General features: G+C 41.4%; 48 protein-coding genes and 1 tRNA gene (1 of these 49 running past the window's edge). 3 read left to right on the forward strand and 46 right to left on the reverse strand.

The window, feature by feature from the left end; genetic code table 11:
* Positions 1–88 precede the first annotated feature (88 nt).
* From RTX25_RS05955 to RTX25_RS06000, 10 genes are all read right to left on the reverse strand, one after another.
* The gene (locus RTX25_RS05955; protein WP_312651738.1) at positions 89–565 is read right to left on the reverse strand and encodes a VOC family protein; all 477 of its coding nucleotides are present in this window, start codon (positions 563–565) and stop codon (positions 89–91) included.
* A gap of 96 nt (positions 566–661) precedes the next feature.
* A complete protein-coding gene (gene thpR / locus RTX25_RS05960; protein ID WP_312651740.1) occupies positions 662–1,270 on the reverse strand; it encodes an RNA 2',3'-cyclic phosphodiesterase in 609 nt (202 codons plus the stop codon).
* Positions 1,257–1,835: an indolepyruvate oxidoreductase subunit beta gene (locus tag RTX25_RS05965; RefSeq protein WP_312651742.1), complete on the reverse strand. Its 579-nt coding sequence runs from the start codon at positions 1,833–1,835 to the stop codon at positions 1,257–1,259. The genes thpR and RTX25_RS05965 overlap by 14 nt, the downstream gene beginning before the upstream one ends.
* Positions 1,826–3,631, reverse strand: coding sequence for a thiamine pyrophosphate-dependent enzyme (locus RTX25_RS05970; RefSeq protein WP_312651744.1), 1,806 nt, complete (start codon positions 3,629–3,631; stop codon positions 1,826–1,828). The genes RTX25_RS05965 and RTX25_RS05970 overlap by 10 nt, the downstream gene beginning before the upstream one ends.
* Before the next feature lie 184 nt (positions 3,632–3,815).
* Positions 3,816–4,460, reverse strand: coding sequence for a vWA domain-containing protein (locus RTX25_RS05975; RefSeq protein WP_312651746.1), 645 nt, complete (start codon positions 4,458–4,460; stop codon positions 3,816–3,818).
* A gap of 80 nt (positions 4,461–4,540) precedes the next feature.
* Complete coding sequence (locus RTX25_RS05980) at positions 4,541–5,539, reverse strand: macro domain-containing protein (RefSeq protein WP_312651748.1); 999 nt, start codon at positions 5,537–5,539, stop codon at positions 4,541–4,543.
* 40 nt (positions 5,540–5,579) lie between these two features.
* Entirely contained in the window at positions 5,580–6,683 is a 1,104-nt protein-coding gene (mutY, locus tag RTX25_RS05985; protein ID WP_312651750.1) for an A/G-specific adenine glycosylase, read from the reverse strand.
* Positions 6,684–6,885: 202 nt separating this feature from the next.
* Complete coding sequence (locus RTX25_RS05990; protein ID WP_312651752.1) at positions 6,886–8,061, reverse strand: ABC transporter permease subunit; 1,176 nt, start codon at positions 8,059–8,061, stop codon at positions 6,886–6,888.
* A gap of 24 nt (positions 8,062–8,085) precedes the next feature.
* Positions 8,086–9,621 carry an ATP-binding cassette domain-containing protein gene (locus RTX25_RS05995; RefSeq protein WP_312651754.1) on the reverse strand — a complete coding sequence of 512 codons (1,536 nt, stop codon included), beginning with the start codon at positions 9,619–9,621 and terminating at the stop codon, positions 8,086–8,088.
* Positions 9,622–9,770: 149 nt separating this feature from the next.
* Positions 9,771–10,898 carry a substrate-binding domain-containing protein gene (locus RTX25_RS06000; RefSeq protein WP_312651756.1) on the reverse strand — a complete coding sequence of 376 codons (1,128 nt, stop codon included), beginning with the start codon at positions 10,896–10,898 and terminating at the stop codon, positions 9,771–9,773.
* Between the two features lie 412 nt (positions 10,899–11,310).
* Between RTX25_RS06000 and RTX25_RS06005 the strand changes: the two genes are divergently transcribed.
* Complete coding sequence (locus RTX25_RS06005; RefSeq protein ID WP_312651758.1) at positions 11,311–12,447, forward strand: cation diffusion facilitator family transporter; 1,137 nt, start codon at positions 11,311–11,313, stop codon at positions 12,445–12,447.
* 363 nt (positions 12,448–12,810) lie between these two features.
* On the opposite strand, the gene RTX25_RS06010 is transcribed toward RTX25_RS06005, so the two are convergent.
* From RTX25_RS06010 to RTX25_RS06045, 8 genes are all read right to left on the reverse strand, one after another.
* Positions 12,811–13,041 (reverse strand): hypothetical protein, encoded by a 231-nt coding sequence (locus RTX25_RS06010; RefSeq protein WP_312651760.1) that lies wholly within the window; start codon positions 13,039–13,041, stop codon positions 12,811–12,813.
* Between the two features lie 35 nt (positions 13,042–13,076).
* Positions 13,077–13,982 carry a radical SAM protein gene (locus RTX25_RS06015; RefSeq protein WP_312651761.1) on the reverse strand — a complete coding sequence of 302 codons (906 nt, stop codon included), beginning with the start codon at positions 13,980–13,982 and terminating at the stop codon, positions 13,077–13,079.
* Between the two features lie 164 nt (positions 13,983–14,146).
* Positions 14,147–15,025: a hypothetical protein gene (locus tag RTX25_RS06020; protein ID WP_312651763.1), complete on the reverse strand. Its 879-nt coding sequence runs from the start codon at positions 15,023–15,025 to the stop codon at positions 14,147–14,149.
* A gap of 28 nt (positions 15,026–15,053) precedes the next feature.
* Positions 15,054–16,367 (reverse strand): PGN_0703 family putative restriction endonuclease, encoded by a 1,314-nt coding sequence (locus RTX25_RS06025; RefSeq protein WP_312651765.1) that lies wholly within the window; start codon positions 16,365–16,367, stop codon positions 15,054–15,056.
* A 192-nt stretch (positions 16,368–16,559) separates the two neighbouring features.
* Positions 16,560–17,444, reverse strand: coding sequence for a general stress protein (locus tag RTX25_RS06030; RefSeq protein ID WP_312651768.1), 885 nt, complete (start codon positions 17,442–17,444; stop codon positions 16,560–16,562).
* 134 nt (positions 17,445–17,578) lie between these two features.
* Positions 17,579–18,049, reverse strand: a complete 471-nt coding sequence (locus RTX25_RS06035) for a methylated-DNA--[protein]-cysteine S-methyltransferase (protein WP_312651770.1) — start codon at positions 18,047–18,049, stop codon at positions 17,579–17,581.
* A 151-nt stretch (positions 18,050–18,200) separates the two neighbouring features.
* Positions 18,201–18,276: transfer RNA gene (locus RTX25_RS06040), tRNA-Val, on the reverse strand.
* A gap of 331 nt (positions 18,277–18,607) precedes the next feature.
* Entirely contained in the window at positions 18,608–19,495 is an 888-nt protein-coding gene (locus tag RTX25_RS06045; RefSeq protein ID WP_312651772.1) for an NYN domain-containing protein, read from the reverse strand.
* 267 nt (positions 19,496–19,762) lie between these two features.
* On the opposite strand from RTX25_RS06045, the gene RTX25_RS06050 reads away from it, so the two are divergent.
* On the forward strand, positions 19,763–20,341 hold the full coding sequence (locus tag RTX25_RS06050) for a hypothetical protein (protein ID WP_312651774.1): 579 nt from the start codon (positions 19,763–19,765) through the stop codon (positions 20,339–20,341).
* Between the two features lie 110 nt (positions 20,342–20,451).
* Here RTX25_RS06050 and RTX25_RS06055 read toward each other — a convergent pair whose 3' ends face one another.
* From RTX25_RS06055 to RTX25_RS06170, 24 genes are all read right to left on the reverse strand, one after another.
* Positions 20,452–21,519, reverse strand: coding sequence for a branched-chain amino acid aminotransferase (locus RTX25_RS06055; protein ID WP_397428526.1), 1,068 nt, complete (start codon positions 21,517–21,519; stop codon positions 20,452–20,454).
* A 386-nt stretch (positions 21,520–21,905) separates the two neighbouring features.
* Positions 21,906–22,709, reverse strand: a complete 804-nt coding sequence (locus RTX25_RS06060; RefSeq protein ID WP_312651778.1) for a tryptophan-rich sensory protein — start codon at positions 22,707–22,709, stop codon at positions 21,906–21,908.
* Between the two features lie 186 nt (positions 22,710–22,895).
* The gene (locus RTX25_RS06065; RefSeq protein ID WP_312651781.1) at positions 22,896–25,955 is read right to left on the reverse strand and encodes a PAS domain S-box protein; all 3,060 of its coding nucleotides are present in this window, start codon (positions 25,953–25,955) and stop codon (positions 22,896–22,898) included.
* A gap of 163 nt (positions 25,956–26,118) precedes the next feature.
* A complete protein-coding gene (locus RTX25_RS06070; RefSeq protein WP_312652000.1) occupies positions 26,119–26,271 on the reverse strand; it encodes an AlwI family type II restriction endonuclease in 153 nt (50 codons plus the stop codon).
* A 126-nt stretch (positions 26,272–26,397) separates the two neighbouring features.
* Complete coding sequence (locus RTX25_RS06075; protein WP_397428523.1) at positions 26,398–27,843, reverse strand: pilus assembly PilX N-terminal domain-containing protein; 1,446 nt, start codon at positions 27,841–27,843, stop codon at positions 26,398–26,400.
* The gene (locus tag RTX25_RS06080; RefSeq protein ID WP_312651785.1) at positions 27,803–28,207 is read right to left on the reverse strand and encodes a prepilin-type N-terminal cleavage/methylation domain-containing protein; all 405 of its coding nucleotides are present in this window, start codon (positions 28,205–28,207) and stop codon (positions 27,803–27,805) included. The genes RTX25_RS06075 and RTX25_RS06080 overlap by 41 nt, the downstream gene beginning before the upstream one ends.
* A complete protein-coding gene (locus RTX25_RS06085) occupies positions 28,197–28,628 on the reverse strand; it encodes a type II secretion system protein (protein WP_312651787.1) in 432 nt (143 codons plus the stop codon). The genes RTX25_RS06080 and RTX25_RS06085 overlap by 11 nt, the downstream gene beginning before the upstream one ends.
* 543 nt (positions 28,629–29,171) lie before the next feature.
* Positions 29,172–29,375, reverse strand: coding sequence for a hypothetical protein (locus RTX25_RS06090; protein WP_312651789.1), 204 nt, complete (start codon positions 29,373–29,375; stop codon positions 29,172–29,174).
* A gap of 242 nt (positions 29,376–29,617) precedes the next feature.
* A complete protein-coding gene (locus RTX25_RS06095) occupies positions 29,618–29,806 on the reverse strand; it encodes a hypothetical protein (RefSeq protein WP_312651791.1) in 189 nt (62 codons plus the stop codon).
* Positions 29,807–30,310: 504 nt separating this feature from the next.
* Positions 30,311–30,709 carry a type II secretion system protein gene (locus tag RTX25_RS06100; protein WP_312651793.1) on the reverse strand — a complete coding sequence of 133 codons (399 nt, stop codon included), beginning with the start codon at positions 30,707–30,709 and terminating at the stop codon, positions 30,311–30,313.
* Between the two features lie 105 nt (positions 30,710–30,814).
* Positions 30,815–32,023: a type II secretion system F family protein gene (locus RTX25_RS06105; protein WP_312651795.1), complete on the reverse strand. Its 1,209-nt coding sequence runs from the start codon at positions 32,021–32,023 to the stop codon at positions 30,815–30,817.
* A gap of 35 nt (positions 32,024–32,058) precedes the next feature.
* Positions 32,059–33,117, reverse strand: coding sequence for a type IV pilus twitching motility protein PilT (locus tag RTX25_RS06110; protein WP_312651797.1), 1,059 nt, complete (start codon positions 33,115–33,117; stop codon positions 32,059–32,061).
* A gap of 197 nt (positions 33,118–33,314) precedes the next feature.
* On the reverse strand, positions 33,315–34,994 hold the full coding sequence (locus RTX25_RS06115) for an ATPase, T2SS/T4P/T4SS family (protein ID WP_312651799.1): 1,680 nt from the start codon (positions 34,992–34,994) through the stop codon (positions 33,315–33,317).
* 410 nt (positions 34,995–35,404) lie between these two features.
* Positions 35,405–36,451: a LysM domain-containing protein gene (locus tag RTX25_RS06120; RefSeq protein ID WP_312651801.1), complete on the reverse strand. Its 1,047-nt coding sequence runs from the start codon at positions 36,449–36,451 to the stop codon at positions 35,405–35,407.
* Complete coding sequence (locus tag RTX25_RS06125; protein ID WP_312651803.1) at positions 36,438–37,025, reverse strand: PilN domain-containing protein; 588 nt, start codon at positions 37,023–37,025, stop codon at positions 36,438–36,440. Before RTX25_RS06125 ends, RTX25_RS06120 begins: the two co-directional genes overlap by 14 nt.
* A 9-nt stretch (positions 37,026–37,034) precedes the next feature.
* Complete coding sequence (pilM, locus tag RTX25_RS06130) at positions 37,035–38,075, reverse strand: pilus assembly protein PilM (protein ID WP_312651805.1); 1,041 nt, start codon at positions 38,073–38,075, stop codon at positions 37,035–37,037.
* Positions 38,076–38,091: 16 nt separating this feature from the next.
* A complete protein-coding gene (locus RTX25_RS06135) occupies positions 38,092–38,862 on the reverse strand; it encodes a prepilin peptidase (RefSeq protein WP_312651807.1) in 771 nt (256 codons plus the stop codon).
* 407 nt (positions 38,863–39,269) lie between these two features.
* Entirely contained in the window at positions 39,270–41,615 is a 2,346-nt protein-coding gene (locus RTX25_RS06140) for a bifunctional diguanylate cyclase/phosphodiesterase (RefSeq protein WP_312651809.1), read from the reverse strand.
* Positions 41,616–41,928: 313 nt separating this feature from the next.
* Positions 41,929–44,355, reverse strand: a complete 2,427-nt coding sequence (locus tag RTX25_RS06145) for a diguanylate cyclase (RefSeq protein ID WP_312651811.1) — start codon at positions 44,353–44,355, stop codon at positions 41,929–41,931.
* Positions 44,356–44,378: 23 nt separating this feature from the next.
* Complete coding sequence (locus RTX25_RS06150; RefSeq protein ID WP_312651813.1) at positions 44,379–46,715, reverse strand: GGDEF domain-containing phosphodiesterase; 2,337 nt, start codon at positions 46,713–46,715, stop codon at positions 44,379–44,381.
* A gap of 20 nt (positions 46,716–46,735) precedes the next feature.
* Entirely contained in the window at positions 46,736–47,935 is a 1,200-nt protein-coding gene (locus RTX25_RS06155; RefSeq protein ID WP_312651815.1) for a diguanylate cyclase, read from the reverse strand.
* A 302-nt stretch (positions 47,936–48,237) separates the two neighbouring features.
* Positions 48,238–50,484 carry a GGDEF domain-containing phosphodiesterase gene (locus RTX25_RS06160; protein WP_312651817.1) on the reverse strand — a complete coding sequence of 749 codons (2,247 nt, stop codon included), beginning with the start codon at positions 50,482–50,484 and terminating at the stop codon, positions 48,238–48,240.
* A gap of 137 nt (positions 50,485–50,621) precedes the next feature.
* Positions 50,622–51,293: a DUF3159 domain-containing protein gene (locus tag RTX25_RS06165; protein ID WP_312651819.1), complete on the reverse strand. Its 672-nt coding sequence runs from the start codon at positions 51,291–51,293 to the stop codon at positions 50,622–50,624.
* Positions 51,277–51,663: a DUF1475 family protein gene (locus RTX25_RS06170; protein ID WP_312651820.1), complete on the reverse strand. Its 387-nt coding sequence runs from the start codon at positions 51,661–51,663 to the stop codon at positions 51,277–51,279. The genes RTX25_RS06165 and RTX25_RS06170 overlap by 17 nt, the downstream gene beginning before the upstream one ends.
* A 186-nt stretch (positions 51,664–51,849) precedes the next feature.
* Here RTX25_RS06170 and RTX25_RS06175 point away from each other — a divergent pair, with 186 nt between their 5' ends.
* On the forward strand, positions 51,850–52,536 hold the full coding sequence (locus RTX25_RS06175) for a pseudouridine synthase (protein ID WP_312651822.1): 687 nt from the start codon (positions 51,850–51,852) through the stop codon (positions 52,534–52,536).
* Positions 52,537–52,628: 92 nt separating this feature from the next.
* On the opposite strand, the gene RTX25_RS06180 is transcribed toward RTX25_RS06175, so the two are convergent.
* The 4 genes from RTX25_RS06180 to RTX25_RS06195 form a co-directional block, all read right to left on the reverse strand.
* Positions 52,629–53,735 carry a M20/M25/M40 family metallo-hydrolase gene (locus RTX25_RS06180; protein WP_312651824.1) on the reverse strand — a complete coding sequence of 369 codons (1,107 nt, stop codon included), beginning with the start codon at positions 53,733–53,735 and terminating at the stop codon, positions 52,629–52,631.
* A 110-nt stretch (positions 53,736–53,845) separates the two neighbouring features.
* Positions 53,846–55,384, reverse strand: coding sequence for an AbgT family transporter (locus tag RTX25_RS06185; RefSeq protein WP_312651827.1), 1,539 nt, complete (start codon positions 55,382–55,384; stop codon positions 53,846–53,848).
* 347 nt (positions 55,385–55,731) lie between these two features.
* Positions 55,732–55,866, reverse strand: coding sequence for a hypothetical protein (locus RTX25_RS06190; RefSeq protein ID WP_312651829.1), 135 nt, complete (start codon positions 55,864–55,866; stop codon positions 55,732–55,734).
* Positions 55,867–56,154: 288 nt separating this feature from the next.
* Positions 56,155–57,671 carry the 3' portion of a GGDEF domain-containing phosphodiesterase gene (locus RTX25_RS06195; RefSeq protein ID WP_312651831.1) on the reverse strand. 733 nt of this gene lie beyond the right edge of the window, so 1,517 of the gene's 2,250 nt are visible here — the last part of the coding sequence; its start codon lies off the right edge, out of view — the gene reads right to left on this strand; it ends in the stop codon at positions 56,155–56,157.

Genomic DNA, 57,671 nt, shown 5'->3' on the forward strand with positions numbered 1-57,671 from the left:
AAAAAAGAAAAGCAGTCAAAGTTTTTCAACTCTAACTACTTTGTCTACAGTCTGAGAAGGCAGCCTCTGCTGCCTTCTCTCTTTCTGATCAGTATTCAGGACTGAAATCACCTATTGGAGAGGAATCATATTTCGATATAATTTCTCCTTCATCCGGATCCACATTGAACTGCCAGATGATCCCGAAATCATCGATGATGCTTCCATAGAGTGGGCTCCAGAAAGTTTCCTGAAGTTCCATATCTACAGTTCCTCTTTCCTTCATACGGTTGAAATACTCTGTAGCTTTTTCTCTGTCATCGCAGACCACCGTAAGACTCATGTTGTTGCCCAGCTGCAGATCTATCGGTGGATAAGCGTCCATCAGCATGATCGTGTCTCCTTCGATAAGAAGCTCAGTATACATGATAAGATTCATCGCTTCCTGTGGAAGGGGATGTTCAGGATCCTGCGCGCCTTCTCCATAGGTCATATAGACTGGAGGTTCTGTCTGGAAAACATGACTGTAAAACTCTGCAGCCTCTCTGCAGTCACCGGCATAATTGAGAAATATGTGTACACTCATCTAAATGTCTCCTTTCCGATATTCTGTTGATTAATTCTCTCATAGGATAATTAGATGTTCAAAGTACAGGCTGTATCTATTTTATGAATTAATCCATCAGATGGATCTGATGGTTGTCTGTGAAATGTCCTCATTTCTTCTGACCGCTAATGGTGCTTCATAGATATTGATATATTTCAGTTCATCCTCCACCCGGGTACTCTCAAACAGCACCATTTTATCGATAAGGATAGGCAGTCTCGGAAGTTTAAGTTTACTGCTTAGAAGCTCTACATCCTCATACCCTTCCAGAAGTTCCGCATTACGGATCATGGTGATGTGGGGCACATAGGGTGTCTCATCTTTCTTATAGAAAAGCTTCTCGAGCGCTTCATCAAGACGGTTCTGCATTTCGACAAGAGTATCTTTATCCTTTATCCCCATCCACAGCGTACTTCTGTTTCCTTTACTGAACGCTCCGATATCACCCATGTAGGAAAGAAAAAGATGAAATCTTCCTGCGACTTCCTTCATGGTCTCTTCGATGACCGGAATTCTGTTGTCTTTCGTCTCACCGAGAAACTTCAGGGTGATATGGTGATTGTCCTTCGGAGTGAGATCACCGTTAGAGGTATACATCTTGAGCCTTTTTCCGGTTTCCGACAGATTCTCTTTATGGATCTGATTGAGCTCGATTCCGATGAACAGCCTTTTACTGTCCGACATACTCTTTTCCCCTCCTGAAGGCGACCAGATTTTCTTCGACCGCTTTGGCCGGCACAAATCCCTTAAGCGCTTCATACCAGACTTCATCGCTGATATCCAGATACTTCGAAAGGAGTCCGATGAGGATTGTATTTGCCGCACGGATATTTCCTGATGCTTTGGCTTCCACCTGAGCATCGATCTCTATGACATTGAATCTTTCCTTCAGCGCTTCAATTTCTTCCTCCGGGTATTCTTCCTTTTCAAGGAGCACCGGTGTGGGATAAACCCTATTGGTGTTTAAGATGACTGTTCCCCCGTCTTTCAGGTTATGGCTCCATCTCAAAGCCTCCAGAGGCTCCATGCCTAGAATGATGTCCGCTTCACGAGGAAGTATGTTTGGACTATACACTTTTTCGCCCATCTTTATGCTTCCCCATACGGTTCCGCCTCTCTGGGAAAGACCGACGACATCATTGGTCTTGACATCCATTCCGGAGAGAAATGCCGCTTCCGATATGATTCGTGTGGCAAGGACAAGCCCCTGTCCACCTACTCCTGCTATGATGATGCTTCTCATATCCATTCCTTCTGGCCTCCTCTTTGTGACTGTTTGATGGCTCCGACCGGACATACCTGCGCACAGACACCGCAGCCTACGCACATGGACGGATCGATGGAAGATTTCAGTTTGTCGATGCCTGTATAGCTCTTCATTCTGATCGGTGGACAGTTTGTGTTGACACAGCTTCTGCATCCGATGCAGATTTTAGGATCGACGAAGTAATTGGGTTCCTTGATTTTGAATTTCAGCGCACATGGCCTTGTGGCGATGATGACGGAAATCCCTTTCTTCTTCACTTCCTGTTTCAGTGTATCTCTGAACAGGTTATAGTCGAACTGATCCACATACTGGACATTGTCGATACCCATGGTGTTCATGATGCTCTTGATGTCGATGTTCATGTCGTCATTCACATCGTATTTACCTGAAGAACCGTTACCCTGACCGCCGGTCATGGCTGTAGTACCGTTCTGCAGGACAATGAAGGTCATATTGTCGTTTTCTTCCGCCTGATGAAGTAGATTTGCAAATCCGGTCATGCCCGAATGGAAGAATGTTCCATCCCCGATAACAGAAACAAGAGGCTTGTCGTCTCCCCTCATGCGCATGACTTTATTCATACCCTTTGTGATGCCCACAGTCGCACCCATGCTGATCATGGTGTGTGACGCTTCAAACGCCGGCAGTACAGCCATTGAATAGCATCCGATATCACCCATGACTGTGACTTTCATCTTCTTCAGAATGTCGAACACAGGTCTATGTGGACATCCTGAGCAGAACATCGGTGGTCTTGACACCGTATTTCTGCGTTCAAGGAGATTCAGCTTCTGGTCACTTAAAAGGCCTGCTTTGAAAAGTCCTTCTTCGATCTGTTCCGCATTCTGCTCTCCGGTGAAGGAGAACCACTTCTTCCCCTCGCAGGCTATGCCCATGAGTTTAAGCTCATTCTCGATAAAAGGCATCATTTCTTCAATGACGATAATCTTATTATATTTCTCTGAAAGTTCCCGTATTTTTCTTTCGCTCAGCGGATAGACAAGCCCGGGTCTGTACACGCTGTAAGGAACCCTAAGCTCCTTCAGATTATGATAGGCAAGTCCTGTTGCAATAAGCAGGACCTCTGATCCCTCAACTTCCTCCAGCGTATTCATCGGAGCATCATAAGCGTACTCGGAAAGCGCTTCAATTCTGTCTTTCATGGCGAACTGCCTCGCATGGGTGATCGGAGGAAGCATCGTATATTTTGAATTATCCGGCGTGAAGCCCTTCGGCTCATGCTCGATTCTTTCTTCCTCAATTACGATTCCTCTTCCGTGACAGACTCTTGAGGTGATATCCAGAAGCATCGGTATTTCAAACTGTTCTGAAATCTCAAAAGCCATCTTTGTGTAATCCTTGGCTTCCTGACTGCTGCCCGGATATAGGATACCCATATTGGCAAATTTACCGATGATTCTGTTGTCCTGCTCATTCTGAGAACTGGCCATACCTGGATCATCTCCTGTGACAAGAACAAATCCTCCGTTCATCGGTGTCTGGGTAAAGGTCATAAGCGGATCCATAGCTACATTCACGCCCACGTGTTTCATGGACACCATGGACCTTGCACCATAGAATGAACTTCCTATGGCAACTTCCACCGCAACCTTTTCATTTACGGAGAATTCTGCATATATTCCATCATATTGTTTTACTGATTCCAGAAGTTCCACCGTAGGTGAACCCGGATAACTGGATGCGAGCAGCCCTCCCGCTTCATAAAACCCTCTTGCGACGGCTTCATTCCCTGAAAGGACTTTTCTTTCTATAGCCATAAAATATCTACCCCCAAGTATTATTTATCTCACCTCTTAATCTTACCATCTAATTACGAAATATTGAATTAATTTACCGTAAACAACTTGGATAATTTTCTTCTGTAAATCGCTTGTATGCTCAATCATAAAAAAGAGAGGATTTCTCCTCTCCAAGTCCATAATTTCTCACGCTTCTGATCAATTATTTTCGCTTTTTTCTGTTTTTGTAGTCTTTTTCAATTTCGGCTTTCCAGTCATCTGGAATGACATTTGAGCATCTAAGATTCTCTACAGCATAGTTTATGCTCTTGAAGTTCATTCTTGTGCCTTCCTCATCTGCGTGATAGGTAACGGCGCGGTCTCTTGAGATACCGAAATCACTGGCCACTTCAGCAGCATCCATATTGGCACCCAGAAAGATGAACTCGAAGCCGCAGGTTTTCCTGAGTCGGTCGATCATGGATCTGATGGCAAAGGCACTGTACTCTCTGCTTGCATTCTCCATGCCGTCTGTTGTGACGACTACGATGACATGGCCGCTTTTCCCTTTTTCTCTGTACTTGTTTTCGATATGATGCAGAGTAATACCGATGGCATCATAAAGAGCGGTCGTTCCACCGATCTGGTAGTCCTTTGCGGTCAGGGGCGAAACCATACGGATGTCTTTTCTGTCGTGAAGCAGCGTGTAGGTGTCATCAAAGAGCACTGTCGTAACAAGTACTTCACCGGGAAGTTTCTTCTGAGCGCTCAGCATGGAGTTGTAGCCGCCGATTGTATCACTTTCAAGGCCGCTCATGGACCCGCTCCGATCAAGAATCATGACAAGATCTGTTCTTTTTTCTCTCATTTTCTTATCCTCCTTGTTTAATCTGTCTTAAGGATAACAAAACGGGAGTGGGAAATGGTCGCCTGTCGGGCGACAATGGATCAGGCGAGGGTCTTTTCGCATAAATCAAAGAGTGCCGAGTTGATTTCATGAATATCATACCTGTTCACTTTAATATGGTATTCAACGATGAGATCGAACTTACTTGCATGGGATAAGGTGAAACCAGCCCTTGCAAGAAGATCAAGCGTTTCATCAAGGTTCAGCTCCAGCGCTATGGCAAAAGCGATCGCAGTCGGTTTGCTTGGCTTGTAGTTTATGTCGCTTCTGATTTTGGAGAACAGTTTTCGGTCGATGTTGGCTTTTTTATAGACTTCAACCTCATCCAGCCCCTTCTCATCTATATGCCTGAAGAGGGTTTTCGTAAAAGGTTCATCCAGTTTGGCAAGGATGTCTTCAAGCGATGAATGCTTCATATACTGGGGACTTTCGTCTACACTTAGGACCGGAATTTCCAGTCTCTCGAGATTCATAAGGTTATCCGATAACTTTCTTCCTCTCCTGTTTTCTTCCTGATGGTACTTCCTGATATATTCCTTTAGAGCACTTCGCTTCTCTTCGCTGATCTTAAAGTAATTATGATCGTAGATGACAAGATAGACCGTGAGATCCTCATCCTGTAAAAAACCGGTGATGGCTTCAACCGCCACTTTCTGCGCCTCATCCTTAGGATATCCGTAGACGCCAGATGAGATCAGAGGAAATGCTATGGACTCCAGATCCTCTTCTCTGGCCAGCTTCAGTGCGCTTACATAAGCGCTCCGAAGCAGTTCTTCCTCATGGTTTCCTCCACCCTGCCAGATGGGACCGACAGCATGGATGATCTTGCGCGCTTTGAGCTGATAGCCATCTGTGATGACTGCCTGTCCAACAGGGCACTGCATGATTTCATCACACTCTTTCTGAAGCTCTCTGGGTCCTGCGGCTAGAAATATTGCACCACAGACGCCTCCACCCATACTGAGCGAGGTGTTTGCCGCATTGACGACGGCATCCACATCCATTACAGTAATGTCTCCTCTGACGATATGAAATGGCATTTCAATCTCTCCTTCACTAAATGATGATGAACTTCAGCTCTTACAGAAACGACTGCTGAGTGGCTTCGCCAAGCTCGGTGAAGTAGTCCCTGAAGGCTGTAGCAAGGGTGTAGTTTATCGAAATGTTCTCGAGAGTTTCAAAGATGAAGTCTCCCTGTTCCCTCCTGATTCTGATATGGTACCCTTTAAGTCTCCACTCGATGTGGGTAAACAGAAACTTTCTGTCTTCAAGCCCTTCAATTGAGATCACTTCCATGCCCATATCTTCTATAAGCGCCTCCACCTCTTCTTTGGAATAGAATCCCTCTTCATGGGGAATTTCGTAAAGCCCGGCAAGAAGCTTCCCCTCTTCACGTTTTCTGATGGCGTATCTGCCGTCCGCGTCCATAAGAAGAACAGTTCTTTCTTCAATTTTTCTCTCCTTGTTTCTGCGCCTTAACGGGATTTCGTCCTGAAGATTTTCCTCATAAGCTCTGCAATGGCTTCTCACCGGACATAATCCGCATTTCGGACTGCCTTTAGGCATGCATATCAGCGCTCCAAGCTCGATGAGCCCCTGATTGAAGTCTCCCGTATCCTTGTCCGGCAGAAGATTTTCCGCGGTCTCCTTAAGCCTTGTCATGACGATGCGGTCTCTGATGTCTCCTCTTTCTCCTGTAAGTCTGGCCATAACCCGATACACATTCCCGTCTACAGCAGAAACCTTCTCTCCGAATGCTTCTGAGGCGATTGCGCCTGCTGTATAGGCTCCGATTCCTTTAAGCTTCACCAGCTCATCATAGGTTCCTGGAAGCCTTCCACCATGATTCTCCATAAGGTCTATGGCTGTGAAGCGAAGATTTCTAACCCTCTGATAATATCCAAGACCTTCCCAGTATTTCAGGAGCTCATCCATATCGGATTCCGCAAGAGACCGGATATCCGGATATTTTTCAATGAATCGGTGAAAATAAGGAATCACCGTATCCACACGGGTCTGCTGAAGCATGATTTCCGAAATCCAGATATAGTATGGCAGAGGCTCCTCTCTCCAAGGCATGGTTCTTCTGTGTTCATGATACCAGGAAAGTATCTCTTCCTGAAAGTCCCGTTTACGTTCATAGTCTTCATCAATCTTTTTATAGATGCTGTCAATCTTCTTCATCTGTACTCCTGCTCACTCTAATCAGTATGTTCTAAATCTTAATCCATCACATTTATGTTTCTTCTCTTCATCATACCTCATCACGAAAATTAACTAAAGACCATTTCTTTTAATCAGCCGGTAAACAAAAAGTGACCCAAGATCAGCCAGCTTGTGGATGTCCGGGTCACGATTTCAGAATCGCTTCTTTAATTTTTTGCTGCTACTTCTTCTTTCTTGTCTGTACGTCGAAGATGACTGCAAGGATAAGGATCGCGCCTCTGATCATATACTGATAGGATGCACCTACATTAAGAAGATTCATACCACTTGTAAGGGATGCCATAACCAGAGCTCCGATAATGGATCCGGTTATTTTACCTACTCCTCCTGCAGCGGAAACGCCACCAACATAGGCTGAAGCGATGGCATCAAGTTCAAAGCCAGTACCCGCAGTTACCGTCGCGGACTGAAGTCTTGCTGTGAAGAGAATGCCTGAAAGCGCTGCGAGCATACTCATGGATGCAAACACAAACATGGTGACTTTCTTGACATCGATACCGCTTAATGTAGCTGCTTCATCATTACCGCCCACGGCGTAGATGTGCCTTCCAAGTACTGTCTTTGTGGTCAGGAAGTGGTAGATTGCCACAACAATCAGCACAATGACGACAGTCCATGATAAACCGTTGTAGTCAGAAAGAATCCATGTCACATATCCGATCAGAAATGATATGAAAACCATCTTCAGATAGAATATCTTGATGGGTGTGACTTCAAAGTTATACTTCAGCTTGTTCTTTCTGTTTTTGAACTGAGACCATACATAGAACACGATAAACAGTGCTCCAAGAACAATGGTCAGGGTATGATAGCCCGGAATGAGTTTAAAGGGATCCGGAATATAACCTGTACCGATGTTATTGAATGTCTTATTTGGAATGATGATGGTTCCTGTTTTTGCGGTGACCTGAAGCAGAGCTCCTCTGAAAATCAGCATGCCTGCAAGCGATACAACGAAGGCCGGGATATGCAGTTTTGCAACGAGGGCACCGTTGAAAAGTCCGATCGCAATACCGATCACAAGAATGATCGGAAGCACTGCAGCCACGGGAAGCTTGTAGGTAGTCAGTAGCATAGCTGCAACTGCACCCATGAAGCCTGCCACATAACCTACTGAAAGGTCAATGTGCTTGATGATCAGAACAAGTGTCATACCTACAGCAAGAACTGCGATATAACCCATTGAGTTGATCAGGTTGCTGATGTTTCTTGGCGACATGAAAACGCCGTCGCTTAAAATCGAGAAAACGAGCATAATTGCAAAGAGAGCAATGAACATTCCATATTCTCTGATGTTCTTTCTCAGCATAGTTTTGAGATCATTAAAAAGTTCCATATGATTAATCCTCCTTCACTTCTCCTAGATTGTAGCAAGTTCCATGACTTTGTCCTGAGTCGCTTCTTCAGCGGTGAGTTCACCCGTGATTCTACCTTGAGCCACCACGTAGATACGATCGCTCATCCCGAGTACTTCCGGAAGCTCCGAGGAAATCATAATAATGCTCATCCCCTGGTTGATCAGACTGTTGATGATGGTGTAGATCTCGAACTTGGCACCGACATCGATTCCTCTTGTCGGTTCATCAAGAATCAGCACCTGTGGTGTGGTGTTGAGCCATTTTCCGATGGATACCTTCTGCTGGTTTCCACCGGAGAGATTTCTGATGAGCTGCTCAACGGAAGGAGTTTTGATATTCAGGGATTTTCTGTAATGCTCCCCGATATTGATCTCTTCATTTTCATTGACGATACCATTACTGGCTATACCTTTCAGGTTTGCTAAAGTGATGTTGTTTTTGATGTCCTGCAGAAGGATCAGCCCTTCGGCTTTTCGGTCTTCTGTGACATAGGCGATTCCGGCTTTGATGGCATCCTTCGGGTGCTTGAAGTCCATCTTATTTCCGTTAAGATAGATGTCTCCATCCATTCTGTATCCCTTGGGATTTCCGAAAATACTCCTTGCAAGCTCTGTTCTTCCAGCTCCGATGAGTCCGGCGATGCCTACGACTTCACCTTTTTTAGCATGAATGCTGACATCTTTCAGAATCTTCTTCCCTGAGACAGGATCTACTGCATTCAGGTTCTTCACTTCAAGGAGCACTTCTCCGATATTTTTCTCCAATCTCTTTGGGAAGATATCATCGATGGCACGACCGACCATGTTCCTGATGAGAACCGGTTCGGATATCTCACCCATTTCCTTGGAAAGTGAACAGACTGTTTTACCGTCTCTAAGCACCGTAACAGTATCTGCAATCTCGATGACTTCCTTAAGCTTATGGGAGATCATGATGGAGGTTACGCCCTCCTCCTTGAGTTCCTTCAGAAGTTTAAGAAGGTTAGCTGAGTCATCATCATTCAATGCTGCCGTTGGTTCATCCAGAATGATCAGATTGACATTCTTGCTGAATGCTTTTGCAATTTCCACGAGCTGCTGTTTACCCACACCGAGATCCCTGATCTTGGTTTCAGGATTGACGTTGAGTCTTACACGTCTCAGCATTTCCTGTGACTTCTGTATGGTTTCATTCCAGTCGATGGTTCTGCCTTTTTTGATTTCATGGCCGAGATAGATGTTCTCATAAACAGTCAGTTCCGGAATGAGAGCCAGTTCCTGGTATATGATAGCAATTCCCGCTTTTTCACTGTCATGAATGCCCTGGAATTTCTGAATTTCCCCATTTAGAATGATATCTCCATCATAAGAGCCATGTGGCCATACTCCTGAGAGAACTTTCATCAGAGTCGATTTTCCGGCTCCGTTTTCTCCCACAAGACAATGAATTTCACCTCTTTTTACTTTGAAGTTCACATCGTCCAGCGCTCTAACCCCTGGAAAGACCTTTGTGATGTTTTTCATTTCCAGGATATAGTCGGTCTTAAGGGCTTTTTCCATAATTTCCCTCTCCTCTTAACGCATGATTGATCAGCTTTAAGAACTGCAAGCTGATGAAATCATCATCATATTTTCACCCATATCATAAATAGTGAAAGCCATGAAGGCTTTCACTATAATGATCATCTAAATATTATCTCAAACGAGATTTATTCCAGACCTGTAAATTCGGAAGCTTCATAGTAACCTGAGTCAATAAGAGCTGCCTTTACATTTTCCTGATCTACAGTAATAACTTCTGTCTGCTTAGCTGGAACTTCTTTAGACTTGTTGTCATAAGCGCCAGTAGTTTTTGGTGTTTCATCCTTAAGTACGGATACCGCCATATCTATGGAGTCCTTAACAAGTGTTCTGACATCCTTAAATACTGTCATTGACTGTTTTCCATCGATGATATACTGTACGGAAGCCATTTCAGCGTCCTGTCCAGTAACAACAAAGCTTGTCACGTCAGAGTCTGTACCGAATGTATCTGCTATGGATCTTGCTGTTCCGTCATTTGGAGCAAGGATAAATACATCACCCTTATCTTCAGCGGAAGCAGATGTCAGATGGGATTCTGCCTTGTTCTTCGCTTCATTGAAATCCCAGTTTGTTGTAATCTGACCGATGATCTTGGACATTTCGTCTCTTGTCAGTTCTGCTTTATCCTGTAGTGTAACAGCTTCTGGTGAGTTCTTGATTTCAAATGTGCCGTCTGCGATCTTAGGCTGAAGAACGCTCCATGCACCTTCAAAGAACAGGAATGCATTGTTGTCTGATGCTGCACCAGCATACAGATATAATGGGTTTCCTTCGCCAGTTGCTTTGTCTATGAGATACTGTCCCTGAGCTGCGCCGACAGCAATGGAGTCGAATGTTACATAGTAATCGACAGCTTCTGTTCCAGTGATCAGTCTGTCATAGGAAATAACCTTAACGCCTTCAGCTGCTGCCGCTTCTGCTGCTGCCGCTGCTGCATCGCCGTCCTGTGGACAGATGATGAGGACTTTAATGCCCTTTGTTAAAAGTGATTCCACATTTTCTTTTTCTTTTGCGGAAGATCCCTGGCTGAATAGAATTTCTACAGAGTAGTCTGTGTCTTCAAGAGCTTCCTTGAATCTGGTTTCATCCTGAACCCAGCGAGGTTCGTCTTTTGTGGGAAGAACAATACCAATGTCCACACTTCCGCCATTTCCCTCTTCTCCGTCATCAGTTCCTGTTGAACAACCGATGGATAGAAGCATCATTCCTGAAAGTAGTGCTGACAAGATGACAAGTTTACGGTTTTTTTTCATTCTTTTTTCCCCTCTCTTTTTTTTTGCAGATAAATCGACAGAATAAAACAGCCTCGGTAATACTTTGAAAATTCAGCCAATTTTCAAAGCGTCTCATCTGCAGGATTATTCTGTTTCAACTCATCTGCAATAATTTAAACAAACCTTAATATGTTTGCTTCGACTTAATTTTAACCAATACTGCAATCGTTGTCAATCCTGTTCGTACAGGTTTAATACATTCAGAAATATAAAGCATTATTGATATCCTAAAACGATAAATTATTCATTATTTAGATACATATTTTTCACTATTAATGATTTCCAATAAAGTTAAGCCATGATACGATTACACTATGGCGACATCAGGATGATCCGCTCATTATGCCTGAATAAACCTGTATTCGATTACATAAATAAAGGAGTGCTCTCCATGAGAATATACAGACTGCAAGGTGTCCACTGCAGAGACTGCGGTGAAAGACTTGAATCTAAGCTTTCTAACCTGAAACATGGTCAGGATGTCCACATCGATTATGATACCAGTGAACTGACGCTATCAGAAGAAATGGATGAGGATCAGGTCAGTATGATTCTGGCACAGGAAAAGATTATTGCATTCCCTAAGAAATCAGCTTCTGATGTCAGTGAAGATAAGCATTCTGGAATAAAGAGTCACAACGCCCATACTGATTTTTCTGATCCTGAGCAGTCCATAAAAAATATCAGAATCGTCTTTTTCCTCAATCTTTTCTTTTCCATTTTTGAAGTGGTCTTTGGTCTTCTTTTCAACAGTGTGGCTATACTTTCCGACGCCATCCATGATTTCGGTGATTCGGTTTCCGTTGGACTCTCCTGGTTTTTCCAGAAGTATGCCCAGAAGGAACCGAGCAACCGTTTCAGCTTCGGTCACCAGAGATTTTCTCTGATGGGCGCCCTGATCACCGCTACCGTTCTCCTTCTGGGGTCGCTTCTGCTTCTCACAAGAAGCGTTCCAAGACTCTTTCACCCTGAAAAGGTCAACGCTGAAGGAATGCTTTTTCTTTCAGTCATCGCCATTGTCCTTAACGGATATGCCGCATGGCTGCTCAGTAAAGGGTCAAGCAAGAATGAGAAGGTTCTGAATGTCCATATGCTGGAAGATCTTCTTGGATGGGCTGGGGTACTCATTGTAAGCATCATACTTCGTTTTACCGACTGGTATATTCTGGATCCGATCTTATCCATCATGATTTCCATATTCATTTTTGTAAAGACTCTTCCCCTCTTCGTTTCCACCATGCATATTTTTCTCGAAGGTGTGCCTGCCCATGTAGACCTTAACAGACTGGAGAAAGACATTCTGAAAATCGAACACGTTCATGCTGTTTCCCATCTGCATATCTGGTCCATAGACGGCGAGGAAAATGCCATGAATGTTACGATCTTTGTCTCTACAAACGATCAGGGTGAGATTGAAAAAATAAAGAATAAAATCCGGTTCATGACCTGGGAACTGAGAGTGAGTCACTCGACAATTGAAATCGTCAGCGATATGAAAAAGCTCATTACACAGGACAGTCAAAACTGAGTTATCATAGCAAGGCATCTACCCGTATATAAATCCTTAACCCGAAAAAGGAGAAGAACACCCTCGAATGTTCTTCTCCTTTTGATTGAAATGATGAAGTTTTCCATGCTCTTCACATTTACATTACCTGATCTCGCCGCTTTCCTTTTCGGACCGGCTCCTGCCTTCTTCTGACAGAATCATCTTCTCGTTTCTTTTGAAGTTTCTGATGTTCTTTACGAGCCTAAATCTGAGCGCGGACCAGTCGTCATCGATGGAAATCTGGCTGACCGGTTCGAAGCCATACTCACCGAAAACCGTCCAGCCCTTATCCCTTGTGATATCTGATTTCAGATTTCTGGATGACTTCTTTGGATAAGCTGCTCAGACTAACGGATCCTCCGTCACATTCTCCAGAATACCCGGTGCCAGTTTCTCTATCTCATCAATGCTGGTGAAGAACACCAGAAGAAAATCCGCATGATCTTCACCCAGTCCCTCTCTTATCGAGAGGACTTCTCTCATTTCTGAAAGATACCCTGAGAAAGAGTCGGGCGCATTGATTAAGATCATTTCCTGATGTTCTTTTCTTTTCATCTTTTTCAGAAGTTCCATTTTCACTCCTCCCCACTTCTATTTAACTCTTTATTCTAAACACCTTCACCGTTAAAAGAAGGAATAAAGCTCTCATCCTGTGTCTCGTCTTCCTGTATATAGGCATTTCTGATACCGATCAGTCTGGCAAACATAATGAGTTCATCGTATTCCTCCATGGTCACTTTACGATTAAGTTCGGAATACTTTTCAAGCTTTATAACCGGCGTGTACTGATTCATGATGCTGATGAAGATTTCTCTTCCATAAGTGTCACAAAGATAAGTCAGGATATCTTTGGAGTCATGAAGAAGTCCGGGAAGACTGAGATGCCTGACTATTGTGCCCTTTAGAATCATACCCTTTGAATCAAACACAGGATGCCCGGTCTGCCTGACCATCTCCTGTAATGAAGCTTTGGCATGAACTTCATAATCAGAGCAGTTTGAATACTTTTTCGCAGCATCAGAATCAAGATACTTGAAATCCGGAAGATAGACATCAACAAGTCCTTCCAGGCTTTTTATGGTCTCCACCTTTTCGTATCCGCTGCTGTTATACACCACAGGCAGATTCATTCCCTTATTCTTTGCTCTTCGGAGGGCATCTATGATTTGAGGCACATAGTGGCTTGGGGTGACCAGATTGATGTTTTCCGCACCCTTTTCCTTCAGTTCCAGGAAGATTTCAGAAAGTCTTTCTACCGTTATGCTCTTCCCGACCTGTCCCTTTGCAATCTCATGGTTCTGACAGAACACGCACCCCATATTGCATCCTGAAAAAAATACGGTTCCTGACCCCTTATCCCCTGATATGCAGGGTTCTTCCCACATATGAAGAGCTGCCCTTGCAACAAGAAGCTCGCTTCCTGCTCTGCAGTACCCCATCTGTCCTTTATTTCTATTGACTCCGCAGTCCCTCGGACAGACGGTGCAGAAGTCCATTTCCTTAAAATATTCCATACTTATAACTGTCTCCTTAAGTTTCATCTACAGTGATTATTATACTACAGCAAACGGGAAATTATGGAAACAGCAGATGAGAAAAGGACCGGTTAAGGTCCTTGATATCCTGTGATCTTTGAAATCTGAAGATTTATCAGTTACTGATCTTTACTCATCTTTCATCATTTCAGTCTGCCAAAAGCTTTCAGAAGGAGCAGATTTTTCAGAGTAAGGTCTGCTCTCCACCAGTTTCTTGAAATATGGAATTCTTCCTCAAAATCGGACCAGGTCCAGTTGATTTCCCAGTATCCGCTGGGATGAAGGGTCTTTTCCAGAAGATCCAGCTCAACTTCAAGCAGCTTTTTCTGTGTTTTCATGAGCGGATGATCCGGGTCCTTAATGAAGGCGGAAGGTCTGCAGGTATAGTCTTTCCAGTTTTCCGGATTCTTTTCAATTTCTTCATCTTCCAGCTCATTCAGCCTTTCTTCATCCAGATAGGGTCTTATGGCTTCCAGACAGATTAGATCATGCATGCTGGGTTCATGAGTCTCGAAAAATTCCGTTTTCATCTTTTCCATCTCGTTCAGTGCCATCATATAAAGGTCAGAATCATAGTCTCCAAAGTCCAGAATAAAGCGAAGCAGTGACGCCGTAGGATTGAACTTTGTGACTGTACCCGCATCTTCTGCACTCCACCATGGTGCATGTGGATAGTGATTGTTCTCGGGAATGGAAAAAAGCCATTTATCCTCATTTTTGCCGTGACCGGATTCCAGATATCTAAGCATATCCTTAATCATGGGATGCTTCCTGTCCTGATGAGCCACTTCTCTCAGGATTTCGGCTGCAGTGTTTGTGGTGATCGGTGTTGATCCTGGATTCCATGAATCCGGTTCCAGAGCATGACCGAATCCTCCGTCTTCATTCTGATAAAATGAGAGTGCATCGATGACACGATCCTTGGAACCCTCTTCAAAATGATATGCCCATCTGGCAAGATCAATGGGTCGTGCATTTCGGTGCATCCAGCTTCTTACGGACTTGAAGTCATTATTCTCCACTTTATTCACTTCCTTTATGCAGTGGGCATCAGTATCTGAAATACTTGTCTTTGAACCAGGAGTCATAGAAAACAGCAACATTGTTGTCCTTAACTTTTTCAATGGTAAGCCCCAGGAGTTCTTCCCATGCTATGGGAACAAAATTTCCAGAGTATTCTGGTTCGAGTATCTCATCCTTGAATTTCAGAGATTTTTCCCTGATCTCCCAGTTTTCTCGTGGATAAATCACAATGAGGTGACTGTTTTTATCCAGATGAGCAATGCTCCTCATAAATCTGTAGTTGTCCATAAAAAACGCTTCCGTTCTGTATTCTTCTTTAAGAAGATCAGAGCCTTTAAGCATGGGTTCATAGACCTCTCTGTAGCGCTCTGCATACCCTTCATCCACAGCTCTTCCATAGCATCCGTTGGTATAATTCGTCTTGATGTACACTTCCTTACCAGATTTCAGCTTCAGATAGAGATCAAAGCAGGTCCTTCGCCCTTCGGTATTCTCTTTTTCCGATTTTTTATCGAAAACGATATGTTTTTCATCGTAGATGATTTCATCATCGATACCTGCGAGACCTAGAAATACATCCAGCTCCTGATGCTTGATCAGAGGATAGAAGAAATTCACTGCCATGACCTGGGATGAATTGAGATGATGGGAAAATCTGTTCCAGTTGATGGTGGAAAGAAATTTGGAACTGATCAGTTTTTCAGAAACTTCCGGTGAGAAATTCATCTCATAATATTTCTCAGGCAGAATATGATCATACTTTCTGCCTTTATACTCCACACTTTCACTTAGTCTCAGAAACTTCTCCTTGTAGCTTTTCAGATGATTCATCACCTTGGTCCTGAAGTCTCTGCAGTCAAGAAATACACTTTCATATGCCCAGGTGAGACTGATGGATGCCATTTCCGGTCCTGGAAAGTTATCCTGAGCAAGGAAGATAAATGAGCTGTCCTTATGGAATTCCAGTTCCAGATTGCCCGGATCAGCCATATTCATGATTGCTCTGATCACAGCCGCTTCTTCAAGTTTATCCAGATTTCTCAGCTGACTCAGATTTTTCACCGCAACAAGGAGAGACTCATCCTTTCTCTTGTCCACTTCCCTGATCATTTCTGGCGTCAGTGTTTTACCATCAAGGAGCAGAAAAGCTCTATCCATCCTGCTGCTGATCTCTTCAAGCTCTTCCAGAATCTGCTTTTCATCTTCAGATACACGGATTACGAGAATCTTCTTGTTTCCCAGATAAGTGGTCACGAAGTGCTCGAGCATCATCTTCTCCTTAAGCATTTTGGTATGGTCGTCCATTACACTTTTTTCACTTAACATCAGTACTTTCTCCATCGGATCCGATCCCCCTGTTCATCGTATCAAGTAAACCATTACAACTTAAATCCATTTTATCGCAATTTACGGAAAAAAAGTCAAAAGTCTGATAAATTTTTAGAAAATACACTAAATATAAGGATGTATCTTTCATCCATTAGAAAAGGAGAGGATTTCTCCTCTCCCTGTGTTAGATTAATATATGTGAGATTAATAAAGGGGTCTGTCCGGATCGAACGGATCGGTTTCATCCACCGATTTATTTCTGTCTGATTTCTCCGGATCTACTCTATCTTTCAGATCTCTTTCATTATAAACTGGATCGAAATCATCCTCTGTCACAGGAATATTGTCCTTGGTCCTGTAGAGGACATCCTCATCGGTATGGCCAGGAGGTGTCCTGTCGGGATCAAACGGATCCTTTCTGTCTGTTCTGATGTCTCTATCTAAATCTCTTCTGAGATCATCTTCCACCTTCCTGTCATTGAATACAGGATCGGTTTCATCATCGTCTGGATTTCTGACCATATGATGTGGAGGATCGATCACTTCATCCTCAGTATAGGTTCCTGGTGTGATGATTTCATCATCGATTATAGGGTCCTCATAAGTACCTGGATTTGTCGGTCTGTTTCCATACTCTTCTGCCACATACATACCTGGTGTATCAGGTTCTTCATTATGTGCGGATAGGATGGTATAGGTTCCCGGTGTTTCAATATCGTCTATGAAGAGATCAGGTGCTCGGTAGCTGCCCGGATTGTCCATATGGTTCCTGATGTGTTCATCAAGACCGATGAATACCAGAAATCTTCCTTCTCTGAATCCTTCATTATAGATTCTTGCTTTCTCTTCCGGAATGCCATAGTGTGAAAGTGAGCTCACGAAATTGTGGACACCCTCACCATGGTATACACTTCCAACCTGCAGACTTCCCGGTGTGATGACATCGCTATAACCCTTGATGGAATTGTAGTCATAAGGATCATGGGTAACGACTGTGATTTCATGAGGATCAAGCCCCATATCTTTCAGGTCATTTATTGCCAGAATAGCTTCTTCCTCTGTTCTAAATGTTCCAACCAGCTTTTTCACAAGATAACACTCCTTTTATATTTGATATTGATAATTGTTATCTTATACTATAGCGCTAATATGAATACATTCTTTTACGTTTTGATGAAATGATAGTGAAACATGTATGACAGATGTTCATATTTCTTTGGGCTTCATAGGTTATGAATTTCTTTTTCAATCAGGAGCATCTTTTCTTTAAGGTCGATACCTCCTGCGAAACCCACAAGTTTTCCGTTCCTTCCGATTACCCTGTGACACGGCACAATCACCGGAATGGGATTACGATTGTTCGCCATCCCAACAGCTCTTGAGGCATTGGGGTTCCCGATGGCCTCTGCAATGTCTTTATAGGATCTTGTCTCTCCTCTGGGAATCTCAAGAAGCGCTTTCCACACTTTATTCTGAAATTCAGTTCCTTGAAGCGTCAGAGGCAGATCATAAGTATCCCTTTCTCCTTTATAGAATGCATTGATCTGTCTTTCCGCCTCAGCGATAAGTTCTGTCTTTCGTTCTTCAATTCCCATTACTTTGACTTCCCCAAAGTGAATATGCGATATACTGTTATCTGTATCAATGATGGTCAAGGGACCAATCACCGTGTTTATGACATTAATCCATCTCATCTTTTTATCCTCCATTCTTTTCTAGTTACAATATAATCTATTCTCTCCTGATTTTCAAAAAATATTGTGCGAGAGGAGTTTCGGGTTCAGCCTTAATACATAATTCTATATAAAATAAAAAATCTGAACCGTTTCCGATTCAGATTACTTATGGTGGGAAGAACAGGACTCGAACCTGCGACTTCCACCTTGTCGAGGTGGCACTCTCCCAGCTGAGTTATCCTCCCATAAGTGCAGTTTTTTGACTGCCTATTCATTATAACAAAGAACTTCATTTATGAACAGAGTTTCTTTGAATTTTAGAGTGAGAAATTGAAGGTTTTTTCTAAACGACTACGCTCTCTTAATTCCAGCATCCGATCGTCTGCTTCTATGTAGAATCCGTCACTTTAGCCCTCATCTATCCAGATTTAGAGAATCATCCCTGCAGAGTCCACAGCCGATTACTTAAAATGGATGTATCTAAAGTAAAGGTTCTCATCTTCTTCACCGATAGGAGTATAAGTCAACTGCCAAATGACCGGATATAAGTCCAGGCATTTGGCAGATCTCTCTTTGCTATTTCTTCTTCGCTTTTCTTCTATAGGTTCTTCTTTGGGGCTGAATAGGCTGTACAGGCTCTTCTATAACCTCTTTCCCTTCTCCCTTAAGTGAAACCCACATGGATGTACCATCTTTACCTTTAGTATTGAAGTCAAGGAAATCAAACTTCTTAAGGAACTTGGAAAGCTTTGTGTCCCCATAGTTTCTGACATCAAAGTCAGGATATCTTTTCACGAGTCTGTTTCCGATTTCACCCATATTCATACTTTGAGCTTCCACTTCATTCATCATCTTGTGCACTGTAGCCTTGATGACTTCGATATCTGTCATGCTCTTCTGATCATCTGTCTTTTCGGTTTTAACAGGTTTTTTCCCATTGCCGTTAGGCACTGCTTCAGGTATACCTTTTTTCGATTCCTGACGGACAGTCTTTTCAGAATTATCCTCGTGGGCATTCTTCTCATCCGACTCAAGGAGTACATCCAGATATTTGAACTGATTACAGGCAGCAATGAAAGGCTTTGGGGTCTTCTTTTCACCCATTCCCACAACAAGCATTCCGGATTCTCTTAATCTGGAAGAGAGCTTTGTAAAATCGCTGTCGCTTGATACAATGCAGAAACCTTCAACATTAGCCGAATAGAGGATGTCCATGGCATCAATGATCATGGCTGAGTCTGTCGCATTCTTACCTACGGTATAACTGTACTGCTGTACAGGTGTAATTGAATTTTCAAGAAGAATCTCTTTCCAGGATGCAGTGCCTGGTGATGTCCAGTCACCATAGATTCTTTTATAGGTTGAAACGCCATAATTGGAGACTTCATCCAGGATGTATTTTATGTATTTTGCGGAGACATTGTCCGCATCGATCAATACAGCAAATCGTTTTTCCTCTACCATTTGTTTCCTCCAAGTCAAGTTATTATTATCTTTATCATAACACGAAAACGATTATAACTAAGAGTATTTTATTTGCGCGGATAAATAATCTGGCTCAGAAAAGGTTTTCTTGTATATATTTATCTCCGTTTTAACAAAAAGTTTATATTTTAGGATATAATTTAGATGGATAAATAAGAAAATCAAGAAATCCTCATAGATTTATAAGAATTGGGGACTATAATATCTGAATGTAGACTATAGACATGAAGAGAGGAGGCATCTAAAATGGAATCTTACATCTATCTTGTTTTTACTAAAACAGGCACATGGTTATCAAGGGTCATCGCTACCTTTTCGGACATGAAGTATGTTCACGCATCCATCAGTTTCGATGACAGCTTCACAAAAATGTATTCCTTCGGTCGTACGAATCCTGACAATCCTTTTTCGGGCGGATTTGTTGAAGAAGACTTAAAAGGAGGCGTATACCAGAAGTATACTGAAGCCCGCTGCCTGATTTATAAGGTTAAAGTAACAAAGCTGCAGTATGATTCCCTCAAGAAGGAACTGGCAAAGTTTCAGAATGAGGCTGATAAATATCACTACAATCTGATCGGACTGGTGGGTGCGAAATTTGGTATTCCTTTAAAAAGAAAGCACCACTATTTCTGTTCTCAGTTTGTCTCAGAACTTCTGATCAACTGTAGGATCTATGATATGGATAAAGAACCTGAAATTATCTCTCCCAGCGATCTCTACAGCATCGATAATCTGGAACTGCTTTACGAAGGTTATGCTTCAATGTATGCAGGAGAAATCGATCTTGAAATATCAGAAAATCTGAAGACACCGGCAATAATTTAATTTTAATTTTTAATTTTACAGAATTATGATCATACAGAGATTTGAGATTATATGTGAAAGCCTCATGTTTACAGAAACATGAGGCTTTTTTATATGCTTTTATTTCAATACTATAATTTGACGATCCAGTCATGGGTATCTTCGATCTTACCCCACTGAATACCTGTAAGGCCGTCATAAAGTTTCTGTGTGACTTCACCGATCTTACTTCCTGTGGCTTCATAGGTCTCATCCTTATAGGTCAGCCAGCCGACTGGACTTACAACTGCTGCTGTTCCTGTTCCCCATGCTTCTTCAAGCTTTCCTGCTTTAGCCGCTTCAACAAGTTCATCAACGCTGATGAGTCTTTCCTCAACTTCGTATCCCCATGATTTCAGAAGTTCAATGCTTGACTTTCTTGTCACGCCTGGAAGTACTGAACCGTTAAGTGAAGGCGTAACAATCTTTCCGTCGATTTTGAACATGATGTTCATCGCACCGACTTCTTCGATATACTTTCTTTCTACGCCATCAAGCCAGAGAACCTGTGAATAGCCCTTCTTGCCTGCCTTAACTGAAGCTCTGATGGAAGCTGCATAGTTACCGCCGCATTTTGCAAATCCGGTACCGCCGCGCACAGCTCTGACATCTTCGTCCTCGATCATGATTCTGATCGGGTTGATTCCTTCCGGATAGTAGCTGCCCACCGGACAGGTAAGAATGCAGAACAGGTAGTTATCTGATGCGTGTACCCCAAGACCCACATCTGTTGCGATCATGAATGGTCTGATATAAAGTGAAGTTCCTTCTTCTTTCGGCACCCACTCTTTCTCCACTTCTACAAGCTTTCTCAGCGCTTCCATGAACATATCTTCATCTACAGCAGGCATACTTACTCTTTCACCTGATGCAGCCATTCTTCTGATGTTTTCATAAGGTCTGAAGAACTGAATATCCCCACTCTCTGTTCTATATGCTTTCATTCCTTCGAATATTTCCTGAGCATAATGAAATACCATGGCACCCATATCCATCGGAATAGGCTCATGCGGAACGATTCTGGCATCATGCCATCCATCCTTGCTGTTATAGTTCATCAGGAACATATGGTCAGTGAAAGTCTTTCCGAATTTAACTTTCTTCATATCCTGCGGTTTTTCCAGCAGTTCTTTTCTCAGTTCGATTTTAATGTCTTGTATCACAAACAACACCCCTTTTTTCTGGTTCTAATGACTTCATTATACCCGATATAATCTGATGTTCAACGTTTACACTACATTCCTCAGACTCATGAAAACTGCAGGAATTCAATAAAACAGAAGTTTTCTTGACTGATTCACAATGATATTTCTTGTCAGGTGACAGATTTTAATCCATTTCCTTGAAGGAGTGCCTATTTACTATACTTTTTAATTACTGAACAAGAACTGTTTTCATTGGTAAAAAATTAACCATCTGCAAATCTCTTATTATATCTGCATTGATGATAAACCCAGTTTAAAACAGAAGAAGCCTCCTCATTTAAACTCATGAGGAGGTCTCTGAATGCTGTCAAATAATACTGGTCTGCCTTTGATTCTGCTAATCAGTATACGATCTTTTTGTTTGATGAGAAAAAGAGATACCCTTCTGCCATGATAAAGAGAAGAATACAAACAGCTGCTGCTGCAATGACTGTAAAATACTCTCCATTAAATCCTTCGTCACTGAGATGCTTGATTAGTATCCCTGCGTACGCCCAGATGGGTACAAGGCCGTAAGCCATATCTTTCATGGAGAACATGGTCGCGATGGCTATGGCGGCACCTACAGCCAGTATGATGACTGTCCAGATGACTTCTGAGATGCCGAAGCCATTCCATCCGATATCTACCAGTAGTGCTGTCACATTTGCGATGGTCGCAACTGTAATCCATCCAAAGTAAATACTGAAAGGCAGTCTGACGAACAGTTTTTCTCGCCCGCTTAAAGTCGCATTTCTTGTCGAAAGATTAATGAGAATCAGACAGATGAGTATAACGAGCATAATAAACACGGATAACAGGATCTGTCCATAATGCCAGGTTAAAATCCATACTGCATTTGCTATGGAAGAGACCGAGAAGAGAAGACCGATTTTTGTGAGAAGGTTACCGTTTCCTTCTCCCTTATCACTTTTAAGTATGCCGAACTGATACAGTACGTACAGTGCAAGAAGAAAGTAGATGACTCCCCATATGCTGAAAGTGATTCCGGCTGGAGCAAACAGATTAGGATATAAGTCAGATACGTCTCCCGTGCTGATATTGTTTATTGGAAGAATATTGGCCAGAGCATTCATAATAATCATGATTGCATAGGTGACTGCGACTAAAACCTTGACTGCAAAGGATGGTGTTTTTTCATTCATATTCATTTCTCCTTCTGTTTTATTCATTCGATCAAATACGAAGTACTTATACTATATTAAGCATACTATAAAATTAGAGCCAGATGATGAACATCCGGCTCCATTTATGATTATTTAACAAATAGTTCGAGAATATGACAAACCTGAGCATCCTAGATGCTTCTTCAATCAAAGTAGTTCCCTGCATTACAGGGTTGGAATGACTTTGTTTACGAATAACTCTACAAGCTCTGGATCGAACTGGGTACCTGCACAGGCTTTCAGTTCCTTTATTGCCTCATCTTTTCCGATCGATTCTTTGTAGTTTCTTTTGCCGATCATGGTTTCATACGCATCAGTTACTGCAATGATTCTTGCCAGAAGCGGAATCTGTTTTTCTTTGAGATTTCTCGGGTATCCTAAGCCGTTCCACCATTCGTGATGGCTGAGCACAATCTCTGCAAGATGCTTATAATCATCCACTTCTTTTAGAAGCTGATAGCCGATCTCCGAATGTTTCCTGATCTGGTTCATCTCTTTGTCTGACAGTTTCTCCTGTTTCTGGAGAACATCCTTGGACACCATCACTTTACCGATATCATGAAGACTGGCTGCAAGCCTGATGTCCTCGATTTCCTTTGCAGAAAGGTTTATTGCATTAGCTAGAGCTTCCGAGTATCTTGCAACGTTCCTGTTGTGCTGGCAGATGTCGCCATGCTTTCGGTTAAGCTTGTTGATCAGCTTATCTATAGTCTTCTTCTTCACAGTCTTTCCGTATCTAAGCTTGTTGCGGTACATGTTGTTGTCTGCTTCAGTAAATACGTCTTCGAACTGCTCTTCAGCGCTTCTCATAACCGAATAACCGATAGCAAGAGATACCGACAATGAATCGATGTTGGTCTTTGATGCCAGGGATACGATTCTGTCTTTAAGTGCCTTTGCCTGGGCTCTGTCGCTGTTTGGCAGGATTAGCACGAATTCGTCACCCCCTGTTCTGCATACGATATCTCCGTTTCTCGTGACTTCTCTGCAGATTTTCGCAACTGCTTTCAATAGAGCATCTCCGGCTGTATGTCCGAAAGCATCATTTGTAAGCTTTAGTCCGTTAACATCCACCACCATAATGGTCAGCGGATAACTAAGGTCGTTATTTAAGTTTGTGAGTGCCTCATCGAGGTATCTTCTGTTGTTGAGACCTGTCAGCGCATCTCTGAAGCTGAGATCTTCAATGTTCTTCATTTCTTCTCGCCTTTTTGTGATGTCCTTGAACATGACAACGGCTCCGATGATATCATTTTCACTGCCTGTTATCGGTGCTGCACTTAGCTCGATAAATATCTTCCTGTTATCCTTCGTACTGAGTAGACAGTCTTCAGTAATTTCTATGGTTTTATTCTGAGCAATGCTCTTTAATGCTACATTCTGAAGCTGATTTCCGCTTCCGTCTACATTATTGAAGACATCTTCAATTCTCTTGTCCGTTGCTTCATCCTGTGTCCAGCCCGTCATGGATTCTGCCATGCTGTTCATGATGACAACTTTTCCTTCTGCGTCGGTTGAAATCACGGCATCTGCAGCAGAATGTATGGTATTTTTGAACAGATCCTTTTCAATAAGGAAATAGCTCTCCAGCTGCTTACGCTCAGTAATGTCTCGTACAAAACAGATGAGTTTCATTTCACTGGGTGCTAAAGTGGATACCGAAATCTCCACATCATAAAAAGTTCCATCTCTTCTTCTGTGTCTTGTTTCAAAAAGTTCGGAACCTGTTTTAAAGATTCTGTTTACTCTGGCCATAGTCGAGACTTTATCATTATCTACTGTATGTTCATTGATATTCATGCCTATGAGATCATCTCTAGTATAGCCTGACATTCTGCAGTAAGCCTCATTGACATCTATAATATTGAGTTCTTCATCCATCGCAAAATAACCGTCTCTTGTTGTTTCAAGTACGGTTCTCAGGTAAAGCTCTCTTTCTTTACTTTCCTCTTCTGCAAGCATTTCCTTTGTGATGTCTCTCTGATTCCCGAAGATTCCCATGAGAAGGCCATCGTGATCATAGAGACAGGTATAGTCTCCTGAAACATAAAGGAACTCGCCGTTTGCGCGTTGCTTCTTTGTGACTGTATTAAGATGACTTCTGTCTAATAACTCCATCCAGTCCTTAAAACCATCATGCATATCGCAGAAAAATGCTGCAGGTGTTTCACTTGCAGTAATTTCCTCTTCAGACTTACCATATAACGAGGTCATAGCTGGATTGATTCTATTCATTTTTAGATTTTCGTAAATCTGTTTAAGAGTGTTCTTTTTGTCTATACTGTCGTCCCATATCACAGGAGTGTCCAGCATAAGAAAGAACTTGGCACTAAGAGACTGTGTGAAGTAGATATTCAGCCACATCTCATTTTCAGCCAGTTTTTCTTCAGCGAGTTTTCTTTCCGTTATGTCACGACTGATTCCCAAAAATCCGATCAGTTTATTATCAGGTCCCCAGTAAGGTGTCTTCAGGGTTTCTATAAAACTGTTCGTTCCGTCTGATTTTCTGACCCACTCTTCATTCTTTCTAGGTGTAAGATCATTAAGAATCTGCTTATCTTTAGAAGTAAACATATCAGCAACTTCTTTAGGATACAGATCATAGTCATCTCTTCCAAGAATCTTTCCCTTAGGAAGATTCAATAATGCTGCAAAGTTACTGTTGCATCCTCTATAAACACCGTGGATGTCTTTGAAAAACACTAGGTCGTAAATCGAATCCAGAAAACGGTTGATTGGACTATCCTGATCTTCCAGACCAAGTAGCATATTGCCGTCATAGCTGTATTCCCTGACGTATTCTGTCTGATCCTGCAGTGAATGTATAGGAACCTTCAGGTTATAGGGTTCATCGACATAAGCTGAGAGTTTCATAAACTCTGTAGTGCCAATTGGTTGTCCATATTCGTCTTTTAAAATGGAAATTGTTCCGGATAATATGATCTCATCGCCATTCTTCTTTATGTAAGTCAAGTCCTGATGACCTGGCTCTATACCTTCTATAACCATGTTAATTATCTTAACATAAGCTGGGTGTGACCTTTTGCTTAATACAGTCCATATATTTTTGATCAGGATTTCTTCATCAGAATAACCCAGAGTATCCCTCCAGGTCTGATTTGTGTATAGAAATTCACCTTTAACATCAATGGATTGAATTATGGAGCTCGAAAAGTCCATAATACTGTTCCATAAATTATCCATACTGAAATTTGACTTTTCCATTCCCCAACCCCCAAAAATAAGTCCGTACTACTAATCTGATAACAGACAAAAGATTATAGTTGCATCATTAAATAATTATAGTTTTTTGGAACACTGATTTCAACTGTACTTTTAACAAATATAGTCATGATAATGCAGTTGATCTCAAACTAAAACAAATTTGCTATATGATCCACTCTAGATATGCCGGCGTTTCACTTCGAGGAATCACAATTTCCGTTTCTTCATCAATTCTCTTTCTTTCTCTTCTTGACGCTATTAGGTCTATGTAAGCTGCTATCTCTTCCCATTGTTCAGCTTGCTCATTCGCATAAATATTTCTCTATCCTTGACATCAATACTACCGTCTCAACATGGGTTGGGGCAAAAGTATGATATTAATACGCAAAAAGGAGGGGTTTTGCGTATTAGTACCCCCCCTTAGCCCCCCCTGATAAGTAAATTATTCTTCTTTAATATTTGTTTTTATAGTTACCTTTGCATTATTTGTTCCAGAATTGTTACCATCACTTCCTCCACCAATACTACTAGTTATTACTGGTATATCATCTCCAAATACTTCTTTTAAACTCTTGAAATTAAAATGATTTCCCCCTTTTGGCAGATTAATCTCATTTTTAGATATTATTACACCATTAAAAGTTCCATCACCTGAATATTCAACTCTCCCATTAGGAGCAATTAAAGCACCTGTAAATCCATTACCACCTCTTAAAATTATATCTCCTTTACTAACAATAACAACTTGTCCTGTTACATTCTGCCAATTAGTGTTTTTATAATTGTTTACTAACATTTTAGCATTATGTGGTATTACCCCTGTTTCATTACCTTTAATTACATATCCATTACTACTATACCAACTATCTTCCTTTAAACTAAAATCAACCATTGGTATTTCAAAGCTATCTACACCATCTACTTTTATACATTTATTCAATAAGGAGTTGTTATAATTTGCTGGTGCTATTAATTTGCCAGTATAATATATATTTTTATCAATTTGTGGAGTCCAACCTAATTCCAAATCACCATCTACATATACATCTCCGTGAATTTTAGCATCCTTTAGTCTAAATTTGCCCTTTACTCTAATATCACCATATACATCCCTAGTGCCATTCCAAAAATCTAAATCTCCATTTACATATATATTTCCTGGCTTATCTTTGCTACCAAAAGATGCAGAACCTCCATCCATCTTTACAGGACCGTTAAAATACATATTTGTTATATTTAGTGCTGAACCTCCATTTAAATTATGTTCCTCTAAGCCATCCATAACTATACTTCCCGAAACAGCATTTACTGATGAACCTTTAAAGATAAATTTCTTTGAATAGAATAATAGGCTATCAATTATTTCATTATTTTCTTGTTTAGTCCAACCTATTGATATTGTTGTGCTAACCTTTCTTTTGCTGTTTCCAATTTCCCCTATAGATTCTATTCTATAATCTCTGGTATCTTCATCCGTACTAACATGACTTACAGTAATAAAAGCCTTTGGTTGCTGTCCATTATTTTCTTCAAAACTATCAAGAGTATCTATATTTTTTGTAAAATTATTTTCAATATTTTGAAAGAATTCTGAGTTAGTTTTGTACTTACTACCATTTTTCTCTACCTCTGTATTAATTTTATCGACCATATAATTTGCCCCAGCTTCCGCAATATAATAAGAACTCTGACTTCTACTATCTACTTTTGCCATTTTAAAATTAGATGTTGTAACTCCTATAATTGCAAATCCCAAAATTGACATTAGTGCTAGACATAAAATCGTTATTATAAAAGCGAAGCCTTTTTGTTCTTTCGATATTTTCTTTAAAATAATACTCCTCCCCCTATCGTATATTAATAATTGACGAAAGTTTATAATTTTCACCCTTACTATTTTTTATAACTATTTCTATGTTTATAGTTTTATCAACTTTATTTATGTTTAATTCATCAATTCCTTCCATAACTTTCTTAGCTTCTTTAAATAATACTCTATCCTCTAATTTATACATCTTTGAATCCATAGATAAATTGCCATCAACGACCTCAACTGTATCAGCTTTCCTTATCGCCCTAGTTAAATAATCCATCGTAGCCCTTGCATCTGAAATTATATTTGCTTTTTCATTTTGAATGTCAAAATTCTTAAATGAAAATATAATAGGTGAATAAATCATTGATAAAACTATGCCTAGTAATGCCAAAACTATCACTAACTCAATTAAAGTAAATCCTCTTTTATTCTTCACTTAAAATTCCCCTTCCCTTCCAGGAATACAATGACTCATACTGTACTTCTAATTGATTCATATCTTTATATATCTTTACAACCACTTTTATTAAATTACCTTCTTCAGTAAATTTAATATTCAAATATTTATTATCACTATACTCATATCCAAATTCATTATCTGATATTTTACTATATCCTTCACCGACTAATTCATCTCCTAATTTTTCATAAGAAATATCCTGACTTAAACCATAAGCTAATTCCATAGCATCTTTACCAAGATATGTAGAGTCAAGAGTTGTCTCCGATTTACTATTGGTCTTTGCTGACATCACAAAAAGTGGCATAAATGAAACGGCTATCAAGCCAATTATTGCTATTGAAAGTATAAGTTCTATGAGTGTTAGTCCAGCTCTGTTTTTTTTGATATTCTGCACCTCAATCCACCCCTTAAATTAATATGTATATAAAGATACTACTTAAATATATGTTAGGAATTAATTGGAATATTTGCTTTTATTCTATTATATAGCATTGAACTTGAATTCGGCAAGTGAATTTAAAAAAAGTTTTCGCTTGCCATTTTTATTTTCATTATGAATAAAATTGCATTTGGTATGATATTTTAGACCGTCAGGTCTGTTTTTGAGTATACTTAACAAACCCAAATAATATTTGGATTTTTAAGGTAATTTATTTTTTTATTTTACTAAAAATGTTTACTTAATCATATGATAGATATTCTCAAATTAAATTATGAACAAACATAGCTTAATCAACTGAATTATCTTCACTTGATCCTGATCACCAGCCTCACTACCTAGACTTGCTGCATCTTACACTAATCTCAGTATACCACAATACTAAATAACTAAAGCCCCACAATAAAACCAAAGGCTCAGAATCGTATGATTCCAAGCCTCCTTGTTGATTTTTATTTACTTATGAGACAATTCGACTAGACGATATCCCTGTTCCCTTTAGTCCTCATATTGATGAACTTCCCATGGCATTACAGACTTAGCTATGCCTTCTTTTTTATCATATACAATATGGGGTACATCCCAGTATTCACAAGCATTACCATCAAAACTTGTCCAAGTCCGATAATTCTCTTTGCATTGAAACATACTGTCATCATAATAAATGTAGGTACTACTAGTTTCATTTTTCCAACTCAGCATAAGATTTACCTCCTATAAACTTTTTGAAGTGGACAGGGTAAAAAGAAAGCAAGAATTAAGCAGAAATAATCTGTCTAAGTCTTGCTTTGCTTTAAATGATTGTAATACTTAACTAACTCATATTCTCAGAATACTGAGTAAGTTATTAAGCTAGGTGACAGGCTTGGTTGCCTCCTTTATTTGGCACGGTTATCAACAAGGTAATAAGTTAAGTGCCTTGCTCGGGTTGTATTTTAGGGTTGTTACTCTCCAAATTTACTCTGCATCCAACGCACATTAAATTCTTCCAATGCGTCCTCATAGTCATCAAAATGAAGTGTTGGTTTTCCTCCCCCAAGAACACAATAAACCTCTCGTCCGTGTTTAGCACCAATTTTCAGAAGTCTGTTTTCGCCTTCGCTTCTTATGATTTCAGTTTCTCCAAATTTCATAAAATCCACCCTTCTTTTTGCAGTTTACCGTTAACAAATCAATAGTACCTGGAACGGTTTTTTGTTGCCCTTCTTACACTTTAGTCTGAGAAGGTACCTGGTACCCTAGCAAGGGAGCTTGCGACTGAGCTGTCTTCTTAGCCGCAGCTTTAAATGAAATATTAATTTGTTAAGTTAAGACAGTACACCTGTCCCCATGTCTTGTTTTTTTCTTTTCGATTTTCTAAATTCAATCTTGATTAATTAATAAGTTTTTTGTCTATTTTCTAGAATTCTATTTGATTATATACCCAGATGGACTTTTTGAAGTGGACAATCCAAATGTGCATAATATTTTAATTAAATTAAAGCCCCACAATATAACCAAAGGCTCAGAATCGTATGATTCCAAGCCTCCTTGTTGGTTCTAATTTAATTTTACGAATGAGATACTTCTACGAGACAATATCCCTGTCCCCTTGTCTTCACTTGTCATAATCTAATATTCTTTAATGGCGCTTGATCCTAATTCCCGGTATATACTACTCCAGATATTGCTCCTGTTGCACCTTTAAATTCTATATCTCCGATAGTATTAAACTCTATAACTGCACCTTCTTCCAAAAACTCTCCTACTGCAGTTGCTAAAGCATTAACTTCTGCAACAGTTGGAGTGGCTATTGCTGCTACTGCTACATCAGGATACTCTCCTTTATCTGCATAATAAACTTGAATAGCTGTATTTAGCAATTTTGCATTCGACTCATCTGCTCTTTTTTCTGCTGTACCTTGAAACGCTCCCAATCTAGGAATAGCTATCGCAGCCAAAATCCCCAGTATCGCAATAACTACAATCAGTTCAATAAGGGTGAACCCCTTGTTGTTTTTCGTCATTTTCAGTTTCTTTGATAATAATTGATTCATTTTAATTCCTCCTAATATATTATTATTTCGTTTAGTAATCTTTTATTATTATACCCTAATATAACCACCCCTTTCAAGTACTCTCGATTTATTTTTGACTATAATTTATATAGTTTCAAACATACCGAACATTGGCATCATCATAGCTATGACGATGAACCCTATAATTACTGCCATAAACACTATAAGTAAAGGCTCCATGAGCTTTAGCATTCTATCTATGGCATCCTCAAGCTCCTGTTCATAGAAGTCAGCACTTTTGTCCAGCATCTCATCAAGGCTACCAGATTCTTCACCAATCTGTATCATAGATACAACCATCGGACCAAAGGTCGGAGTTCTTTTCAATGCAATACCTAAAGTTTCCCCTTTTTCCACTTCACCAGCAATATAGTTAAGTTTTTCTTCTATCACCACATTCCCCGTTACACTTCCTGCAATTTCAAGAGCATCGATAAGTGGTATTCCACTTCTTAAAAGTGATCCTAATGTACGTGTAAATCTTGCTGTTACAATTTTATCTATTGAACCCTTTACAACAGGAATTTTGAACTTTAATGAATCATAACGGTATCGTCCACTTTCACTGTTTATGTATCGTGTAATGAGATACGCAAAAGTAGCAATAACAGCGATTACGATATACCAATAATCCCTTATGAAGTGAGATATACCGAGTAATATCCTTGTAGGCAAGGGTAACGGGACTCCTGAACCCTCAAACATCCCAATAAATGTTGGAAGGATAACCGTAATAAGGAAAATAACCACTGTTATTGCCACAACACTTAAGGCAATCGGGTAAATCAAAGCACCTTTGATTCTGGAGTTTATTTTTGCATCCTTTTCATAATGTATCGCAAGCCTGTCCATTACATTATCCAGATTTCCTGTCATCTCTCCTGATTCGACCATATTAATCATGAGATCTGGAAAGATTTTGGGATGATTTCTCAAACAGGTGGATACCTGTGTTCCCTTCTGAACTTCTGTATAGACATCTTCAAGCGCTTCTTTAAGTTTCTTGTTTTCAGTTTGCCTATATAGTATGTCAAGTCCAGCAGCGACGGGAACACCAGCCTTCAGTAGTGTACCGAACTGTTTGCAGAAAATTGAGATCTGTTTCGCATTTACTTTTCCGCCAAAGCTAAGCTGTTCAGCAGCAGACTTCTTTTCAATGTCTTCTTTTACGTTGATCAGAAGCAGATTTCTGGCTTTAATTTTTTCCTGAACTTCGGCCATACTCACAGCCGTCATGACTTCTGTAATCTCTTTTCCGTCAGCCTGCACTGCAGTGTATTTATATACGCTCAAATCACCACCACCTTTATTGAGTATTTCTTTGACATTTAGACATTCGTATATCTTTTGATCGCTTCAAGATCAACACAGTACTTAACAAGATTTTCCTTGCTGATCAGCCCTCTATTGTAAAGATCCACAAGGGATTTATCCATAGTTTCCATCCCTAGATTTGCTCCAGTCTGGAGACTAGATTGAATCTGATGCGTTTTGCCTTCTCGAATCAGGTTTCTGATTGCCATTGTCGGAACCATAATTTCAAGAGCTGCAACTCTTCCTTTTTTATCAGTAGTCTGAATCAGCTGCTGTGAAACAATACCTTCAATAACACCCGCTAGCTGTACTCTTACTTGCTGCTGCTGAAATGGAGGAAATACATCTATGATTCTGTCTATGGTTTTGGCTGCGCCTACCGTATGGAGCGTACCTAGAACCAGGTGACCCGTTTCAGCGGCCGTAAGTGCCGTTCCGATGGTCTCGAGATCTCTCATCTCACCGACAAGAATTACATCCGGATCTTGACGAAGGGCTGCACGCAGACTGTTGGAAAAAGACATCGAGTCTGAACCGATTTCTCTTTGGTTGACCACACTCTGACTGTGACGATGGAGATACTCTATGGGATCTTCCAGCGTTATGATATGCTCTCTCCTGGTCGTATTGATATAGTTAATCATCGCTGCAAGCGTAGTACTCTTTCCACTACCCGTCGGTCCTGTGACTAGGATGATTCCTCTTCGCTTGTTTGCTAAAGTGTGCAGGATATCAGGAAGTTTCAGCTTTTCGATGGTTGGAATTTCTGTCGGAATGGAACGAAAAGCCATGGCCATACTGTTTCTCTGTTTAAAAACATTGACACGGAACCGTCCGATTCCAGTATAAGTATAGGATAAATCCACTTCGCCTTTAGTATTGAATACCTCTTTATGACGTTCTGTGAGGACCTGATTACCAAGATATTCGGTATCTTCCGGTGTCAGTTTCGGATAATCCATTTCTGTCAGATCACCATTAAGTCTTATAGTAGGTTTTATACCTACGGTGATATGCAGATCCGATGCACCGGTTATCATAACTTCTTTAAGCAGTTCGTTAATATCGATCAAAATGCAATTGTCGATTAGACAGTTTCGACACTCCTTTCCCGCTATTCGTGAGCCATGAAGTACTTGTCTAATGCCCTTCACTCAACCAAAGTAAGATTTCATCTCGATTCAATGACCTCCATTTGGTCTCAGCTCTTATTATCAACGTTCAATCTATGTAATTTGAATCTTGCAGATTTCTTCGTAATCGATTACCCTTACGTTTCAGTACTATAAGTAATCTTCAGCATTTCATCAACGGTAATCTTACCGTTTAATAGAAGATCTCTGCACGCATCCTTTAAGGTGTTCATTCCAGATTCAACTGCTTTATCCTTAATCATGTCGATGCTTTTACCTTCATTGATCATATTTCTGATTTCTCGATCAACAACCATAACTTCATGAACAGCTGTACGACCAGCGGTTCCCGTGTCATTGCATTTGGAACAGCCCTCTCCTTTATAGATCGTTGTACCTTTTTCAACTCCAACAAGAACTGCTACTTTTTCATCAATTTCCATAGAGACTTTGCAGTTGGTACAGATCTTTTTCACCAGTCTCTGGGCCATAATGCCCACAACTGAGGAAGCGATCAGATAAGGATCAATGCCCATATTCAGCAGTCTTGAAATTGTACTTGCAGTATCATTGGTATGTACGGTACTCAGGACCAGATGACCGGTGATCGCTGCACGAATTGCAATGTTAACCGTATCCGGGTCACGAATTTCTCCCACCATGATGATATCTGGGTCCTGTCTGAGTATCGAACGAAGACCTGAAGCAAATGTCAGCTCAGCCTTTGGGTTGACCTGAACCTGATTTATTCCATCAAGGGAGTATTCCACAGGATCTTCTACCGTTACAATGTTTCGTTCAACGCTGTTCATTTCAGCAAGAACGGTATAAAGTGTGGTCGATTTACCACTACCCGTTGGACCAGTAATCAGAATAATCCCATTAGAATTTCTGATCATTTTATCAAACAGATTCAGATTATTCTCTGTAAATCCCAGTTCCTGTTTACTCATTAAGAAGTTAGCTCTGTCCAGGATTCTGATAACGACCTTCTCTCCGAATACTGTGGGCAGTACTGAAATACGCATGTCGATGATTCTTCCATCGACGGTCTTCTCCATACGTCCATCCTGAGGCTTTCTGCGTTCAGATATATCCATTTTCCCCATAATCTTGATTCTAGTCACGATTGCTGCATGTGCAGCCTTGGATGGACTCATCACTTCAATGAGATCTCCATCTACACGGCATCTCACCTTGAGCTTCTTTTCAAATGGTTCTATATGTATATCACTGGCTTTAAGTTTTACAGCCTGATTGATGATGGAATTAATCAGCTTAACCACTGGGGCGTTGTTGATGTCGTTCATCATCTCTTCATCGAGACCCTCAAGTTCGCTCTCATCGTATTCCCGCTTAAACTCGTCTATAGCCTTCTGTGCCCCTTCTTTTTCATAGAAGAAGTCAATGGCATCGATAATTGCGCCTTTTCCGGCTATAAGCGGTTTGACTTCAAGACCTGTTGCAAGCTTGACGTCATCAATGGCATAAATATCCAAAGGATCATTCATGGCCAGATTTATTGAGACATCATCGTATGTTACAGGAATGATTGTATGTCTTCTCGCCAGATTCTCACTGATCAGCTTTGGCGCATCTGAATTGACTGTGAATCTGTCAAGGTCAATGTAAGGAACGCCCAGCTGGAACTCCAGAACTTCTAAAAACTCCTGTTCAGTAAGATATTTTTCTTCGATTAGAATTTCTCCAAGTTTCTTTTTTGTTGTCTTCTGGACTTCCAGCACTGCCTTAAGATTACTCTCACTGAATAGTCCTAAATCAACGAGAAGATCTCCAAGTTTTTTCTTAGTGGCCATGCTTTCACCTCTTAATCTATACTGTCTTATTATGTAAATTCAATAAATGTTGAATGTGAAACGACAAAACTAAATGTTATCATGCATCTGACAAAATCTATCAATTTAAGAAAGAATTTCATTTTTAATGACGATTCGTTCATTTTTTTAATTTATTAATGTTATATTCACATTATACACGCAGTAATGATAGATTAAAAGAATTATTATGAATTATTCTATAAGTAGTATAAAGAGATAATGAATATCCGCCTTTATGGTTACATTCTGTTCATATTAATAGCATAATTCTACCTTGGATAGACATTATCTGCTCTACATTAACATTCAGGTCAAGAACTCTCTATATACCTGTCACTCTTGTTGTTTTTACCGGGTCGACAGTCCATTGCAAAATGATCAAGTACTTATTATTGAACTGCAGGTAGTCTAAGCTTTAATCCGCTTGGGACAAAACGGACATCCTCAATTCCATTTAGAAGCATGATATCGTCCACATAGTACTGGGAGCCATAGAATCTCATGGAAATGCTGAATAGTGTATCGCCAGGCTTCACAATATAGGTTTTAGGTGTATCATCAACTTCATCCGGTTCTTCAGTATCATCCGGCTCTTCCGCTTCTACCGGTGTTTCTTCAACTGGCTCATCTGTTTCATCCGGATCTTCCGGATCAGTTGTCACTGGCTCTTCTACTTCTTCGACAACTGGTGCTGGCACAAGGCCGCCATCATCATAGAAAAACAGGCTACCTTCGTATGTTGAAGCTTTGTCGTATTGAGGTACTCCGACATTCCAAGGAAATCTGTATTCCTGTGGGATAATGAAAAACTCGATGGTGATGTTCCCCTGATAGATTACCTCATTCTGATTTTCAGTCTGAACAGGAACACCTTCTGTTTGCGTAGTTGTAGGATCAATTTGAATGATATCTAGTGAATTGATTCTGATCAGCTGTTTATTATTTTCCAGTCTGCGGATCAGTTCGATAAGTCCTTCATAGCTTCCTTCATAGGGAAAGGTCACAATACTGCTGTGCAGAGAGACTGCACTTTCTTCAGTGCTGTTGAACTCAATAAGAGGCATAGCCTGATTAAAGGAAAGACTAGCAATATTAAGATCATTGTTGTCAATAAAATCAAGCTCGAGAACTTTTATGAAGTGCTCCTGATTGGTTGTTTTATAATACTGAGTTTTGAATGTGTTATAAAGCCTGTTGTTCTCTTCCAGCTGATCAGCAAGCTGATCTTTCTGTGATATCAGAGCTATTCTCGAATTGTATTCTACCATCAGCGTATCATTGCCGACCTTAGTCTGACTGATTTTATCCAGTGTAGGCAGAAAGAAGTAATTGGTATAGAAATAGATTACAGCAACCACTACAAGGGATAGGAGAAGAACGGTCTCTCTAGTGGTAAAACGTTTTTTTCTTGCATTTGTCTGTTTATCCCTCGCCATTAGCAGCAACCTCCTCTTCTTCTAGTATCGGTTGGGTAAATGACATGCTCAGCGTAAAGCTGTATTTCCATTTATCCAGTTTCTGTATCACAGGGATAAATGATCCTGTGAAACGGTCATTTGCCCTAAGATTATGTTCAAATCTTGCGATCAGATCTTTATTGATGGAAGTTCCTGCAAGATTGATTCCCTCTTTTGTAAAGCTGATTGATGTAATGGCTAAAGCCTCAGGCTTTGCTATGGCGATTTCTTTAATAAGAAGATTGTCAATAATTCGTGATTCAAGTATTTTGTCGTGAATCACTTCCAGCTCCTGCATCTCAGCTTCAGTTGTCAGCACCTGTTCATTCAGAAGCAGAGCTTCTTCATAGCTCGCTTTATGTGACGGTTCATTCAGACTGTTTTCCAGTGCAATCTTTTCTTCTTCCAGTGCTTTGAGCTCGCTTATGTATAAGTAAGATACTATACCCAGCGAAAGCGCCAGTAACATTGCGACTGCTGCAACATAAGTGGAAGGCGCAGTTTTCGCTTTCTTTTTCTGTTTGAGCTCATCAAAAAAATTAAAATCTTTCATTCACTTCACCTACCTTCTTATTAAGGATGCAATCGCATTTAAATAAACGGGTACCGAACAGTCAAAAGATTCCTTTTGAAGCTCAAGGTTTTCAATCTCCTGAATGATTTCTACCGACACACCCATGTTATCACTGAAGTGCTGATCGATATTAGGGATCAATGCCCCGCCACCCAGAAGAAACACATGATCAATTTTTCGCTCTGTCTCTCTACTGGTGTAAAACTTGAACATCTGCTCCAGTGATCCGATCCACTTTTTGATAAGTTCAATGGAGTGATCGCTTTCAACAATCTTTGAATTATCTACCTGGAGCGGCTTCATGCCGCCATCGATATTTCTTGTAAATTTCAGAACGCCTTTTTCAATGATGTGGAGTTTGATGTTTGAATATCCGATATCAATATAGGCAATAGTTTTCTTCTCGATTTCTCTGACTGTACCGTTAATGCTTCTGTCACTGTCAAAGAGCTTGGAAATGCTGTTTGAGGTAAGATCCAGGGCAAAGGGTTCTTTTCCCAGTTCATGAACCAGGTCATGATAGAGCTGTCCCTCTTCCTTAGAAAGTGCTGCAACGTTCAGCTTATACTTTTCTATTTCACCTACTCTGATCTGCTCGATGATTTTAAAGTCAATAATGTACATTTTCGGATCAATGGGTAAAAATTCCTGAAGCTCAAAACTGATTATCCCTTTAAGTTTATCCTGATCAACCTTAGGCAGGATCATTTCTCTTGAAATGACCGACTTGTCGCTTATGGTGATGATCACGTCTTCTGCTTTGATTCTCTTTGTACGCATAATTTCTTTCAGCTCTCTGATCAGTTCAGCTTTATCAAAACCTGGCTGGAAATGTTTTTCCTCTTCCGCAATGACATCAAATTCATTCCTGTGAAGTTTAGGTGTTTCGAGAGAAAAAACTTCCCTGATTCTGATAGAGTCATTGACTCGACCGTTTTTCTTTTTCCGTCCAAGACATGAGCCTAGTATGACCTTGGTCCATCCTGAACCGATCTCTATAACGATCTTGTCTTTCTTGTTCGCAAACATTGTCATTCCCCCTTACTTATAATGTATACAAATACCAGTGAATAATTGCATCTCCCCAGAATATGGTGATGAATGCGGCCATACAGATGAATGGACCAAAGGGTATATAATCCTTCCTCTTCTTGATCTTAAGAAGCAGAAGGGCTGAGGATAAGATTCCTCCTAATATAAACGAAAAAAACATCAGAACCAGTGTATGGGATAGGCCAAAAAGAAAGCCCAGAGCAGCCATAATTTTTATATCGCCACCGCCCATTGCACCATTTGTAACCATAGCAATGAAGAAGAAAAATCCTCCACCTGCTAAAAGGCCGAAAAAATGAAAGAACAGATCGTTCCATCCATATTCTCCAGAAACCATTCTGATGATCACCATAAGCAGTGCAACCATGAAAATGCCAAGGTTCAGACTGTCAGGGATAATGTTGTGATCATAATCGATTAGAAATATGGGAATTAAAAGTCCGATGACAAGAATATAAACCAGACTTTCCATTGTGAATCCAAAATGATAGACAGTATATAAAAAGAGCAGTCCCGTCAGGGCTTCGACAATCGGATATCTTGATGAGATTCTCTCGTCACACCTTCGGCATTTCCCTTTCAGAAAAAGGTAGCTGATAACAGGAACCAGGTCATAGAACTGAAGTCTGGTGCTGCATGACGGGCAATGAGAAGGCGGAAAACTAAGTGATTCTTCTCTTGGCAGTCTATATACGACAACGTTTAAAAAGGATCCGATGAGTGTTCCGAAAACGAATATATAGATCAGTATTAGTGGATCCATGTGTGCCCCCCTTGAAGATAAACCTATTTCTCTGCGTTATTACTTTTTAACAGAAGTCGTCATCTACTCACCTTGGGTTTTATGCCGATAAATCTCTAAATTGCTTGAATACAGAGATCGTTCTTCCGACAAATTGTGTCATCTATCAGAATTTGGTATATAACGTCAAAGATTATTTTAAGACTATAAATGACAAACTGTTTGCTCAGTAATAACTATACAATAATATGATTATACATCAGATTTAGTTATGAATATATTATTTTATTCAAATAATAATAATTTTCCTCAACTTTCTGCTGAAGCGTATTATAAATGTAGCCATCATCAATGACATTATTATGAAAGATGCGCAAACGCAGCAGTGCAGGACACATCACTAACCGTAAATGTCGTCTGCTCTGCTGCTATATGACTTCCATGTCGCCTAAGTCTTCCTGCTCTTCTACCTTCCTTAGCTCACTCTGATTCAGTTTTCTTTTTGCCACTGCAGGCCAGCATTTATTGGGATTTGTGATCAGGAGAAGGTTTGCTTCCTGCTCCTGTACAGCTTCACTGCAGATGAATCCCTGAAGGTAGTCACACCCGTTATGATACAGATAATCAACCTGTGCTTCCTGTTCTACCCCTTCAGAAACTACTGTAAATCCGATTCTGTGTGCCAGTGAAATCACGTCTTTTGTGATGAATCCGCTGGTGTCTCCAGGAATAATGGGGTCGATGAAGGATTTATCGATCTTCAGAATATCCGCGTTCAGTGTTTTTAGCTTCAGTAGCGATAAGTAGTATGTGCCGAAATTATCCAGGGCGATCTTTATTCCATAAGTCCTGAGTTTCTTCAGCTTAAGGTTGACCACATCGAAATTGTCCATGAGTACAGATTCTGTCAGCTCAAGAATGATGTTCTCTCCTGTTATGCCTTCTTTTTCCATGATGGATAGGATGTCGTCGATGAAATCATCGTGAAGAATCTGTATTGCAGAGATATTTACAGCTACTCTGATATGGCCATACCCATTGCTCAGAAGCTTCTTTGCATATCTGCAGGCTTTTGTGAAGATCATACTGCCAAGGGGTACGACGAGATTTCTCTTTTCTGCAATTTCAATAAATTTCAGTGGTGGAACCTCCCCATATTTTTTCGAGACGAATCTCGATAATGATTCAAAGGACATAATGGATGCATCCTTCAAAGAAACGATGGGCTGGTACACCAGATGAAATGAAGTATTCGTATCATCTTCAATCACATTTCTCAGTTCTTCCTCTATAATCTCTTCCATCTGCAGCTTGCGACCGGTATGAAGGGAGAAAAAGGAGTAGCTCTGATTGTCGTTGACATCCAGACTGTAGAGTGATACGGAAGCCTCCTTGATCAGCTGATCAAGGGTCAGGTTCGGTTCTGTGATTTCTGTTATGCCAAGTTTCATGTTGAGATACTCCAGTGACCCTTTCACATTGAAACAGTGCCTGGAGAGCGTGACGACTTCTTCGACAAAATCAACAAGATCCTGCTTGGTCTCGTAGCCCTCAACATAAACGATAAACTTGTCCTCGGTAAACGCAAATACTTTTACATCGAACTGGGCCAGTTTCGGGATGATCTTACCCATATCCCTGATCATTTTTCCGTCGTACTCATATCCGTTGACTGACTGATTCATCAGGTACTTACTATTATGCGCAAGAATGATGGCCCTATTTTCTTCTACCTGATTTTTCCTTCTTTTAAGTAGAAGAGCCTTAAGATAGGTATGATTAGGAAGCCCGGATTTGGGATCGAAATAGGCAAGCTGAATCAGGTCTTTGTTTTTCTTGTAGGCTGATGAAATCAGGAGAAGAAACACTCCGTAGACAAAGATCATGACCACAATCCAGATAAAGAACAGCTTTTGTGCAAGCTCCTTTGCCGAAGCAGTACTCTCTCCGATGGACAAGGTTCCTACCTTGACCCCTTCCTTGTAGATGGGTACGAATACCTGATAGATTTCTTCCCCATCTTCATAGGTGACAAGGCCGTTCTCCACGCCGCTTTCTATCACGCTCTGAACTTCCGGGTCGGTTATGACGGTCCCCACCTTGCCGCTTTCGGAACTGGCAAGGATTCTGTTGCTTCTGTCAAGAAACGAGAGATAGACGCTGCCGTTCTCTTCTTTGATTTCATTGAATGCATTGATCAGTTCAAAATCATCCGAATAGGCATAAATCTTTTCAGCTGAAACACCGACCTGAATAAAACCTCCGTTTTCCATCCGGAAGTATCCATACTGGAATTCTTTGTTTGAAATGGTGTTTACCCGTATTCCGCCGATCATGCTTTTCAGATCGGAAGTATAGAAATCATTCACCGGATGGCCTTCATATACGGACCACCCGAGGTTTCCCGGAAATGCAGAATTAATGACTCTTCCTTCCGGATTATATACATCAATGCTGTCAACCTTGAGTTCTCTTGCCATGGTTTCAAGATCTGCTGCAGCGACTCTGTTCTCATTCACAAGAACGCTTCCTGCAGCAAGGATCTTGTGGGATATGAGTTCATTCACCACTTCCCTGGCCTTCATATTCTTTCTTATGGTATAGGAATAGCTTCTGGCTGTACTGACCGCCTCTTCATGAATGTCCTTCATGGCGTAGTCTCTGAGACTCTGAAACATCGTAAAACCGACAACAAGAAAGAGGATTGTAAAGCCGGCAAAAGCCAGAAAGTATAATCCCAGATAAGTTTTACTTAATTTTCTTTGTGTCCCCATAATACCGCCCTACCTTTAAGCTCATAAATACTAGTCCATATAATTCTGTCAATTAATACCTATCTGTACATGCCATTCGAAGTGTTCACGCACTCAGCTGATATCCATCTATTTTTCTGAGAAAGCGGAAACATTATACATTCTACCTATTTCATATTCTAACATATCATAACTCAAAATCCATGACAACTCATGATAAGTTCTTGTTATTTAACCTATATTGCTGATTTTCTGATCAGTTATGATGTCACCTTCGTAGTATGAATCGTAGGAATGTTTATACGGGTTACATCAGACTGTCCCCTTACTTCGTCTATCCAACCCTTTTCTTATCTTCAAAGATTTCTGCAAGCACTTCGACCAGTTCCCTGTCCAGTGTCACCCCGGCATCTTTTTTCATATCCATGAGGGCTTCACTGATTTTTTCAGGTGAATCCGGATCTTCTGATGTCAGCCTGTCGAATCTTTCGGCAACTGTGACAATTCTTGAAAGTCTTGGAATCTCCTGTTCCTTCAGTCCTTTGGGATAACCCGATCCGTCCCATTTCTCATGATGCGAGAGGATTACTCTTGCAATGTCCATGGTCTCTTCAAAAGAGTTCAGAATACGGTAGCCGATGATGGCATGATCTTTTCTGGTTGGCATGAAACCTGAACGTCCTTCTTTCTGCATGATTTGGGGTATTTTGCCGATGTCATGAAGATAAGCCGCATCCCTTAATATAATCATGTCTTCTTCAGGCAGAGAAAGCGCTTTGCCGATGGAAAGCGCAATTTCTCTTGTCTTCTCCGCATGCAGCCTGTCTTCTTTTCTCTTCATCATAATGCTGATGAATGACTCCAGCTGTCTTGAGCTCTCTTCTTTCCTTTTGAGTGTCTTCTCTCTGTACATCTTCTGCTCGGCATCATTCATGGTGTTTTCAAGAGACATATTCATATTTTCCATAACGGATACACCAAGGGCAATGCTGCCTTTTACCCCATTGAAGTTTTCACTGGAGATGGCTTCCGAGATTCTGTTCATGATGATTTTCGCTTCGTCTTCTCTGGTATTTTTCAGGAACAGATAGAATTCGTCTCCCCCCACACGGAACAGGAGATCTTCTTCTCTTGTACTGCCTTTGATGATGAGTGCAATACGCTGCAGAAAGTCATCACCTTTCTTGTGACCGAAAATATCGTTGGAAAGCTTCAGTCCGTTCACATCACCCACCACAACACTGAGGGGCAGATTGACCTCCTGCTCAAGCTCCGCATACACTTTTTCAAGATAAGCTCTGTTGTAGAGTCCTGTCAGCGCGTCATGATAGCTGAGATACAGAACATTCTCCTCATGAATCTTTCTCATGGTGATGTCTGTGAAGGTCACCACAGAACCGATGATCTCTCCATTAAGAATCTGAGGATGGGCTGAGTAGCGTACCGGGAAATAAGATCCGTCTTTTCTGAAGAACACTTCGTTTTCTTCCGTGACAACATCTCCTCTTGAAATCGCATAAAAAATCTTGCACTTTTCCTTAGGGATTCTTTCCAGATCTCTGTTGCTGTGGTGAATCAGCTGGTGACAGTTCTTTCCGATGAGTGAAGACGCCTCGTCATAACCCAGGATCTGCAGTCCGCTTTTATTGATGAAGGTGAAGTTCCCCTCCACATCCATCCCGTAGATGCCATCAGCTGAGGAATTGAGGATATGGGTCAGCTTGTCTTTGTTCTCTGCCAGGCTCCTGTTTGTTCTTTCCAGAGCCGTAACGGTTTCTTTCCTCTCCTTGGCATGCCAGACCCCAGTCATCAGAAGGGATAGCTCCTCTGCATCGGTATTTGTGTATCCGGACATGTTGTTCGCTACACCCACCACTGCCAGAACTTTTTCTTCGATGATTACAGGGACCGTCATCATATTGAAGTAAGTGACATTTTCTTTACCAGAAGCATTCAAGTCATACGTGGTTTTCTTAGGTTCATGATAGATCATAGGTTTACGGTAATGAACCGCTTCGCTCCATAGCCCCATCTTGTCCAGCCTGTAGATCTGTTTCCTGATTCTGCTGTGAGATACGATTTTTCCGTTTCTTGCAAAATTCTCAAGGGTAAAGGCTTCTTCAGTTTCACTGTAAAGATAGATGTATCCATAGGTGGACTCAGTCAGTGCCAGAGCCTTCTTAAGGACATAATCCAGCTGATCATGGGAGGACGAAAAATCACGGGTGAAGACATCAATGAGAATCTCGTTTCTTCTGATGATCCTCTCTCTTTCTTTGCGTCTGTTCACCGCATCGGTAATGTCGATGCCATTGGTTCCGATTCCCTCAGTGCCGTCAGGCAGTATCAGAGGAAACTTCCTGATTCTGTAGGTCTTCTCTCTCCAGCTGATGTCTTCCTGATGAGGTTTTCCGCTCCTAAGAACGTTAAGGTCCAAAGCCTTAAGCTTCGCTGCAAGTTCAGGCTGAAATATATCTTCATCGGTTTTGCCGTGAAAACCCACTTCAATATCCTCATAAATACCAGCCATCGCTTTATTCACAAGAAAATATCTCAGATTTTTGTCTTTTACCGCCAGATAGCGTTCATCATCATTGAAAAAGTCGATGCCCATGGCAATGTACTTCTTCGACTTTTCCACCAGTTTGTGCTGCTTGGTATTCGTGTACAGATGCAATAGGATCAGTCCCAGTAAGATAAGCCCCGCTGCCGGTACAAGATGTTCAGAATTATATGTAAAACTAAGCAAGTTAATGCCCATATCTAATCTCCTTCAGTATAGACTCAGCTAAGCATACCATTCTCTGCTTTTCCTGATTCTATAGTTATGTTATCGTCCATGATGCTGTGACATTTAATATAGGAAAATGATTTTTCTTCAGAAAGCGGTCTGCTGTAGAGATACCCCTGCAGGAAATCACAGCCTGCGTCCCTCAGATAGTCTCTCTCTTTCTGCGTTTCAATACCTTCCGCCACTGTCTTCAGGCCGAACTTGTGCACCATATTGATGATGTCGCCTGTGATCAGCTCTTTGGGAGAAAGGGTTGATATTCTGCCGATGAAATACTGATCGATCTTTACGGTATCCACATGCAGCTCCTTAAGCCTTGCAAACGAGGAATAGCCAGTTCCGAAGTCATCTATGGCAATAAGGACGCCCAGTTCTTTCAGCTGTCCGAGCTTTCTGTTCACCAGATCATAGTTGCTGAGAAAAACGGTTTCTGTAATTTCCAGCTCAAGATCAGAAGGCTTTACACCGCTCTTTGTCAGCGCTTTTTTGACCATGGACACAAAGTTCTCCTGCAGCACCTGTATGGCGGATATATTGACCGCTATTCTGACGGAATATCCCTGATCATCCGAATTCTTGATGAAGTCCAGAGCTTTTTCAAGGATGATCTGTCCGAGAGGGACCATAAGACCGTTCTTCTCGGCTATTTCGATGAATTCCAGCGGTGGTACGAAGTCATAATACTTCGAATTCATTCTCGCCAGTGCTTCAAATGCTGCAACATTCTCCGATCTGCTGTCGACAATAGGCTGAAACGCAAGATAGATGATCTCCTCATGAGGATTTTCTATGGCTGTTCTCAGTTCCTTGTCAATGAGATTCTCTCTTTTTATGCGCTCCTCCATGGCTTCATCAAAGAAAGCATAAGGTTTCGCCCCATCTTCCTTTACATTGTCCATGGCAATCATCACATCCACTAGAGCTTCCCCGACACGTCTGTATTTTTCCGTGACTTCAAGGGCACCGAAGGTAAGCGTTCTGAATCTCTTTTCGATATTCTCTCCATCTTCCATGGGTATTGCGCTGCTTAAAGCATCCATCATCCCCATCAGCGACTCCTTCGAATCGTAGTTTTTGATGAGCATCATGAATTTTTCGTCGGAGTAGCGGAAAAGCTCCGCCCCCGGGATATTCAGTGCTTCAATGTTCTTTGCGATGGTTCGAAGAATGACGTTCCCCTTCTCGTACCCCCTTGCAATGGTGACCCTTGTAAATCTTGGGATGTCGATGAGAACAAGGGCAATCTTATCCCTTGGACTTTTGTTCAGTTCATACCTCAGGATTCTTCGCAGATATTTATGATTGGGCAGTTTTGTCAGTTCATCCTCATAGGCAAGATAAGAAAGCTTCCTGTTTTTGGAATTCAGAAGATGGATCATCAGGAGAGCTGCAAGATACAGCATGATGAGCACCACAGTAACGCTTCTGTTCAGTTCTTTTACCGCGTTTCTGGTGTTTTCAAGAGATATACCGATGACAAGGTCTCCGGCATTCTGTCCGTTGATATAGACCGGTTCGTAGACATCAAAATAATCCTTAGGCTGGACGCTCTGAAAGAGTCCGATTCCTATGGCATCGTATAGGGTTTCTTCCTGACTGTTTTCCGGCAGGACGTTCCCGATTTCTTCTCCGCTGCTGCTGTCCAAAATGACTCTAGACGCGGAAATGTATTTGACATACTCCACATTATTATGGGTGAGCATTTCTCTCAGCAGGTCATTCACTTCAAATTCCTGAATGAGATTCTGAAGCACTTTTGCATTGATGCCCACCTGGACGATCTGTCCATCTTCCATTCTGGCATAGCCATATAGGACTGCATGACCGGTTATGGTGTTGTCTCTGATGGGATCGATATGGGAAGTCGCGCCTGATAAGATGAAATTTCTCACGGGATGATTGTCTGGCGGAATCCATCCGATATATTCATCCACGTTGGACAGTCTGATTTCTCCGCTGTCTCCATAAATATCGATTTCCTCCACACTGATCATCAGTGCGATTTTCTTGAGATCTTCACTGGTCAGGCCCTGACCGTAATTGGAAATGAATCCTGAAATTATTTCAAGTTTTTCGTTGATCAGCTGAGAGACCACATTACTGGCCTCAACAGTTTTTGTCAGACTGTGGTTATATCCGAATGCGAGATTATTCGCATTGATTTCCAGTTCCTTGACGAAGTGTTTTTTGATGCCCCTGGAAATCATTATGAGTGCAAGACACAAAAAAGTGGTCACAAGAAGAAGAGATACCTTAGAAAGGAATCCGACATCTCTAGGTTTTCTGAACATCTGATCAACTTGCCGTCTGAAAGTTCTTCGCTTTTTCAAAAAAATGTCCTCCCCGCTGCTTATGCTTTTGCCTGCACGACCTGTACCTGATTTCTTCCTGACGCCTTAGCCTTATACATGGCCATGTCGGCAAGTCTTGTGATGTCAACTGCATCCATATCCTCTGCCCACGTGGCAAGACCGATGCTGACGCTTACTTTCAGTTCACCGCTTGTACCCTGGACTTCCTGGATGATTCTATCAGCAATTTTCTCCGCTGCCTCAAGGGTTGTATCCGGCAGGATGACGTTGAATTCATCTCCGCCGATTCTCGAGCTGATGTCGCTCTTTCTGAGATTCCCTCTTATGATCTCCGCCACATGCCTCAGCATGTAATCACCCATTTCATGTCCGTAAACATCATTGATGAATTTAAAGTTGTCCACATCAATCATCATCATGGAAAGCTCTCCGCTCTTATGGTTGAGGTAATCAATCCTGTGTCTCAGCTGAAGATCATGATACCGCCTTGAACTGAGCTTCGTCAGGTAATCCACATTGTAGGCTACTGCTCTTTCGTGAACAATCTTGTAACTGTAGATCGTCGTGATCAGGATCATAAAAAGTGCGACCATAAGTATGATGAGATCTACGCTGCTCATGAGATAACTGAGTGAATCGGAACTTTTGTCTGCGCCGACAAGACCAATAACCTTTCCTTCTCTATTCATTATGGGCGAGAAACCTGAAAGATAATCACCCCATCCTTCCCAGCTCTGCATACCTGTTGTAATGGCTTTTCCCTCTTCAAAAACTCTCAGCTCAAATGATGTCAGCACATCACGGCTGCCAAGCGGAGAAAAAAGCTCGCTGCCAGAATCTTCACCATCAAGAACATAAGCCATTTCCGTATCGGAGATTTTCTTCATCGTATAGATAAAGTCCACTCCCGTTTCTTTTCTGATCTTCTGAAAGATCTTCTGCATATGATCATAATAGGACGCATCAAACTCACCCTCTGTATACCCGTTGGCAGCAGAGAGTTTTTCGTAGGAATCTATATCCGCTTCAATAAATGCCGCAGCGGTTACTGCTGTATTCAGTGAAGACTGTGCAAGTTCATTGATGATCAGGCTCTGAATGCTGTTATGGATGAGAAGCCCTATACCCGAAAAAAGAAGTGCCGCAGTAAGAAGTATACTGGTGAAGACAAGAACGCTTCTTGAAGATAGGTAAATCATTATTCTATTGAACTGATTAAATATTCTGTTATTTTTCACAGATACAACTCTCCTACCTTGAAGTTCTTTATACATAGTCCATTTTTGCAAACTAATACAATTATACTATTTTCACATTCTTAAATAAATGTCTTGTTGCCCACAACATAAGTGTTTGATGATAATTGCGAGAATGACAATTCCATCCCCCAAAATCCGCACATATATCGGGTTGGTATCCCTTTATTCCATGACAAAATGAAAATCTGATGAATGAAGGAAGCTGAATGACTTTAAAGCTATCCCTTTTCACAGTAAAAGCAGCACCACACGGTTAATGCAGTGCTGCATGATGATTTTAATTACTTTCCTTTAAGCATCTTCTTCGCTTTTTCTCCTGAGACAGAAGGACTGTATAAATAACCCTGCAGGTAATCACAGTCATGGTTTACAAGATATTCTTTCTGAAGCTCGTTCTCCACACCTTCTGCCACGACTTTAAGACCGTAGCTGTGAGCCATCCTGATGATGTCTCCCGTGATGGCATCATGGCTGCTGTTCACCAGCTTCCCGATGAAATGACGGTCAATCTTCAGGGTATCGATATGAAGCTCCTGCAGCCTGACAAAAGAGGAATATCCTGTGCCGAAATCGTCAAGGGCGATGTGAATGCCGGCATCGCTGAGGATCTTCAGCTTGCTGTTGATCATATCGAAATTATCCAGAAGGATGGATTCGGTAATTTCAAGTTCCAGCTGCTCAGGTCTTACCTGATGATCCTTCATTCTGGACAGAACAGAACTTGTAAAGTCCTTCTGAATCAGCTGAATTCCCGAGATATTCACGGCAACTTTTATCTCTTTCTGTCCATCATCTTCCAGTCCCTTAATGAACTCCAACGCCTGGTCGAGGAAGAAACTGCCTAAAGCCGAAATGAGCATGTTCTTTTCTGCAGCTTCTATGAATTCCAGAGGCGACACTCTTCCGTATGTCTGAGAATTCATTCTCGCCAGAGCTTCAAATCCGGCTATCCGATCGCTGCCTGTTTCGATTACAGGCTGATATTCAAGGTAAAGGCAGGCTGTATTTTTTGCTTCAACAGCGGCCCTCATTTCCTTTACAATCACATCTTCTCTCTGGATGTTCTGGAACATCTTCTCGTCAAAGAGGATATAGGAAACATCCCTGTTTCTGATTTCTTCAAGTGCGACAGAGGCATCCTTGAAAATTCTGTTCACATCCATATAGCCATCATCGATCATGACAACTCCAGATTTTATGGACAGATAGAGCTGCGCACCATCAACATTGAGGGGTTCTTCAAAAGCTTCAGCAATTTTTTCCAGGCAGATGAGAAGCTCCACCTCACTGGGCACACTTTCACGATAAAGCACAAAGCGGTCCACAGAAAATCTGAAAAGCGTAAATCCGTCCTTTTCGAAGGACTGCAGTTTATTCGCCATGGCTCTGATCACCAGATCTCCGAAGATATAACCGTAGGTGAGATTGATCTGCTTGAAATTCTGGATATTGATCATCATGAGTGCACTTCTGTTATGGATTCCGCTGCTGATCTCTGAAGCGATGAAATGTTCCAGATGAACCTTATTCGGAAGCTCTGTCAGCTCATCATAGTATGCTGTCTGGTGCAGCCTTCTGCTTTTCCTGTAGGTGGCATGCATATTATAGAGAATCGAGGCATAGATGAAGCCCAGAGCACCCAGACCAAATAGGGAAACTGATTTTACAGATTTTGTGGTCTCTTCAAGAGAATAACCCACAGACAGTGCATAAACTTCTTCGTCATCCATCTTGAGCGGAACAATGACGTCATAGTGAGCTCCTTCTTCAGCGTTGTAGATATAGCTGTAATCTCTGTTGTCATTAAGAGCAGCCCATATTTCAGACTCATCCTGATAAATCGTCATTACTCTGTCCTGTTCAGTTGTGGCGATCACTTCAAGATCGGTACCTAAAATATCGATGTGCAGTGCATCCGCATTGCCTTTCATCTCGTCAAGAAGCGTTTCCACACTGAAGCGTTCAAGAAAATCATATACCGTATTGGCTCTTATTCCGACCTGAATGAGGCTTCCGTTGCCAAGCTTCAGATAGCCGTATTTATAGTAATCCCCTGTTATGACATCCTGACGGATGTCCTCAACAAGGATTTCTTCACCGCTTTTCAGAAACAGATCGATAGAATGGCCAGGATAGATTTCCCAGCCGATGAGATTTTCGAGATTTGAAAATTCAAGATATCCTGTTTCATTATAAAAGTCCACTTCATCGACATCAAGTGTCCCCGCAAGGCTTCTGAGCATCTCATTGGACAGTTCATCCTCAAAGTACTGGACAGAACTTGCCGCAATTCTGATCTTGTCTTCCAGGAGACTGTTGACGATTTCTTCCCCTTCAGTGAACTTGGAAATGGAATGGGCATAGCTTTTGGCCAGCTTCACCGCTTCCTCATTTTTCTGGTCATAATAGTGATTTCTCACCGTCGAAAGAACAAAAGAACCGGACACAAAAAAGAATCCACTAATCAGCAGTAGTGGAATGATATAGATTTTCAGATCCAGATTTTCGAGCCCCTTGTTCTTCGTCATAGATACCTCATGAGAATCGATAATGAATTACCATATATATGTGCTTAATGTGTACATTGTACCACGTTATGTGATTATTTATCTACAGGTTCGATATATTAATCGGGAGATTTCACATATAAAGTAATACTGGGCAATTAGAACCCTTTTCTCTGCCCTTTCCATGGCTTCGGCTTACCTTCAATGAATTCATCGACTCCTGGGCCTTCCAGTCTTGCGAGTCTCCAGATCCCGTAGAGATAACTGAAGATGAGTACAATGATCGTAAATGGTGTACCGATCAGCGTATTCACCCAGAAAATCTGGCTGAGGTTTCTTCCGCGATAAAGCAGTACCTGAAAAATGAGGCGCACAGCAAGAAGAAGTGTCCAGATTACAGTCACCTCCACATATGCGGGTTTCACATCCTTTCTCCTGAACCATTCCATGGGCCACCCTCTTGTGAGATGGCTCATGAGTGCGGCCAGCGGTTTACCCGCAAGGATCGAACCCAGAGCAAGCAGGACCATAAAGGCACTGCTGAGGATCTTCGGGATGAAAAAGTTCTCTGCGCTTCCGGATAGATAGGCAAACCCTACAGCTATAAGTACACCGGCAAGACCGCCCAATGCGTATTTCAGCTCCTGCTTTCTCAGAAGACGCAGAAGAGTAAATCCGGCAGCAGTCAGTGTAGCGATGATGGATGCTGCCTGTAGTCCAAGCAGGCCGTTGGCGATGACAAATATGAGCGGAGGAAAGAGAGCGTCAACAGTCTTTCCGCTAAGAACACTTCTCAGCTCATCCAGAACCTCTCTACCTTTTCCGCTCATGATCAGCACCCCGTTCCCCGCTTCTTTCCTTTAAAAGGATTTCCTCTTTTCTGTCACCGAGGAAGAACCTGAGGATATCTCCACGGCTGGTCATAAGATTGATAAAGACATAGACACTTGCGGCGAAAAAGCCGAGAATCATGACTGCCGCAATCCATAGGATGAGCACAGGGATATTCTTTTCTCTCAGTGCCATCCAGATGGAAAAGAGTGTGAATCCGACATACAGATCCACAAGGGAAACAATCCCCCACGGATTCTTCATAAGCTCGCCACCGTCTTCGAAGAAATCTCCTTTAGTGAACCCATAAATCAGTACCGCGGTCATGGCCATTATGCCCATAAATGAAAGTATTTTCGCGATTTTCATATGAAAACCTCCAAACTCATCTGCTTCTGCAGAACTTCTTTTTTTCCATTATAATCTATAGTAATGCGCTTAAATGTATTCATCTGTAAAATAATTTTACAGTAGCACAGACCGTCATATGTAATTCCGCTTATTTCTCCGATGCTCTTGTGTTAATATATAAAGAGTTATAAGGAGAATTTTGATATGAGGATAAACAAGCTGCTCAGTAACTACGGTTACTGTTCAAGAAAAAAAGCCAATAAATGGATAAATGAAGGAAGAATCTACATAAACGGAAGCCCGGCCTTTGAAGGACAGTGGGTGGAAGAATATGATGAGATCAGACTCGACGGGGAACCCGTGAAAAAGAAAAATCCCCTCTACATCATACTGAACAAACCGCCCGGGATCATCTGCACAAGAGAAGAGGCGGAAGCCGACAACATCATTTCCTATATCGGACTGTCAGAATATATCTTTCCGGTGGGTAGGCTGGATAAGGAGTCCCAGGGTCTCATTCTTCTGACAAATGATGGAGATACGGCAAATCTTATTCTGGAATCGGACAACATCCACGAAAAAGAGTATCTGGTTACTGTCAACCGGGACATCACCGAGGAATTCATCGGTAGAATGAAAAGCCCCATGAACATCATGATCGGGATGACCAGAGCATGCCACGCGGAAAAAATTTCTGACCGCACTTTCAGAATCATACTCACCCAGGGCATGAACAGGCAGATCAGACGGATGTGCAGAGCCTCAGGTTATGAAGTCACGAAACTGGAGCGGACAAGAATTCTGAGCATCAGTCTGCGAGATCTTCCCCTTGGTCGCTGGAGACATCTGGACAAAGAAGAACTCCAGACACTTAAGGAAATTCTGAACTGAAATCCAGGCACAGGCAAAAGACACTGAAACCTTATCTTAAAGGCTTCAGTGTCTTTTTCATTTACTGCGTGATGATCTTATTCAGTCTTTTTCTATGCTTTCATCAGTTCAACAACAATTTTCGCTGTGTTGATCAGGTCGATGACATGCAGGTGTTCTTCCAGAGTATGCGGTTTTCTTTCACCGATACCAAGGTTAACCGCTTCTATACCATTGGCATTGAAGATGTTCGTATCACTTCCGCCGCCTGATGTTGTGGTTCTGGTCTTGATGCCAAGCTTTCCGCAGGCATCTTCCACCGCTTTAACCGCTTTATGGTCTACAGGAACATTGAACGCGCCATACGCATTTTCCACACTGACTTCAACGCTTCCGCCAAACTTCTTTGCCGCATCTTCACAGCACTTGACCATATGGTCACTCTGGATTTTCAGCTTGTCGTTATCAAGACTTCTCGCTTCAGCAAAGAAAACAACTTCCTTTGTGACGATATTGGTTGCTCCACCGCCGGAAATGGTTCCGATGTTGGCTGTTGTCTCTTCATCCACTCTTAAGAGCTTCATGTTGCTGATGGCTTCAGCAGCCATCTGCACAGCACTGATTCCTGCTTCCGGTGCGACTCCTGCATGAGCTTCGAGTCCGATGAACTTCACATCGATCTTGTTCTGGGCAGGTCCCTGAACAATGATGTCACCAGGATCTCCACCGCTGTCAAGAACGAATCCGATCTTTGCATCAAACTTGCTGTAATCCAGGTTCTTTGAACCGAAAAGTCCACCCTCTTCAAAGATGGTGAAGGCGATTTCGATGTCTCCGTGTGAAAGTCCTTCTTCCTTTATGACCTGAAGCGCTTCCATGACAGATGCGATTCCTGCCTTATCATCTCCACCTAGAATGGTTGTGCCGTCGCTGTAAATGGTGCCGTCAACTATCCTTGGCTTGATGCCTCTGCTTGGTGAAACGGTGTCCATATGTGAGCTGAAGAGTATGGTTTCCTTCTCAGCATTTCCTTTCAGCTTTGCGATGAGATTTCCTGAATTGCTTCCGGTTTTTTCCGCTGCGTCATCCATAGTCACTGTGAGGCCAAGCTCTTCCAGTTCCTTCATAAGAATGAGCGCAAACTCTCTCTCTTCCATTGTCGGGCTGTCAATCTGCACATAGCGCATGAAGCGCTCTAAAAGTCTCTGTTCATTGATCATTGGTATCTCCTTTCATCTGGCAAGCGTGTTCCGTTAACCGATCTTAACATTTAAATATGTACTGTTTAAAAAAAATAAGGCTGACTTCAGCCTTATTTTTATTTTAAAGTTTAAACGAATAGTCCAGCTCCAGGTCCTAGTGGCAGTCCAAAAACATACCAGATGATCATAAGAACTGACCAGCCGATAAGGAAAGTTATTGAGTATGGAATCATAGTTGATATGATTGTTCCGATACCGCTGTCCTTATCGTACTTCTTCGCGAATACCACGATCATGGCAAAATAGCTCATGAGCGGTGTGATGATATTTGTTGAGGAATCACCGATTCTGAATGCTGCCTGAGTAAGCTCTGGGCTTAGTCCAAGTCTCATCATCATCGGAACGAAGATCGGAGCCATGATTGCCCACTTCGCAGATGCTGATCCCATGAAGAGGTTGATGAACGCTGAAACAAGGATAAATCCGAGAACCAGCGGAAGTCCTGTAAATCCGATTCCTTCAAGGAACTCTGCACCCTTGACTGAAAGAATTGTTCCAAGATTTGACTTACCGAAGTATGAAACGAACTGTGCTGCAAAGAATGCAAGTACAAGGTACCCACCCATGCTCTTCATAGCGTCTGTCATGGATTCAACAAGGTCATTTGTATTCTTGATCTTGCCTACAGTCTTACCATAAACAAATCCAGGAATCATGAATACAAGAAGGATCATGAAGATCAGACCGTTACTCATGAATGTGTTGATGTTCACAGCGCCTGTAGCGTCAGCTTCTTTAAAAAGCGCATTTTCAGGAACTGTCAGAACAGCCATAATCACTGCAAATATCAGAAGTGCAATTCCTGCATTTCTAAGACCTTTGTTTTCAAGTGGTGTAACTTTTTCTTTGTTCGGTTCGAAGTCGCCATGATAAGTACCAAGATTCTTTTCAACAATCTTCTCAGTGACGATAGTACCGAGGATTGTCAGAAGGAATGTTGAAACGATCATGAAGTAGTAGTTGGCTGTTGGAAGCACCTGATAAGTAGATCCTGCTGCTGCCAGTGAAGCGTTAGTGATACCGCCTAGCAATGGATCAAGTGTACCGATCAGAAGGTTAGCGGAGAATCCTGCAGATACTCCAGCAAACGCTGCAGCAAGTCCTGCGATCGGATGTCTTCCTGCGCCGGCAAACACGATGGCACCAAGTGGAATAACGACAACATATCCTGCATCAGATGCGATGTTGGACATGATACCAGCAAATACAACAACTGCTGTAAGAAGGCTTGCTGGTACGTTTGTGAGAAGTTTCTTAAGTGCTACGTTGATCAGACCAGACCACTCTGCAACACCTACACCGAGCATAGCTACAAGAACTGTACCCAGTGGAGCAAATCCTGTAAAGTTCTTCGTTGCGCTGTTGAATACATAACGTAATCCTGCAGCGGAGAGCATGTTGTCCGCACCGAGTGTCACTTCTGCACCTTGTCTTGCATCCATGTAAGTAACAGTTGTGCCCATGAGTGATACGATATAAGAAATGATGATTACTGCAACGCTAAGAATGACAAATATGATAGCTGGATGTGGTAATGCATTACCGATTCTCTCAATGGATTTGAGAACGCCTTTGTTTTCCTTGTTGCCTGTTTTGTTGTTAGCCATAGTTTCCCTCCCTAAGGTTTTTTTGACATTCGTAATTATATCAACATGTAAACCTTTTTTCAATCGAATTGCTAAGGTATAGTAATATCTCAATAAAATTTCAATAATAATTTGAATCTCATACACAAATCGTTTAAGAATTCTCAATTTATTGTTAATAAATATGTTGACATGACAATTAATCTACTTTTTGTGAAACGCCTTCGACACCAACGATAAAAGCTTTTAGTATAATTCAAATACAACTGTCCTTACATGGAATACTAACATCTCAGATCAATAAGTTCAAGTATAAACTGACACAAAAAAATACCCGCCTTATCATTCAGCGAGTATCATCGTCCTTTTCACTTATCAAACAGTCTTCTTCTTTTTCCATTCCCCATTTTTACCCACAAAGACTGATCTATGGTTTCCTTATAGAAATACACACGAAAAAGTTCAAACGGTGTCCAGATCTTTCTGAAATTATAGTATGGCATGTTCTGTTCCCCCTATGGTTTCGAGATTCTACATAAAATTACGTGTTTTAAAATAGTTTAAATAGAAACACATTTTATTCAGTGATACCACCAAAATTTTACTACATATTATATTGATATCACCTATTATTCGACATTTTTTATATATTTGTCTTTAATTATAGTAGTTTATTTTATAATTTCAAGCATTATCTTGAATATCGACAAGTCGAATGATGTATAATATAAAAAGAATGCATTCTACCATAGGAGTAGAACGCATTCTTTTTATATAGGTGATATATTTTATTATAAAGTAGCTCTAAGCATTGCGATTGCCTTATCTTCAGGGAGAGGTCTACTGAAGTAATAACCCTGCATGATCTCACAGCCGTTTTTCATGAGATATTCTCTCTGAATACCGGTTTCCACTCCCTCAGCTATGACCTGAAGGCCCAGTTTATGCGCCATGGAGATGATGTCGTTTGTAATGAGGTTTCTTTCACTACCGGTAATGATCTTCGTGATAAAATGCCTGTCGATTTTGACGATATCAATATTCAGCTCACCGATGCTCGCAAGTGAGGAAAATCCTGTACCGAAATCATCCATGGAGATTTCTATACCCATATTTCTCAGACTCTGAAGAACGTCGTTGATCATGGCGTAATTTTCCAGAAGTATGGTCTCTGTGATTTCAAGCTCCAGATTTCTGGTCTGGATTCCTGTTCTTGTGATGATATCCGAAACCGTATCAATAAAGTCATCCATAAGCAGCTGAATACCTGAAACATTCACCGCAACCCGGATATCCCGGTATCCCTGACTCACCAGTTTTCGGGTGAAGATGCAGGCTTTTTCCAGAATCATGGTACCAAGGGGCAGAATCAGCTGCTTCTTTTCCGCAATGTCGATAAATTCAGTAGGAGAAACAAAACCGAGCTTCTTTGAATTCATTCGTGCAAGGGCTTCAAAACCGACGATCTGATTGGTTTTGGCATTGATTTTCGGCTGATATTCCAGATGAATGATGTCATCTTTCAGATTCTTATAGGATCTCACCAGTTCAAGCTCAATGACCTCTTCTCTTTCCACCTGATTTCTCATCTCCGCATTGAAGATCATATGATTACATACTCCGCTGCTCATATAGGTGATGGTGATGGAAGCATCCTTCATCAGATCATCCACATTGCGATAACGGTCACTGATTTCAACGATGCCGATCTCCGGTATGATCTGCTTGTTCTTTCTGAGATACTCAAAAGGTCTGTCGAACACGGAAGTGATGATCTGACTCATGATTTCGAGATCATGTGCATTCTGATATCCTTCAACATAAAAAACAAAACGGTCTCCGGTAAATCTGAAGAGCATCCCCTTCTTATCCAGGGCAGCTTCCAGTCTCTGAGAAATCTCTTTGATGATAAGGTCTCCCACTTCAAACCCGAGAGCAATATTGATGGTTCTGAAATTTCGCATGTTGATCAGAAAGATCGCTTTATTGGCGATTTTTTTCTGACTGATTTTTCCGGAAAGATATTCTTTCATATATACATCATTAGGGAGATTGGTCAGTGTATCATAATAGGCAAGATTCAGATGGTTCTTGCTTTTGTTGTAGGTGATGATAATAAGAATGCCCATGACTGTTATGATACTCAGAAGCACACCGGTACCTTTTCCGATAACGCCAAGAGCAGAACTGAAAAAGCTTTCCGTATTCTGACCGATGGCAAGGGTCCCGATTTTCACTTCATCCATATAGACAGGTACATAAACCTGAAAGGACTTTACCCCTAGAACATCAGATGTCTTTTCATATT

It is taken from the genome of Proteiniclasticum sp. (assembly GCF_032054185.1).
Taxonomy (GTDB): Bacteria; Bacillota; Clostridia; order Clostridiales; family Clostridiaceae; genus Proteiniclasticum.

Coding starts and splice junctions, on each gene's coding strand:
- RTX25_RS05955 (WP_312651738.1), bottom strand. CDS start 565: ATGAGTGTACACATATTTCTCAATTATGCCGGTGACTGCAGAGAGGCT.
- thpR (WP_312651740.1), bottom strand. CDS start 1,270: ATGTCGGACAGTAAAAGGCTGTTCATCGGAATCGAGCTCAATCAGATC.
- RTX25_RS05965 (WP_312651742.1), bottom strand. CDS start 1,835: ATGGATATGAGAAGCATCATCATAGCAGGAGTAGGTGGACAGGGGCTT.
- RTX25_RS05970 (WP_312651744.1), bottom strand. CDS start 3,631: ATGGCTATAGAAAGAAAAGTCCTTTCAGGGAATGAAGCCGTCGCAAGA.
- RTX25_RS05975 (WP_312651746.1), bottom strand. CDS start 4,460: ATGAGAGAAAAAAGAACAGATCTTGTCATGATTCTTGATCGGAGCGGG.
- RTX25_RS05980 (WP_312651748.1), bottom strand. CDS start 5,539: ATGCCATTTCATATCGTCAGAGGAGACATTACTGTAATGGATGTGGAT.
- mutY (WP_312651750.1), bottom strand. CDS start 6,683: ATGAAGAAGATTGACAGCATCTATAAAAAGATTGATGAAGACTATGAA.
- RTX25_RS05990 (WP_312651752.1), bottom strand. CDS start 8,061: ATGGAACTTTTTAATGATCTCAAAACTATGCTGAGAAAGAACATCAGA.
- RTX25_RS05995 (WP_312651754.1), bottom strand. CDS start 9,621: ATGGAAAAAGCCCTTAAGACCGACTATATCCTGGAAATGAAAAACATC.
- RTX25_RS06000 (WP_312651756.1), bottom strand. CDS start 10,898: ATGAAAAAAAACCGTAAACTTGTCATCTTGTCAGCACTACTTTCAGGA.
- RTX25_RS06005 (WP_312651758.1), top strand. CDS start 11,311: ATGAGAATATACAGACTGCAAGGTGTCCACTGCAGAGACTGCGGTGAA.
- RTX25_RS06010 (WP_312651760.1), bottom strand. CDS start 13,041: ATGGAACTTCTGAAAAAGATGAAAAGAAAAGAACATCAGGAAATGATC.
- RTX25_RS06015 (WP_312651761.1), bottom strand. CDS start 13,982: ATGGAATATTTTAAGGAAATGGACTTCTGCACCGTCTGTCCGAGGGAC.
- RTX25_RS06025 (WP_312651765.1), bottom strand. CDS start 16,367: ATGGAGAAAGTACTGATGTTAAGTGAAAAAAGTGTAATGGACGACCAT.
- RTX25_RS06035 (WP_312651770.1), bottom strand. CDS start 18,049: ATGAGATGGATTAATGTCATAAACACGGTGATTGGTCCCTTGACCATC.
- RTX25_RS06045 (WP_312651772.1), bottom strand. CDS start 19,495: ATGGTAGAGGAAAAACGATTTGCTGTATTGATCGATGCGGACAATGTC.
- RTX25_RS06050 (WP_312651774.1), top strand. CDS start 19,763: ATGGAATCTTACATCTATCTTGTTTTTACTAAAACAGGCACATGGTTA.
- RTX25_RS06060 (WP_312651778.1), bottom strand. CDS start 22,709: ATGAATGAAAAAACACCATCCTTTGCAGTCAAGGTTTTAGTCGCAGTC.
- RTX25_RS06065 (WP_312651781.1), bottom strand. CDS start 25,955: ATGGAAAAGTCAAATTTCAGTATGGATAATTTATGGAACAGTATTATG.
- RTX25_RS06090 (WP_312651789.1), bottom strand. CDS start 29,375: ATGCTGAGTTGGAAAAATGAAACTAGTAGTACCTACATTTATTATGAT.
- RTX25_RS06095 (WP_312651791.1), bottom strand. CDS start 29,806: ATGAAATTTGGAGAAACTGAAATCATAAGAAGCGAAGGCGAAAACAGA.
- RTX25_RS06100 (WP_312651793.1), bottom strand. CDS start 30,709: ATGAATCAATTATTATCAAAGAAACTGAAAATGACGAAAAACAACAAG.
- RTX25_RS06115 (WP_312651799.1), bottom strand. CDS start 34,994: ATGGCCACTAAGAAAAAACTTGGAGATCTTCTCGTTGATTTAGGACTA.
- RTX25_RS06120 (WP_312651801.1), bottom strand. CDS start 36,451: ATGGCGAGGGATAAACAGACAAATGCAAGAAAAAAACGTTTTACCACT.
- RTX25_RS06125 (WP_312651803.1), bottom strand. CDS start 37,025: ATGAAAGATTTTAATTTTTTTGATGAGCTCAAACAGAAAAAGAAAGCG.
- pilM (WP_312651805.1), bottom strand. CDS start 38,075: ATGTTTGCGAACAAGAAAGACAAGATCGTTATAGAGATCGGTTCAGGA.
- RTX25_RS06135 (WP_312651807.1), bottom strand. CDS start 38,862: ATGGATCCACTAATACTGATCTATATATTCGTTTTCGGAACACTCATC.
- RTX25_RS06140 (WP_312651809.1), bottom strand. CDS start 41,615: ATGGGGACACAAAGAAAATTAAGTAAAACTTATCTGGGATTATACTTT.
- RTX25_RS06145 (WP_312651811.1), bottom strand. CDS start 44,355: ATGGGCATTAACTTGCTTAGTTTTACATATAATTCTGAACATCTTGTA.
- RTX25_RS06160 (WP_312651817.1), bottom strand. CDS start 50,484: ATGACGAAGAACAAGGGGCTCGAAAATCTGGATCTGAAAATCTATATC.
- RTX25_RS06165 (WP_312651819.1), bottom strand. CDS start 51,293: ATGAGCGGAAAAGGTAGAGAGGTTCTGGATGAGCTGAGAAGTGTTCTT.
- RTX25_RS06170 (WP_312651820.1), bottom strand. CDS start 51,663: ATGAAAATCGCGAAAATACTTTCATTTATGGGCATAATGGCCATGACC.
- RTX25_RS06175 (WP_312651822.1), top strand. CDS start 51,850: ATGAGGATAAACAAGCTGCTCAGTAACTACGGTTACTGTTCAAGAAAA.
- RTX25_RS06180 (WP_312651824.1), bottom strand. CDS start 53,735: ATGATCAATGAACAGAGACTTTTAGAGCGCTTCATGCGCTATGTGCAG.
- RTX25_RS06185 (WP_312651827.1), bottom strand. CDS start 55,384: ATGGCTAACAACAAAACAGGCAACAAGGAAAACAAAGGCGTTCTCAAA.
- RTX25_RS06190 (WP_312651829.1), bottom strand. CDS start 55,866: ATGCCATACTATAATTTCAGAAAGATCTGGACACCGTTTGAACTTTTT.